The sequence below is a fragment of the Streptomyces sp. NPDC033229 genome (assembly GCF_055576875.1).
In genome coordinates, this window is the sequence record NZ_JBVIQR010000008.1 from 1 (window position 1) to 57,671 (window position 57,671).

General features: G+C 72.3%; 47 protein-coding genes and 2 tRNA genes (1 of these 49 running past the window's edge). 38 read left to right on the forward strand and 11 right to left on the reverse strand.

Annotated elements, in window-relative coordinates; genetic code table 11:
- Nucleotides 1–2 precede the first annotated feature (2 nt).
- From ACZ53N_RS09580 to ACZ53N_RS09600, 5 genes are all read right to left on the reverse strand, one after another.
- Nucleotides 3–1,019: a hypothetical protein gene (locus ACZ53N_RS09580; protein WP_469140364.1), complete on the reverse strand. Its 1,017-nt coding sequence runs from the start codon at nt 1,017–1,019 to the stop codon at nt 3–5.
- Nucleotides 1,020–1,098: 79 nt separating this feature from the next.
- Complete coding sequence (locus ACZ53N_RS09585) at nt 1,099–2,310, reverse strand: glycosyltransferase (RefSeq protein ID WP_469140365.1); 1,212 nt, start codon at nt 2,308–2,310, stop codon at nt 1,099–1,101.
- Nucleotides 2,311–2,409: 99 nt separating this feature from the next.
- Entirely contained in the window at nt 2,410–3,534 is a 1,125-nt protein-coding gene (gene wecB, locus ACZ53N_RS09590) for a non-hydrolyzing UDP-N-acetylglucosamine 2-epimerase (RefSeq protein WP_469140366.1), read from the reverse strand.
- A 162-nt stretch (nt 3,535–3,696) separates the two neighbouring features.
- On the reverse strand, nt 3,697–4,425 hold the full coding sequence (locus tag ACZ53N_RS09595; protein ID WP_469140367.1) for a response regulator transcription factor: 729 nt from the start codon (nt 4,423–4,425) through the stop codon (nt 3,697–3,699).
- Nucleotides 4,422–5,621: a PAS domain-containing sensor histidine kinase gene (locus tag ACZ53N_RS09600; protein ID WP_469140524.1), complete on the reverse strand. Its 1,200-nt coding sequence runs from the start codon at nt 5,619–5,621 to the stop codon at nt 4,422–4,424. The genes ACZ53N_RS09595 and ACZ53N_RS09600 overlap by 4 nt, the downstream gene beginning before the upstream one ends.
- A gap of 214 nt (nt 5,622–5,835) precedes the next feature.
- Between ACZ53N_RS09600 and folC the strand changes: the two genes are divergently transcribed.
- The 15 genes from folC (at nt 5,836) to obgE (ending at nt 26,285) form a co-directional block, all read left to right on the forward strand.
- Entirely contained in the window at nt 5,836–7,374 is a 1,539-nt protein-coding gene (folC, locus tag ACZ53N_RS09605; RefSeq protein ID WP_469140368.1) for a bifunctional tetrahydrofolate synthase/dihydrofolate synthase, read from the forward strand.
- Nucleotide 7,375: 1 nt separating this feature from the next.
- Nucleotides 7,376–7,714 carry a DUF4233 domain-containing protein gene (locus ACZ53N_RS09610; RefSeq protein WP_390151709.1) on the forward strand — a complete coding sequence of 113 codons (339 nt, stop codon included), beginning with the start codon at nt 7,376–7,378 and terminating at the stop codon, nt 7,712–7,714.
- A gap of 237 nt (nt 7,715–7,951) precedes the next feature.
- Nucleotides 7,952–8,365: a nucleoside-diphosphate kinase gene (gene ndk / locus ACZ53N_RS09615; RefSeq protein WP_130877723.1), complete on the forward strand. Its 414-nt coding sequence runs from the start codon at nt 7,952–7,954 to the stop codon at nt 8,363–8,365.
- 285 nt (nt 8,366–8,650) lie between these two features.
- A complete protein-coding gene (locus ACZ53N_RS09620; RefSeq protein WP_130877877.1) occupies nt 8,651–9,670 on the forward strand; it encodes a rod shape-determining protein in 1,020 nt (339 codons plus the stop codon).
- A gap of 259 nt (nt 9,671–9,929) precedes the next feature.
- Nucleotides 9,930–10,862, forward strand: a complete 933-nt coding sequence (gene mreC, locus ACZ53N_RS09625; RefSeq protein WP_469140369.1) for a rod shape-determining protein MreC — start codon at nt 9,930–9,932, stop codon at nt 10,860–10,862.
- Nucleotides 10,863–10,868: 6 nt separating this feature from the next.
- Entirely contained in the window at nt 10,869–11,528 is a 660-nt protein-coding gene (gene mreD / locus ACZ53N_RS09630; RefSeq protein WP_469140370.1) for a rod shape-determining protein MreD, read from the forward strand.
- Between the two features lie 40 nt (nt 11,529–11,568).
- On the forward strand, nt 11,569–13,827 hold the full coding sequence (mrdA, locus tag ACZ53N_RS09635; RefSeq protein WP_469140371.1) for a penicillin-binding protein 2: 2,259 nt from the start codon (nt 11,569–11,571) through the stop codon (nt 13,825–13,827).
- On the forward strand, nt 13,824–15,023 hold the full coding sequence (gene rodA / locus ACZ53N_RS09640) for a rod shape-determining protein RodA (RefSeq protein ID WP_469140372.1): 1,200 nt from the start codon (nt 13,824–13,826) through the stop codon (nt 15,021–15,023). The genes mrdA and rodA overlap by 4 nt, the downstream gene beginning before the upstream one ends.
- A 193-nt stretch (nt 15,024–15,216) precedes the next feature.
- Nucleotides 15,217–16,761, forward strand: a complete 1,545-nt coding sequence (locus ACZ53N_RS09645; protein ID WP_469140373.1) for a CYTH and CHAD domain-containing protein — start codon at nt 15,217–15,219, stop codon at nt 16,759–16,761.
- Between the two features lie 97 nt (nt 16,762–16,858).
- Entirely contained in the window at nt 16,859–18,784 is a 1,926-nt protein-coding gene (locus tag ACZ53N_RS09650; protein WP_469140374.1) for a TIGR03960 family B12-binding radical SAM protein, read from the forward strand.
- 177 nt (nt 18,785–18,961) lie between these two features.
- Nucleotides 18,962–19,738, forward strand: a complete 777-nt coding sequence (locus tag ACZ53N_RS09655; RefSeq protein WP_469140375.1) for a TIGR03936 family radical SAM-associated protein — start codon at nt 18,962–18,964, stop codon at nt 19,736–19,738.
- 221 nt (nt 19,739–19,959) lie between these two features.
- Complete coding sequence (locus ACZ53N_RS09660; protein WP_469140376.1) at nt 19,960–23,907, forward strand: Rne/Rng family ribonuclease; 3,948 nt, start codon at nt 19,960–19,962, stop codon at nt 23,905–23,907.
- Nucleotides 23,908–24,131: 224 nt separating this feature from the next.
- Nucleotides 24,132–24,452, forward strand: a complete 321-nt coding sequence (gene rplU / locus ACZ53N_RS09665) for a 50S ribosomal protein L21 (RefSeq protein ID WP_130877714.1) — start codon at nt 24,132–24,134, stop codon at nt 24,450–24,452.
- Nucleotides 24,453–24,463: 11 nt separating this feature from the next.
- Nucleotides 24,464–24,721 (forward strand): 50S ribosomal protein L27, encoded by a 258-nt coding sequence (gene rpmA, locus ACZ53N_RS09670; protein ID WP_116211787.1) that lies wholly within the window; start codon nt 24,464–24,466, stop codon nt 24,719–24,721.
- Between the two features lie 127 nt (nt 24,722–24,848).
- Nucleotides 24,849–26,285: a GTPase ObgE gene (gene obgE / locus ACZ53N_RS09675; protein WP_469140377.1), complete on the forward strand. Its 1,437-nt coding sequence runs from the start codon at nt 24,849–24,851 to the stop codon at nt 26,283–26,285.
- A gap of 216 nt (nt 26,286–26,501) precedes the next feature.
- Here obgE and ACZ53N_RS09680 read toward each other — a convergent pair whose 3' ends face one another.
- The gene (locus ACZ53N_RS09680; protein ID WP_469140378.1) at nt 26,502–28,565 is read right to left on the reverse strand and encodes a hypothetical protein; all 2,064 of its coding nucleotides are present in this window, start codon (nt 28,563–28,565) and stop codon (nt 26,502–26,504) included.
- A 304-nt stretch (nt 28,566–28,869) separates the two neighbouring features.
- Between ACZ53N_RS09680 and proB the strand changes: the two genes are divergently transcribed.
- From proB to ACZ53N_RS09705, 5 genes are all read left to right on the forward strand, one after another.
- Nucleotides 28,870–29,949, forward strand: a complete 1,080-nt coding sequence (gene proB, locus ACZ53N_RS09685; protein ID WP_469140525.1) for a glutamate 5-kinase — start codon at nt 28,870–28,872, stop codon at nt 29,947–29,949.
- Nucleotides 29,950–30,308: 359 nt separating this feature from the next.
- Complete coding sequence (locus tag ACZ53N_RS09690; RefSeq protein ID WP_469140526.1) at nt 30,309–30,794, forward strand: hypothetical protein; 486 nt, start codon at nt 30,309–30,311, stop codon at nt 30,792–30,794.
- A gap of 405 nt (nt 30,795–31,199) precedes the next feature.
- Nucleotides 31,200–32,486: a glutamate-5-semialdehyde dehydrogenase gene (locus ACZ53N_RS09695; protein WP_130877876.1), complete on the forward strand. Its 1,287-nt coding sequence runs from the start codon at nt 31,200–31,202 to the stop codon at nt 32,484–32,486.
- A gap of 50 nt (nt 32,487–32,536) precedes the next feature.
- Nucleotides 32,537–33,196, forward strand: a complete 660-nt coding sequence (locus ACZ53N_RS09700) for an SCO2584 family spore wall biosynthesis protein (protein ID WP_469140379.1) — start codon at nt 32,537–32,539, stop codon at nt 33,194–33,196.
- A gap of 163 nt (nt 33,197–33,359) precedes the next feature.
- Nucleotides 33,360–34,475: an SCO2583 family membrane protein gene (locus ACZ53N_RS09705; RefSeq protein ID WP_469140380.1), complete on the forward strand. Its 1,116-nt coding sequence runs from the start codon at nt 33,360–33,362 to the stop codon at nt 34,473–34,475.
- 234 nt (nt 34,476–34,709) lie between these two features.
- On the opposite strand, the gene ACZ53N_RS09710 is transcribed toward ACZ53N_RS09705, so the two are convergent.
- Nucleotides 34,710–35,864: a M48 family metallopeptidase gene (locus ACZ53N_RS09710; protein WP_469140381.1), complete on the reverse strand. Its 1,155-nt coding sequence runs from the start codon at nt 35,862–35,864 to the stop codon at nt 34,710–34,712.
- A gap of 91 nt (nt 35,865–35,955) precedes the next feature.
- Between ACZ53N_RS09710 and ACZ53N_RS09715 the strand changes: the two genes are divergently transcribed.
- From ACZ53N_RS09715 to ACZ53N_RS09750, 8 genes are all read left to right on the forward strand, one after another.
- Nucleotides 35,956–36,126, forward strand: a complete 171-nt coding sequence (locus ACZ53N_RS09715) for a hypothetical protein (RefSeq protein ID WP_469140382.1) — start codon at nt 35,956–35,958, stop codon at nt 36,124–36,126.
- A 108-nt stretch (nt 36,127–36,234) separates the two neighbouring features.
- Complete coding sequence (locus tag ACZ53N_RS09720) at nt 36,235–36,396, forward strand: hypothetical protein (protein ID WP_184729837.1); 162 nt, start codon at nt 36,235–36,237, stop codon at nt 36,394–36,396.
- A 55-nt stretch (nt 36,397–36,451) separates the two neighbouring features.
- The gene (nadD, locus tag ACZ53N_RS09725) at nt 36,452–37,063 is read left to right on the forward strand and encodes a nicotinate-nucleotide adenylyltransferase (protein ID WP_469140383.1); all 612 of its coding nucleotides are present in this window, start codon (nt 36,452–36,454) and stop codon (nt 37,061–37,063) included.
- 41 nt (nt 37,064–37,104) lie between these two features.
- Nucleotides 37,105–38,856 (forward strand): LCP family protein, encoded by a 1,752-nt coding sequence (locus tag ACZ53N_RS09730; protein ID WP_469140384.1) that lies wholly within the window; start codon nt 37,105–37,107, stop codon nt 38,854–38,856.
- A 121-nt stretch (nt 38,857–38,977) separates the two neighbouring features.
- A complete protein-coding gene (gene rsfS, locus ACZ53N_RS09735) occupies nt 38,978–39,418 on the forward strand; it encodes a ribosome silencing factor (RefSeq protein ID WP_130877705.1) in 441 nt (146 codons plus the stop codon).
- A complete protein-coding gene (locus ACZ53N_RS09740; protein ID WP_469140527.1) occupies nt 39,415–40,092 on the forward strand; it encodes a histidine phosphatase family protein in 678 nt (225 codons plus the stop codon). The genes rsfS and ACZ53N_RS09740 overlap by 4 nt, the downstream gene beginning before the upstream one ends.
- Before the next feature lie 126 nt (nt 40,093–40,218).
- Nucleotides 40,219–40,291: transfer RNA gene (locus ACZ53N_RS09745), tRNA-Ala, on the forward strand.
- 267 nt (nt 40,292–40,558) lie between these two features.
- Nucleotides 40,559–40,792: a hypothetical protein gene (locus ACZ53N_RS09750; protein WP_130877703.1), complete on the forward strand. Its 234-nt coding sequence runs from the start codon at nt 40,559–40,561 to the stop codon at nt 40,790–40,792.
- On the opposite strand, the gene ACZ53N_RS09755 is transcribed toward ACZ53N_RS09750, so the two are convergent.
- Nucleotides 40,771–42,063 (reverse strand): glycosyltransferase 87 family protein, encoded by a 1,293-nt coding sequence (locus ACZ53N_RS09755; RefSeq protein WP_469140385.1) that lies wholly within the window; start codon nt 42,061–42,063, stop codon nt 40,771–40,773. The genes ACZ53N_RS09750 and ACZ53N_RS09755 overlap by 22 nt on opposite strands.
- A 166-nt stretch (nt 42,064–42,229) precedes the next feature.
- Between ACZ53N_RS09755 and ACZ53N_RS09760 the strand changes: the two genes are divergently transcribed.
- Nucleotides 42,230–42,302, forward strand: a tRNA-Ala gene (locus tag ACZ53N_RS09760).
- 205 nt (nt 42,303–42,507) lie between these two features.
- Here ACZ53N_RS09760 and ACZ53N_RS09765 read toward each other — a convergent pair.
- Complete coding sequence (locus ACZ53N_RS09765; protein ID WP_469140386.1) at nt 42,508–43,251, reverse strand: hypothetical protein; 744 nt, start codon at nt 43,249–43,251, stop codon at nt 42,508–42,510.
- Nucleotides 43,252–43,606: 355 nt separating this feature from the next.
- Here ACZ53N_RS09765 and leuS point away from each other — a divergent pair, with 355 nt between their 5' ends.
- From leuS to ACZ53N_RS09795, 6 genes are all read left to right on the forward strand, one after another.
- Entirely contained in the window at nt 43,607–46,453 is a 2,847-nt protein-coding gene (gene leuS, locus ACZ53N_RS09770) for a leucine--tRNA ligase (protein ID WP_469140387.1), read from the forward strand.
- Between the two features lie 156 nt (nt 46,454–46,609).
- Entirely contained in the window at nt 46,610–47,356 is a 747-nt protein-coding gene (locus ACZ53N_RS09775; protein WP_469140388.1) for a hypothetical protein, read from the forward strand.
- Between the two features lie 62 nt (nt 47,357–47,418).
- Nucleotides 47,419–48,264: a DegV family protein gene (locus ACZ53N_RS09780; protein WP_469140389.1), complete on the forward strand. Its 846-nt coding sequence runs from the start codon at nt 47,419–47,421 to the stop codon at nt 48,262–48,264.
- Between the two features lie 512 nt (nt 48,265–48,776).
- Nucleotides 48,777–49,460 carry a ComEA family DNA-binding protein gene (locus ACZ53N_RS09785; RefSeq protein ID WP_469140390.1) on the forward strand — a complete coding sequence of 228 codons (684 nt, stop codon included), beginning with the start codon at nt 48,777–48,779 and terminating at the stop codon, nt 49,458–49,460.
- Nucleotides 49,457–52,054: a ComEC/Rec2 family competence protein gene (locus tag ACZ53N_RS09790; protein ID WP_469140391.1), complete on the forward strand. Its 2,598-nt coding sequence runs from the start codon at nt 49,457–49,459 to the stop codon at nt 52,052–52,054. The genes ACZ53N_RS09785 and ACZ53N_RS09790 overlap by 4 nt, the downstream gene beginning before the upstream one ends.
- A gap of 84 nt (nt 52,055–52,138) precedes the next feature.
- Nucleotides 52,139–52,927 (forward strand): arylamine N-acetyltransferase family protein, encoded by a 789-nt coding sequence (locus ACZ53N_RS09795; RefSeq protein ID WP_469140392.1) that lies wholly within the window; start codon nt 52,139–52,141, stop codon nt 52,925–52,927.
- A 49-nt stretch (nt 52,928–52,976) separates the two neighbouring features.
- Here ACZ53N_RS09795 and ACZ53N_RS09800 read toward each other — a convergent pair whose 3' ends face one another.
- Nucleotides 52,977–53,252: a hypothetical protein gene (locus ACZ53N_RS09800; protein ID WP_469140393.1), complete on the reverse strand. Its 276-nt coding sequence runs from the start codon at nt 53,250–53,252 to the stop codon at nt 52,977–52,979.
- Between the two features lie 71 nt (nt 53,253–53,323).
- On the opposite strand from ACZ53N_RS09800, the gene holA reads away from it, so the two are divergent.
- The gene (gene holA / locus ACZ53N_RS09805; protein WP_356456246.1) at nt 53,324–54,310 is read left to right on the forward strand and encodes a DNA polymerase III subunit delta; all 987 of its coding nucleotides are present in this window, start codon (nt 53,324–53,326) and stop codon (nt 54,308–54,310) included.
- Nucleotides 54,311–54,649: 339 nt separating this feature from the next.
- Here the strand turns inward: holA and rpsT are convergent, their stop codons facing one another.
- Nucleotides 54,650–54,916: a 30S ribosomal protein S20 gene (gene rpsT / locus ACZ53N_RS09810; protein ID WP_087928167.1), complete on the reverse strand. Its 267-nt coding sequence runs from the start codon at nt 54,914–54,916 to the stop codon at nt 54,650–54,652.
- Between the two features lie 203 nt (nt 54,917–55,119).
- Between rpsT and lepA the strand changes: the two genes are divergently transcribed.
- Nucleotides 55,120–56,991, forward strand: a complete 1,872-nt coding sequence (lepA, locus tag ACZ53N_RS09815) for a translation elongation factor 4 (RefSeq protein ID WP_469140394.1) — start codon at nt 55,120–55,122, stop codon at nt 56,989–56,991.
- A 307-nt stretch (nt 56,992–57,298) separates the two neighbouring features.
- Nucleotides 57,299–57,671, forward strand: the start of a protein-coding gene (locus tag ACZ53N_RS09820) for an AMP-dependent synthetase/ligase (protein WP_469140395.1). It continues 1,517 nt past the right edge of the window; 373 of the gene's 1,890 nt are visible here — the first part of the coding sequence; it begins with the start codon at nt 57,299–57,301; the stop codon falls past the right edge of the window.

Consider the following 57,671-nt stretch of genomic DNA (forward strand, 5'->3'; position numbering starts at 1 on the left):
AGCTACCTCGCCGGCCTCCACCTGCGCGCTTCATTGATCTGGATCAAGGACCTCACCCGGACCAGCCCTTGATCACAACCGAATACGCGCCCTAGCCGCCGCTGTCCGCACACGTCCCACAGCAGGGTGCCGAGCAGCACCGACGCGGTGTAGTAGGTGTAGACGCTGGGGTCCAGGAGGATGCGGGCGTTCGCGCCCAGCAGGACGACCCCCGCCCAGCGTCCGCGCCACACCGCGACCGCGCCGAGCGTGAGACCGAGCGCGGCCTGGGCCGGCCGGGCCCAGTCGGGCGTCTCGGGGTCGTTCGCGCCCAGCCAGCGCAGCGCGGACGCCGGGTTGTTGGGGATCGTGAACTTCGCGGCGGCGAAGGAGTCCGGGGCGACGAGGAAGAACGGCAGCCAGGCGACGGCCACCAGGCCCGCGCACCACAGCACCGCGCGCAGCCAGCGGTCCCTGGGCAGGGCGAGGATCAGCGGCAGGAACGCCAGCGCGGTCGGCTTGGAGTCCATGGCCAGGGCCAGACAGGCGCCGACGGCGGCGGGGTTGCAGCGGGTCAGGAACCACACGGCCAGCGCGGTGAAGAACAGCGCGAGCACGTCGTCGAGGTGGCCGAAGCGGACCGACACCTCGATCCACATGGGGATGAAGGCGAGCCCCGCGATCAGGACGCGTTGCCGCAGCCGCTGATGGTTGGTGCCGGTGCCGAGGAAGTGCGTCGCGGCGCTGCGCCCGGCGAGGACCAGGATCACCAGGCCCAGCACGGACATGAACGCCGCCGCCAGGAACTGGCCCGTGTGCTCCGAGAAGGGGTTGAACAGCCCCGCCACCAGGAAGCTGATGGGACCCATCTGGAGCTCGGGGTGGTGGGCGTAGAGATTGAGCCCGCCGGTGCCGTCGCCCGACGAGCCCTGGTAGATCAGCTCGCCGCCGGTGCGCAGGTAGTGCCAGGAGAACCCGCCGTTCGGCTCCACCACCGCGAACCACAGGACGGTCCACGCGGTGAGCAGCAGCAGATGCATCCTTGTGCTGACTTCAGGTATCCGCACAACGCTCCCGTGTCCGCCGCCCGGAACGGCTCCGGGCATGAGTCCCCGGCCGTCAGATGACGACGGGGGACGGGAGGTTGTGCTGTGCGCGGGCTGTGTGACTCACCTCATGGTTTGCCGGTGACGGTCCGTAGAACGGTCCGTCAGCTCTCCACGGCCACCGGGCCAGAATGCCGCCGAGCGTCTCGCCCGCGCCCTCGTCGGCCATGGACAGCCCCAGGAAGACGAACATCACCGCGCACAGGGCCAGCGTGACCAGGTGGGCGACCGGCTGGAGGAAGGTGTAGAGCGTCTCCAGGACGCCCTTGCCGCTGTAGTGGCGCGAGGAGACGATGCGCGGCGCGTAGCGGACGCACTGCAGATTGCCCTGCGCCCAACGGGTGCGCTGGGTGAGGAACCGGCGGCCGTGCGGCAGCCCCTCCTGGGAGACCCAGGTGTCGGCTATGTGGGATATCCGGTCACCACCCAGGATCATGTGCAGACCCAGCTCGTAGTCCTCCAGCAGGGCACCGCGCTGCCACGGGCGGCGCTCGGCGGCCGCGATGCGGTCCAGGGCCGAGAGCCGGGTGAACTGGCCGTTGCCGCCGAGACCGACGGAGCCGGTGCGGCCGCGCAACAGCTGCATCCCGGCGTTGGACACGGAGAACTCCATGTCCTGCATGCGCACCAGCAGCCGGGCGAAGGCATTGCGGACCCGGCCGCGGTCGGGCAGCGGGCGCGGGTCCTCGGTGTTCCGCATCCGGACGCTGACCTGCACGCCGCCGATCTCCGGGTCGCCGAAGCCGCTCGGGCCGCTGACCCGGGCCAAGGCCTGCGGGTCGAGCTGGCCGTCGGCGTCGATGACGCACACGACGACCCGCTCGCGGTCGGTGTTCCCGCCCAGGAACTGGTTCAGCTCGTCGTACGCGGCGTTGAGCGCCGCCCCCTTGCCGGTACGGGCGTTCGGGCGGTGCCGGCGCACGAGGTGGACCCGGCGGTCCGTCTCGGCCAGCTCCGCGACGATCGCGCCGGTCCGGTCGTCGCTGTCGTCGTCGATGACCCAGACGTGGGCGCCGGGGAAGTCGCTCCGCATCCGGCCGACGGTCGTGGCGACGACGGCCTCCTCGTCGCGGCACGGCACGAAGAAGTGCCAGTCGTGGCTCGCGGGGTCGCCGATGCCGGCCTCGGCTCGGCGCGTGTACGCGTGGCGGGCGCCGGCCCAGTACAGCAGGAAGCAGAGCAGGAGGAAGAAGGGGAAAACGAGCAGGAGGGGGTTGTCGAACATGTGGGGGAAGCTCCTGGGGGGGCAGCCCGTCCGGCGCTTGAGGACCGGGGTCCGGGGCGGAGCCCCGGGTACGGGAAGGGGCGGGGCGGGGGAGAAGGCCTAGGCCGCGGCGGCCAGTTGCCGCGGCGCGGTGACCGCCGTCAGCAGCGCGACGATCCGCTCCGAAGCCGACCCGTCCCCGAAGGGACTCGGCAGGGCCGCCAGGCGCTCCAGGCCCGCCGGGCCCTCCGCCAGGCGGCGCCGGGCGGCGCGCCCGATCTCCGTCCCCGGCTCGACGAGGTCCGCGAAGTCCGCCATCGCCTCCGGGCGCTCGGTCGAGCGGCGGACGACCACCAGCGGGCGTCCGAGGACCGTGCACTCCTCCTGGATGCCGCCGGAGTCGGAGACGAGCAGCGCGGCGTGCGCGGCCAGCGCGAGGAACTCGGCGTAGCCCAGCGGCGCGGTCACGAACAGCGGGGCCAGCAGCTCCGCCAGCCCGGCGGAGGCGATCCGGGCCCGGGTGCGCGGGTGCAGCGGCAGGACGACGGGGATGTCGGCAGCGAGGGCACCCAGCTCACCGAGGATCGCGCGCAGCGCCTCGGGGGAGTCGGTGTTCTCCGGGCGGTGCACGGTGGCCAGGACGAAACCGTCGGCGCGCAGCCCGTGGCGGGCCAGCAGCGCGGCCCGCTCGGGGGCGTCGGGGAGCTGGTTGCGCACGGCTTCGACGACGGTGTTGCCGGTGACGGCGATCCGCTCGTCGGCGATGCCCTCGGCGAGCAGATTGGCGCGGTTGTCCCCGGTGGCCGCGCACAGCACGTCCGCGATCCGGTCGATGAGGACGCGGTTGTGCTCCTCGGGCATGTTCCGGTCGTGGCTGCGCAGACCGGCCTCGACGTGCAGCAGCGGGATGCCGCGGGCGTTGGCGGCGAGCGCACCGGCGAGGGCGGCGTTGGTGTCGCCCTGGACGACGACGGCCAGCGGCGGCTCGGCGGCGAAGAGGGCGTCGAGTTGCGCGAGCGCCGCGGAGATCTGCACGGCCCGGGGGCGGCCGCCGATGCCGGTCAGGAAGGTCGGCTCGGGCAGGCCCAGCTCGGTCAGGAAGCGGCCCGACAGCTCCTCGTCGTAGTGCTGCCCGGTGTGGACGAGGTGCGCGGCGGGGCCGAGGAGACGCACGAGGTCGGTGAGCTTGACCAGCTCGGGGCGGGTACCGAGGACGATGGCGATGCTGCGCGGGGGCAGGGACACGAGAGGACTCCTGGGGCTGGCAGGCGGTGACAGCTCCAGAGCCTGTGGTGTGTCGGTTGCGCGTCGGGACGGTCGTCGGTTGCCGGACGGTTGCGAGCGCCGTGAGGGCGGCGAGTGGTGACTTCGGGCCCGTACGGACCCGGGACTTTTGGCCCGCGCGGGTCAGGGCCCTTCGGGCCCCTCCGGGTCCGGCCCGCCCTCACCCTCCCCGTTCGCGCGGTAGCGGTAGCCCAGCCCCCGGACGGCCTCCAGCGGGTCCGCCGCCTCGTCCCCGGCCGCCTGGCGCAGCTTCCGCCGCAGTCGCAACACCGCGAACTTCACCCGCTCCCGGCCCGTGCCCTGCGGGTCGTCCCACACCCGGTCGAGCAGCTGATCGGTGGTGATCACCCGGCCCCGGTTGCGGACGAGCACCTGGAGCAGCCGGTACTCGATGTCGCTGAGCCGCGCCTCGTGGCCCTGCCAGACCGCCGAGCGGCGGTCCGGCACCAGCCGCAGCCCGTCGTCGAAGGAGTCGCCGGCCCAGCGGGTGGGCGCGCTGCGGCGCAGCAGGGCCTCGACGCGGGCGAGCAGCTCGTCGTTGCCGAAGGGCTTGGGCAGGTAGTCGTCGGCGCCCGCCCGCAGGCCCCGGACCCGGTCGCTCTCGGCGCCGCGGGCGGTGAGCAGCAGTACGGGCAGATCGCTCAGGTCCCGGGTGCGCTCCAGCACCTCCCAGCCGTTGAGCTGCGGCAGCCCGATGTCCAGAACCATCAGCGCGGGCCGCTCGGCGAAGAGCAGCCGCAGCCCGTCGCGGCCGTTGTCGGCGTGGATGACCTCGTGGCCGGCCTGGCTGAGGAGGGTCCGCAGGGCGAGGGCGAGGTCGGCGTCGTCCTCGACGACGAGTACGCGCGTCATGCCGGTGCCTCTCCGGTAGCGGCCCCTCCGGCAGCAGTCTCTCCCGGAGCGACCGGAGCGACCGGAGCGGCCGGGGCGTCCGGCCCGGGACCGGCGACGGGCAGCCGGATCAGGAACGCCGCGCCCTCGCCCTCCCGGCCACCCGCCGTGATCGTGCCACCGTGCAGCTGGACGATGGTGCGGCTGATGGCGAGCCCCAGGCCGGTGCCGGGGTAGCCGCCGTGCTGCGCGTTGGGGGCCCGGACGAAGCCGGTGAAGATCTCCTCGCGGTACCGCTCGGGGATCCCGATGCCGGTGTCGGCGACCTCGATCTCCCAGTGGTCGCCCCGGGGCGCCGCCGTGACGGTGATCCGGCCGTCCGGCGGGGTGAACTTCGCGGCGTTCTCCAGCAGATTGACGAGCACGTGCCGCAGCCGGTGCCGGTCGCCGCGGAGAACGGGGCCCGGGGCGCAGTCCACCACGGTGAACACGCCCGGCCCCCGGCCCGTGCCGAACCGGTCCAGCACGGCGTCCTCCAGCATCCGGCCCACCTCCACGGGGCCGAATTCCAGGTGTGGCCCGGCGGCCCGCATCCGGGTGGTGAGCAGCAGATCGGAGATCACCCGCTGCATCCGCTCGGCGTTGCGCCCGATGGCGTCGAGGAAGGAGCGCTGGTCACCGGTCAGCTCCCCGAAGGCCGGGTCGGTGAGCAGCTCGCAGAAGCTGCTGATGGAGGAGAGCGGGGTGCGCAGTTCGTGGGAGGCGGCGGCGGTGAAGGCGTTGCGCTGCCGGGCCAGCTCGGTGAGGGCCAGGTTGTCCCGCTCGAGATCGCGCTCGCGCCGCTTGCGCTCGCTGATGTCGTCGAAGAGCCACAGGGCCCCGAGGTAGGCACCCTCGTGGCGCAGCGGTTCGACCTCGCGGCGGATGACGCGCCCGTCGTCGAGGGGAATCTCGGCCACCCGGTGGATGCGGCCGTGAGCCGGCAGCCCGTCGAGGGCGCGGGGGCCGGTGTGGTCGGCGGTGAAGAAGGCCCGTACGAGGGGGAGGAGCGGGCGCACGGGGGCGCCGGGGGAGAGGTCGGCCCGGCCCGCCAGATCGAACATGCGGACGAACTTCTGGTTGACCGCGAGCACCCGGTCGTCCGGGCTCTGCAGCAGCGCGCCCGGGGGCAGCGCCTCCAGGACGGCCCCGAGCCGCTCCCGGTCCTCGGACGCCATGTCGCTCACCCAGCTCTCCTCGGGCGGGGCCCGTACTGCGGTCACCGGAGATTTCGGAAAAACCGTATGTCACGAATCCCGGCCCCGCTTGGTGTGAACCGGCCCCCGGCGGCGGCCAGTCGGGCGGCGCGGGGCGCTCCCGGCGAGTGTGACCCCTGCCGCGCCAGCCCGTCCCCGGCCCCGCGCGCCGCCCCGGCTCCGTAGACTGGTCGGCGTGAGCGAGCGCCCCCTGAACGACGACCATGGCGACACGGAACCCGGTGCATCTGGCGGAAACGACCAGTTCGCCGAGATCGTCGAAGCCGAGACCGACCGCGACCCCGACCTCGCCGTGATCGAGGCGGGCAGCCGCACCCTGCGCGCCCAGGGCGGGCAGCCGCAGGGCGACGGCGTGCCGGCCCGCCCGGCCGACCCGGAGGTGGACCGGGAGCTCCGCGAGGTGGAGGCCGAGCTGGCGGGTCGCTGGGGTGAGACCAAGCTCGACCCGTCGCGGGTGCGCATCGAGGCCCTGATGGACATCCTGGGCCAGCCGCAGCGCGCCTACCCCTCGATCCACATCACCGGCACCAACGGCAAGACCAGCACCGCCCGCATGATCGAGGCCCTGCTGGGCGCCTTCGACCTGCGGACCGGCCGCTACACCAGCCCGCACGTGCAGTCCGTCACCGAGCGGATCAGCCTCGACGGCGCGCCGATCGCGGCCGAGCGCTTCATCGAGACGTACCGCGACATCCAGCCGTACGTCCAGATGGTCGACGACCGCGAGGAGTACCGGCTGTCCTTCTTCGAGGTGCTCACCGCGATGGCCTACGCGGCCTTCGCCGACGCGCCCGTGGACGTGGCGGTCGTCGAGGTCGGCATGGGCGGCACCTGGGACGCGACCAACGTCATCGACGCCGGCGTCGCCGTGGTCACCCCCATCTCCCTCGACCACACCGACCGGCTCGGCTCCACCCCCGGCGAGATCGCCGAGGAGAAGGCCGGGATCGTCAAGACCGATGCCACCGTCGTGCTGGCCCAGCAGCCGGTCGACGCGGCGCAGGTGCTGCTCAAGCGCTCGGTCGAGGCGGACGCCACGGTCGCCCGCGAGGGCATGGAGTTCGGCGTCACGGCCCGCGAGGTGGCGGTCGGCGGGCAGCTGCTGACCCTGCGCGGCCTGGGCGGCGAATACCCGGACGTCTTCCTTCCGCTGTACGGGGCACACCAGGCGCACAACGCCGCGGTCGCCCTGGCCGCTGTGGAGGCGTTCTTCGGGATCGGCTCCCAGCACGCCCGCACGCTCGACGTCGACACGGTCCGCAGGGCCTTCGCCTCGGTCACCTCGCCGGGCCGTCTGGAGGTCGTGCGCCGCAGCCCCACCGTCGTGCTGGACGCCGCGCACAACCCGGCGGGCGCGCGCGCCGCGGCCGAAGCGGTCAGCGAGGCGTTCGGATTCAGCCGACTTGTCGGTGTGGTCGGCGCCAGCGCCGACAAGGACGTCCGCGGTCTCCTGGAGGCCTTCGAGCCGATCTTCAACGAGATCGTGGTGACCCGGAACTCCACCCCGCGCTCCATGGACCCCGACGAGCTGGCGGGCGTGGCCGTCGAGGTCTTCGGCGCGGACCGGGTGCAGGTCGAGCCCCGTCTGGACGACGCGCTGGAGGCGGCGATCACCCTCGCGGAGGAAGAGGCCGAGTACGCCGGCGCGGGTGTGCTGGTGACCGGCTCGGTGATCACGGTCGGCGAGGCCCGGCTGCTGTTGGGAAAGGGCTGACATGAGAACGCTGTGCGCGAGCACCCTGATCGGTGAATTCTTCGTCATCGGTTTCGCCGGGCTGGTCGCCATGCAGACCTCCGACCTGTCCACCGGCACGGTCTGGGCGGTCAGCGGCACCGCGATGCTGCTGAGCGTGCTGCTGTGCGGCATGCTCACCCGGCCCGGCGGCGTACAGCTGGGCTGGCTGCTGCAGATCGGCCTGATCGCGAGCGGTTTCGTGGTCCCGATGATGTTCATCCTCGGGGTGGTCTTCGCCGGCCTGTGGTGGGCCTCGGTGCACTTCGGCCGCAAGGTCGACGAGGCGAAGGCCCGCTTCGCGGGCCAGGCCGCGGCGTAGGCCTGGCCGACGGATCTTCGGCTGCGGGCCGTCTTGCCGCCTGCGGCGGCGAGCGCCCTGCGGGCGCGTCCTCAAGCGCCGGACGGGCTTGATGTGGCTGAGCTCGGCTGCCAAGTCCGTCCGGCGCTTGAGGACACAGCACCGGCCGTGCACGGGCCGGCCCGGGCCTGGTTCGGGAGCGCACCCGCGCCCCTGTACTCTCTGCCGCACCACACCCTGCCTGCAAGGAGCCGCAATATGAGCCAGCGCACCCTCGTCCTTCTCAAGCCCGACGCGGTCCGCCGCGGCCTGATCGGCGAGATCGTCGGCCGGATCGAGCGCAAGGCGAACTGGACGATCAGCGCGCTGGAGCTGCGGACCCTGGACCGGGCGACGCTGGAGCAGCACTACGCCGAGCACGTCGGTCGTGAGTTCTACGAGCCGCTGATGGGCTTCATGGCCTCCGGCCCGGTCGTGGCGCTGGTCGTCGAGGGCGAGCGGGTGATCGAGGGCGTCCGCGCGCTGGCCGGTCCCACCGACCCGATCGCGGCGGCCCCGGGATCCATTCGTGGCGACTTCGGCACCATCACCCGGGAGAACCTCATCCACGCCTCGGACTCCGAGGAGTCCGCCCAGCGGGAAATCAAGATTTTCTTTCCCGGCCTCGCCTGATACCGCATCAGGCCCGCGCCCATTCTGATCAGGGGCGACCGATTTCTTTTCGGTCGCCCTCTGGCATATGCGCGGCGAACGAGGGAACCTCTCACTCCGACACGACGTCACCATTACTGGGGCGCGCTCGTGTTCCGCCGACAATGGCGGAGGAACCCTCGCACCGCGTTCGAGCGGTCGAGACTACGATGAAGCTTCCGCGCCCCGCAGCGCACCACACCTGCCGACCTCAAGTAAGCATTCGCTCCAGCTGGGAAGGCCAGACGTATCCTCATGGGGAACAACATGTCGTTCATCGGCCGTGACATGGCTGTCGACCTCGGGACCGCCAACACGCTGGTGTACGTCAGAGGTCGCGGAATCGTCCTCAACGAACCGTCCGTCGTCGCCATCAATACCAACACCGGCGGCATCCTCGCGGTCGGCTCCGAGGCGAAGAAGATGATCGGCCGCACCCCGGGCAACATCGTCGCCGTCCGCCCGCTGAAGGACGGCGTCATCGCCGACTTCGAGATCACCGAGCGCATGCTCCGGTACTTCATCCTCAAGATCCACAAGCGGCGCTGGATGGCCCGTCCGCGCGTCGTGGTCTGTGTGCCCTCCGGTATCACCGGCGTCGAGCGGCGCGCCGTGATCGAGGCCTCCACCCAGGCCGGCGCCCGGCAGGTGCACATCATCGAGGAGCCCATGGCCGCCGCGATCGGCTCGGGCCTGCCGGTCCACGAGGCCACCGGCAACATGGTCGTCGACATCGGCGGCGGCACCACCGAGGTCGCCGTCATCTCGCTGGGCGGGATTGTCACCGCGCAGTCCATCCGCGTCGCGGGCGACGAGCTGGACAACGCGATCATCCAGCACATCAAGAAGGAGTACAGCCTCCTCCTGGGCGAGCGCACCGCCGAGCAGATCAAGATCACCATCGGTTCGGCGTACGACCTGGAGCAGGACGAGCACACCGAGATCCGTGGCCGCGACCTGGTCAGCGGGCTGCCGAAGACCGTGGTGATCTCCGCCGCGGAGGTCCGCAAGGCCATCGAGGAGCCCGTCAATTCCATCGTCGACGCGGTCAAGACCACCCTCGACAAGTGCCCGCCCGAGCTGTCGGGTGACGTCATGGACCGCGGCATCGTTCTCACGGGCGGCGGCGCCCTGCTGCGCGGCCTCGACGAGCGGCTGCGCCGGGAGACCGGCATGCCGATCCACATCGCCGAGGACCCGCTGGACTCCGTCGCCCTCGGCTCGGGCAAGTGCGTCGAGGAGTTCGAGGCGCTCCAGCAGGTGCTCGACGCCCAGCCGCGCCGCTGACGCACGGCTGAGACCTCCCCCGCCCGGGAGCGGGGGAGGAACGTTGCTCCGCCCCCGGAGCGGCTTCCCGGACCCCTCTGCCGGGGGCCACCGGGGACCTTCGGGGGGTACGGCCCGAAGGCGCCGAAGGTCTTCGGCCGACCGCGTCCCGGCGCACCGGCACCGCCGGGAAACAACCTGATATACAGGCAGAACGCTCCCGATGACCGGCCCGGACCCGCAGCCCGGCCGGTCCGATGAGAAGGGCACGCCGCCGCACGTGAGGGACACACGAGAGAGCCGGCTGCTGCTGGTGCTGCTGGTCGCCATCGCTTTCGCGCTGATCACGGTGGACATCCGTGGTGGCGAGCGGTCCCCGCTCGACGGTGCCCGGCATGCCGCCGCCTCGGTCTTCGGCCCGGTCGAGGAGGGCGTCGCCTCCGCCGTCGACCCGGTCGGCAACGCCGTCGCCGCCGTCCGCGACTCCGGCGAACGCCACACCAGGATCAGCGAATTGGAGCGCGAGAACACCGCTCTGAAGCAGCGGCTCGGCAGCGACGACCGCAACCGCGGCCGGGTCCGCGACCTCGACGCCATGCTCAAGACCGCCGGAGCCGGCCAGTACGGCATCAAGGGCGCCCAGGTCATCGCCATAGGAGCGGCCCAGGGCTTCTCCTGGACCGTCACCATCGACTCCGGCGCCAACGACGGCATCAAGCGCGACATGACCGTCCTCAACGGCGACGGACTCGTCGGCCGGGTCACCACCGTCGGACCGTCCACCGCGACCGTCCTCCTCGCCAACGACCCCAAGTTCACCGTCGGCACCCGGATGGAGAAGACCGGCGAGATCGGCTTCGCCAACGGCCAGGGCGACCGCTCCCTGCGCGTCGAACTCCTCAACGGCAAGGCCGCCGTGCGCGAGGGGGACCGGCTCGTCACCTTCGGCTCCAGCAAGGACAAGCCCTTCGTGCCCGGCGTCCCCGTCGGCCGGGTCACCCGCGTCGAGCCCGCCGGCGGCGGACTGACCCGCACCCTCCAGGTCCGCCCCTTCGTCGGCTTCAGCAAGCTCGACGTCGTCGGGGTCGTCGTCCAGCCGCCCCGCACCGACCCGCGCGACACCGTCCTGCCGCCCAAGCCGGAAGCCCCCAAGCCGGCCCCCACGGTGACCGTCACGGTCACCCCCTCCGCGAGCGCCAAGCCCAGGGACTGAAGACCGATGCGCCTCAACCGGATCCTGCTCTCCACCGTGCTCGTGGTGGTCGCCCTCGTCGTCCAGGTCAGCGTCTTCGCCCGGCTCCACCTCCCCGGAGCCGTCCCCGACCTGCTGCTCCTCGTCGTCATCGGCCTCGCCCTGGTCTACGGCCACACCAGCGGCGCCCTCATCGGCTTCGCCGCGGGCCTCCTCGCCGACCTCGCACCGCCCGCCGACCACGCCACCGGCCGCTACGCCCTCGTGCTGTGTCTCGTCGGCTACACGGTGGGCCTCGCCCGGCCCGAGAACGGCCGGATGCGGTCGGCCACCGTCCCGATGCTCGTCGTCCTCGCCGCGGCCGTCGGCTCCACCCTGCTCTACGCGGGCGTCGGCTCCCTCGTCGGCGACACCGCCGCCCGCCATGTGGGGCTGACCGGCCTCGTCCTCACCGCCGCCCTGTACGACCTGCTGCTCGCGCCCTTCACCGTGCCGCTGATCATGGCGCTGGCGCGCCGCACCCACAACGACCCGCTCGCCGGCGACGGCTCCCCCGCGGGCGGCGAGGGCTCCTACGGCTGGCTCTCCGGCGGCCGGGCGAACCGCATCGGCAGCCAGCGCGGCGGGCTGCTGACCAAGTCGGCGAAGAACAAGTCCGGACGCATCAAGGGGGTCAAGCGACTGTGACGCAGCGATTCACCGGCAGCCGGCGGGAGGCGGGGACCCCATGAGCAACCTCCCCGAGACCGGGCGCACCTCGCGCGTCACCATCCGGCTCGTCGTCATCCAGGTCCTCGTCTTCTCCCTCCTGCTCACCCTCGGCGGACGGCTCTGGTACCTCCAGATCCGCAGCGGCGACCAGTACACGGCCGAAGCCGCCAACAACCACATCCAGCAGGTCGTCGCCCCCGCCACCCGCGGCTCGATCCTCGACGCCCGCGGCGTGCCCCTCGCCGACAACGAGACGCGCCTCGTCGTCTCCGCCAGCCGCACCGACCTGATGAAGATGAAGGACAAGGGCAAGGGCGTCCTCACCCGCCTCGCGGGCATCCTCGAACTCAAGCCCGAGGACGTCGCCGCCAAGGTGCGGCTCTGCGACGCCAAGACCCCCCAGCCCTGCTGGGCCGGCTCGCCCTACCAGCCCATCCCCATCACCGACGAGGCCACCACCCAGCAGGCCCTGCAGATCCGCGAGCGCGCCGAGGACTTCCCCGGCATCACCGCCGAGCCCACCGCCGTCCGCCGCTACGCCGGACCCGGCGGCTCCAACACCGCCCAGGTCCTCGGCTATCTCTCGCCCGTCACCGACGACGAGATCACCAAGGCCAAGGACAGCCGCTCCCCGCTGCTGCGCTCCGACCAGATCGGCCGCTCGGGTCTGGAGCGCCAGTACGACACCGAGCTGCGCGGCAAGGCCGGCGTCACCCGCTACGAGGTCGACAACCTCGGCCGTGTCATCGGCAAGGCCAAGAGCGACAAGGCCGAGCCCGGCGCCAACATCGTCACCAGCGTCGACGCCCGTGTGCAGGCCATAGCGGAACGAGAACTGGACCAGGCGATGAAGGACGCCCGCAAGGAGATGGACCGCAACACCGGCGTCAACTACAAGGCCGACGCGGGCGCCGTCGTGGTGATGGAGTCCAAGACCGGCCGCGTCGTCGCCATGGCCTCCAACCCGACGTACGACCCCAACGCCTGGGTCGGCGGCATCTCCGCCAAGGACTACCAGGGGCTCACCGGCAAGGACTCCAACTTCCCACTGCTCAACCGGGCGATCCAGGGCCAGGCCGCCCCCGGCTCGGTCTTCAAGGTCATCTCCGCGACCGCCGCCGTCAACGCCGGCTACTCCTTCACCGACAACTACAACTGCTCCAGCTCGTACAGCATCGGCAACCAGGTCTTCAAGAACTTCGAGTCCAAGGGCTACGGGCCCATCGACCTCGGCCGGGCCCTGGAGGTCTCCTGCGACACCGTCTTCTACGACCTGGCCTACCGCCAGTGGCAGAAGGACGGCGGCAACAACCCCAAGCACCCGGCGGACTGGTTCTACAAGACCGCCCACCAGTTCGGCCTCGGCAAGCAGACCGGCATCGACCTGCCCAACGAGGTCCGCGGCCGCGTCCCCGACCGCGACTGGAAGAAGAACTACTGGAAGTCCAACAAGGACGCCTGGTGCAAGCAGGGCAAGAAGGACGACGACAGCTACGCCGGGAAGATCGCCAAGGAGAACTGCGAGTCCGGCATGCGGATGCGCGCCGGTGACTCCGTCAACTACTCCATCGGCCAGGGCGACACGCTCGTCACCCCCGTCCAGATGGCCACCATCTACGCCGCCATCAGCAACGGCGGCACCCTCTACAACCCCACCGTCGGCAAGGCCGTCGTCAGCCCCGACGGCAAGCGGGTCGAGGAGATCAAGCCCCGGTCCCACGGCAAGCTGCCCTTCGACCGCAAGACCCGCGACCAGCTCGACCGCGCCCTGGCCGGTGTCGCCACCAACGGCAGCGCCGCCTGGCGGTTCGGCGGCTGGCCGCAGAAGCAGATCCCGATGCACGCCAAGACCGGTACCGCGGAGGTCTACGGCAAGCAGACGACCTCGTGGTTCGCGACGTACACCGAGGACTACACCATCGTCATGACGATCTCCCAGGGCGGCACCGGCTCCGGCGCCTCCGGCCCGGCCGTACGCAAGATCTACAACGCGCTCTACGGCGTCGACGAGAAGGGCGGGATCGACGCCAAGAAGGCGCTGCTGCCCAGGCCCGAGGCGAAGCTCCCGAAGATCCAGAAGGACGGGACCATCGAGGCCCAGGCCATTCCGAGCCCGCCCGCCCGCAAGGAGGAAGAGAAGGACGGCACGGGACAGAAGCCCGCAGCGGCGGGCTCCACGGAAAAGCCGGACGACCCGGACTCCGCCCGGAAACCGGACGACCCCGACTCCACGGAGAAGCCCGACCCGGCGGCGGCAGGGGGGCAGGACGAGTGAGCACCACCGACGGCTACAAAGTCCGCCGCTACAGCCCCGAGCGCGGCACCTGGGGCAAGCTCACCGCCCGCGACTCCGTCGTCCGCAGGCTCGACTGGGTCATGCTCTTCGCCGCGCTCGCCCTGTCCGGCATCAGCACCCTGCTCGTCTACTCCGCCACCCGCGGCCGTACCGAGCTCAACCACGGCGACCCGTACTACTTCCTGCTGCGTAACATCCTCAACACCGGCATAGGGCTCGCGCTCGCCGTCGGCGCGGTCTGGCTCGGCCACCGCGCCCTGCGCGGCGCCGTCCCCATCCTGTACGGCATCTCCGTGCTGCTCACCGCCGCCGTGCTCACCCCGCTCGGCGCGACCATCAACGGCGCCCGGTCCTGGATCCAGCTCGGCGGCGGCTTCTCCATCCAGCCCTCCGAATTCACCAAGATCACCATCACCCTCGGGATGGCGATGCTGCTGGCCTCCAAGGTCGACGCCGGCGACCGGCTGCACCCCGACCACCGCACCGTGATGGAAGCCCTCGGCCTGGCCGCGCTCCCGATCGTCATCATCCTGCTGATGCCCGACCTCGGCTCGGTCATGGTCCTCGTGGTGATCGTGCTCGCCGTGCTGCTCTCCTCCGGCGCCTCCAACCGCTGGATCGCCGGACTGCTCGGCACCGGCGTCCTCGGCTGCGTCCTCATCTGGCAGCTCGGCGTGCTGGACGAATACCAGATCAACCGCTTCGCCGCCTTCGCCAACCCCGCCCTCGACCCGGCGGGCGTCGGCTACAACACCAACCAGGCGCGCATCGCCATCGGCTCCGGCGGCCTCACCGGCTCCGGCCTCTTCCGCGGCAGCCAGACCACCGGCCAGTTCGTGCCCGAACAGCAGACCGACTTCATCTTCACCGTCGCCGGCGAGGAGCTCGGCTTCGTCGGCGCGGGACTCATCATCGCCCTGCTCGGCGTCATCCTGTGGCGCGCCTGCCGCATCGCCCGCGACACCACCGAGCTGTACGGCACGGTCGTGGCCGCCGGCATCATCGCCTGGTTCGCCTTCCAGTCCTTCGAGAACATCGGCATGACGCTGGGGATCATGCCCGTCACCGGCCTGCCCCTGCCCTTCGTGTCCTACGGAGGCTCGTCCATGTTCGCCGCCTGGATCGCCGTCGGACTCCTGCAGTCCATCAAGGTGCAACGTCCCGTATCGGCCTAGTGCCTGACCGGCGGTGTCCTCAAGCGCCGGACGGGCTCGGCGGCTGAGCCCAGCTGAAACCGGCCCGTCCGGCGTTTGAGGACGCGCCCGCAGGGCGCTCGCCGCCGCAGGCGGCACAGCGGTCGGCAGCCGAAGTCCCGCCGGACATGCCCGCGGCCTGTCGGCCCGGCCCCCCACGCATTAGATTCGCCTCATGGCGGACACCGTGCGAGAGATCGAGCGGAAATACGAAGCCGAAGACAGCGCGGCCGCGCCCCGGCTGCCCGACCTCAGCGAGGTGGCGGGCGTCGCGACCGTCGCCGAGCAGGAACCGGCGGAGCTGGACGCCGTCTACTACGACACCGACGACCGCCGACTGGCCGCCGCGGGCATCACCCTGCGCCGCCGCACGGGCGGCACCGACGAGGGGTGGCACCTCAAGCTCCCCGTCGCCCCCGGTACCCGCGACGAGATCCGCGCCCCCCTGTCACCCGACGTCCCCCGCGCCCTCGCCGCCCTCGTCCGCTCCCGGACCCGCCACGCGCGGCTCGCCCCCCTCGTGCGGATCGTCTCCCGCCGCGAGGTCCACCTCCTCCTCGACGAGCACGGCGGGGTCCTCGCCGAGGCGAGCGCCGACGCGGTCACCGCCACCCGGCTCCCCGACGGCGGCCGCACGGCCCACTGGACGGAATTCGAGCTGGAGCTCGGCAAGGACACCGACCCCGGCTTCCTCGACACCGTCGAACCCCATCTGCGGGCAGCGGGCCTGCACACCTCGAAGGCCCCCTCCAAGCTGTCCCGCGCTCTCGCCGAGACCGACCCCGAACCTCCGGTGCCCGAAAAACGGAAGCGACGCCCGGACCGGCCCGGCAAGCCCACCGCCGGTGACCACGTCCTGGCCTACGTCCGCACCCAGGCCGAAGCCGTCGTCACGGGCGACCTCGACGTCCGGCGCGACGTCGACGACTCCGTCCACCAGATGCGCGTCGCCACCCGCCGGTTGCGCAGTGCCTTCCGCACCTTCGGCAAGGTGCTCGACCGCGAGGTCACCGACCCGATCGGGGCGGAGCTCAAATGGCTCGCCCGAGAACTGGGTGTCGACCGGGACCGCGAAGTCCTCTCCGCCCGCCTGCGTGAACGCGTCGACGAGGTCCCGGACACCCTCGTCCTCGGCCCCGTCCGCGCCCGGCTGCGCCGCTGGGCCGCCGCCCGCCACGCGGGCGCGCGCGGACGCCTGGACTCCGTCCTCGACAGCGAGCGCTACCTCACCCTCCTCGACACCCTCGACGCGCTCCTCGCCGACCCGCCCCTGCTCCCCGCCGCCAGCGACGCCCCGCGCAAGACCATCGCCAAGGCCGTCCTGCGCGACTACCGCCGCCTCGCCCGCCGCGTCGAGCACGCCCTGGCCACCGAGGCCGGACCCGGCCGCGACACGGCCCTGCACGAGGCCCGCAAGGCGGCCAAGCGCGTCCGCTACGCCGCCGAGGCCGCGAAACCGGCCCTCGGCAAGCCCGCGAAGCGCTTCGCGCGGCGGATGAAGTCCGTCCAGAGCCTGCTGGGCGAACACCAGGACAGCGTCATGGCCCGCGAAGCGCTGCGCGCCCTCGCGATCCAGGCGCACGCGGCGGGGGAGAGCACCTACACGCTCGGGCTGCTGCACGGCCGCGAGGAAGCCCTCGCCGCCGCGTACGAGCGTGAGCTGCCGGATGTGTGGCAGAAGGCGTCCGCGCAGCGGCACCGGGCCGCGCTGCGGGCGTGACCGGCCCCCGATGGTGGTGCCCGTTCGCTGTGGGAGAGCGGGTACCGGTCCTCGCGTACGCTAGAGAGTCGCCCCCTGCCAGCTCCCGAAGGTCGAGATGTCTGTCGAGTCCGTCTTCCCACAGCTCGAAGCCCTGCTCCCGCACGTGCAGAAGCCCATTCAGTACGTCGGTGGAGAGCTGAACTCCACCGTTAAGCCCTGGGACAGCTGTGACGTCCGATGGGCGCTCATGTACCCCGACGCCTACGAGGTCGGACTGCCCAACCAGGGCGTCATGATCCTTTACGAGGTCCTCAACGAGCGCGAGGGCGTGCTCGCCGAGCGCACCTACAGCGTCTGGCCCGACCTCGAAGAGCTGATGCGCGAACACCGCGTCCCGCAGTTCACCGTGGACGCGCACCGCCCGGTCAAGGCCTTCGACGTCTTCGGCCTGAGCTTCTCCACCGAGCTGGGCTACACCAACATGCTCACCGCCCTGGACCTCGCGGGCATCCCGCTGGAGGCCAAGGACCGCACGATCGACGACCCGATCGTCCTCGCGGGCGGCCACGCGGCCTTCAACCCCGAGCCGATCGCGGAGTTCATCGACTGCGCGGTCATCGGCGACGGCGAGCAGGCCGTCCTGGAGATCACCGAGATCATCCGGGCCTGGAAGGCCGAGGACCGCCCCGGCGGCCGCGAGGAGCTGCTGCTGCGCCTCGCCAAGACCGGCGGCGTCTACGTCCCGGGCTTCTACGACGTGGAGTATCTGCCCGACGGCCGTATCGCCCGTATGGTGCCCAACCGCTCCGGCGTGCCGTGGCGGGTCTCCAAGCACACCGTCATGGACCTCGACGAGTGGCCCTACCCCAAGCAGCCGCTCGTCCCGCTCGCGGAGACCGTCCACGAGCGGATGTCGGTGGAGATCTTCCGCGGCTGCACCCGCGGCTGCCGTTTCTGCCAGGCCGGCATGATCACGCGCCCCGTGCGGGAGCGAAGCATCACCGGCATCGGCGAGATGGTGGAGAAGGGCCTGAAGGCGACCGGCTTCGAGGAGGTCGGCCTGCTGTCGCTGTCCTCCGCGGACCACACCGAGATCGGTGACATCGCCAAGGGCCTCGCCGACCGCTACGAAGAGGACAAGATCGGCCTCTCCCTGCCGTCGACCCGCGTGGACGCCTTCAACGTCGACCTCGCCAACGAGCTGACCCGCAACGGCCGCCGCTCGGGCCTGACCTTCGCCCCCGAGGGCGGCTCCGAGCGCATGCGCAAGGTCATCAACAAGATGGTCTCGGAAGAGGACCTGATCCGTACGGTCTCCACCGCGTACGGCAACGGCTGGCGCCAGGTGAAGCTGTACTTCATGTGCGGCCTGCCGACCGAGACCGACGAGGACGTCCTCCAGATCGGTGACATGGCGGTCAACGTCATCGCCGAGGGCCGCAAGGTCTCCGGGCAGAACGACATCCGCTGCACGGTCTCCATCGGCGGCTTCGTGCCCAAGCCGCACACCCCCTTCCAGTGGGCCCCGCAGCTCTCCGCCGAGGAGACCGACGCGCGCCTGGCGAAGCTGCGCGACAAGATCCGCGGCGACAAGAAGTACGGCCGCTCCATCGGCTTCCGCTACCACGACGGCAAGCCCGGCATCATCGAGGGCCTGCTCTCGCGCGGCGACCGCCGCGTCGGTGCCGTGATCCGCGAGGTCTACGAGTCCGGCGGCCGTTTCGACGGCTGGCGCGAGCACTTCTCCTACGACCGCTGGATCAAGTCCGCCGAGAAGACGCTGCCCCCGCAGGGCGTCGACGTCGCCTGGTACACCACGCGTGAGCGCACGTACGAGGAGGTCCTGCCCTGGGACCACCTGGACTCCGGTCTCGACAAGGACTGGCTCTGGGAGGACTGGCAGGACGCGCTCGACGAGACCGAGGTCGAGGACTGCCGCTGGACGCCGTGCTTCGACTGCGGTGTCTGCCCGCAGATGGACACCTCGATCCAGATCGGCCCGACGGGCAAGAAACTCCTGCCGCTCACGGTCGTCAAGTAGCACGCGAAAGCGCCCCGTGAAGGCCCCGCCGCACCGGCGGGGCCTTCACGCGTTCCGACCCACCGGGGCGCGCTCCCGCGTGGGGCACGTACTCTAGGTAGCAGTACGACCGCTCTCACGAAGGACTGAACGACACTGGGCAAGCGACAGCCCGAAGGTCCGCCGCCCGCACCTGTGGTGCAGCGCATTCGTCTGCGCTACACCAAGCGCGGCCGCCTTCGGTTCACCAGCCACCGCGATTTCCAGCGCGCCTTCGAGCGGGCCCTGCGCCGCGCCGACGTCCCCATGGCGTACTCGGCGGGCTTCTCCCCGCATCCCAAGGTGTCGTACGCCAATGCCGCACCCACCGGCACGGGCAGTGAGGCCGAGTTCCTGGAGATCCAGCTCGCCGAGTTCCGCGACCCGGGGCAGCTCAGGGAGCTGCTCGACGAGTCGCTGCCCGACGGGCTCGACATCACGGACGCGGTGGAGGCCCACACCTCCTCGTTCGCCGACCGGCTGCAGGCCTCCCTCTGGGAGCTGCGGCTCGACGGTGTCGAGGTGGCGGACGCCGAGCGGGCCGTGGCGGCCTTCCTCGCCGCGGAGACCGTCGAGGTCCAGCGCCGGACGAAAAACGGGTTGCGAACCTTCGACGCCCGTGGCGCGGTGGCCCGACTCGAAGCGCGGCAGGCCCCGGCCGATAGGCCCGGCGACGGTCCCTGTGCGATACTGCGGCTGGTTGTTCGGCATTTGACACCTGCCGTGCGACCCGACGACGTCCTGTCCGGTCTCCGCGCTACGGCCGACCTGGCGCCGCCGGTCCCCGCTGCGGTGACCAGGCTGGCGCAGGGGCTGCTCGATGAGGAGTCCGGCACGGTGACCGATCCGCTCGCGCCCGACCGCGACGCCGCCCCGGCCGCTCCATCCACGGCCGCCGGGCCGAGCGCCGCGAAGGTGCCGGAAGGTTCCGCGTAGGACGGCCGTCGTAGCGCCGCCGATCCACCAGGGAGCCACCCGGGTCCGGCAGGCGCACTGACCAGGAGACTTTCGCCGGTGCCGACAACTCGGCCCCGGCGAGCGAGACGACAGCTCCCGTGCGGCGACCGCGCCCCGGACGGCGGTACCGCGCACAACACGCGGACCGCCGGGTCGGATCACGACGCGGCGCCCGGGAGCGTGACGGGAGAACCGCCCGCATGCTCGAATCTATTGAGCCCACCGAGCCCGAGAACGCGCCCAGCGCACCCGGGAACAACTCCGACGCAAGCCCCAGCGACACGCTGCCGCCGCGCCGCCGCCGCCGTGCGGCGTCCCGCCCGGCCGGTCCGCCGGTGGCGGAGACCGCCGCCGCGCAGCCGGCCGTGACGGCCGCCGCGCCCGAGGCCGCTCCGGTCGAGGCCGCGCCCGTCGCCGAGACCCCCGCCGCCACCGAGGCGGCACCCCCGGCCCGTCCCCGTCGCCGTGCGACCCGCAAGGCGACGGCTCCGGCCGGTTCGCCGCGTGCCGCCGCTGCCGCGGAGACCGCCGCACCGGAGGCCGCTCCGGCCGCCGCCGTCGCCGAGGCCCCGGCCGCCGCCGAGCCCCTCGCGGAGCCCGCGGCCGAGGTCCCGGACAGCAAGCCGGTCCGTACGCGCCGCCGCGCGGTCCGCAAGGCAACCGCCCCGGCGGGTGCCCCGCAGTCCGCTGAGACGCCCGCCGAGCCCGTCGTCCTCGCCGAGGTCCCCGTGCCGCTGGCCATGGACGCCGCCGCCGAGTCGGCCGCCCCGGCCGAGGAAGCCCCGGCCGAGGAGGCCCCGGCCGCGAAGCCGGCCCGTACGCGCCGCCGCGCCACCCGTAAGGCCGGCTCCGCCGCCGCACCGGAGGCGCAGCCCGCCGAGGCCGTGGCACCGGTCGTGTCGGAGGACGCGGCCGAAGAGGCCGAGGAGGAGACCGAGGAAGCCGCCGTGGAGGCGGTCGCCGAGGAGGCGCCCGCCAAGCCGGCCCGTGCCGCCCGCGGCCGCCGTCGCGTCGCCCCCGGTGACGCCGAGGCCGCCAACCAGGCCCTCGAGGCCGCGAAGGCGGAGAGCCGCCGCGCCGCCGAGGCCACGGAGCCCGCAGCCGAGCAGGCCGAGCCCGCCGCCACCGGTGGCCGCCGTCGCCGTGCCGCCGCCGCGGACGCGGAGCCGGAGGCTCCCGCGCGAGGCCGTCGCCGCGCCGTGCGCCCGCCGACCGCCGTGTTCCAGGCGCCGGTGTTCGCCGAGCCCATGTTCCAGACCCCGGAGACCGCCGCCGCGGCCGCCGCCGCCTCCGTTCCCACGGAGGAGCAGCCCGAGGAGGAGCGCGCCGAGACCGAGCGGCCCGCCGCCGAGCGCGGTCGCCGTCGCCGCCGCCGTCGTGGTGAGGCCGCCGAGGCCGAGCCGGTCGTCGCCGAGGAGCGCACTCCCGTCGCGGAGCCGGTGGAGGACGTCCAGGAGGCCCCCGAGGCCGAGGACGCCGAGGACGCCGAGGACGCGGCGCAGGACGACGAGGAGTCGGGCGACCGCCCCTCGCGCCGTCGCCGTCGCGGTGGCCGTCGCCGCCGCCGTGGTGAGTCCGCCGAGGGCGAGGGCGAGGAGGAGTCCGAGCGCCGCGCCGAGGCCGACCAGGAGCCGGAGGCCGAGCAGGAGACCGAGTCCGCCGAGGCCGACGCCGAGGACGACGACGCGTACGGCTCCTCCAGCAGCCGCCGTCGCCGTCGCCGCCGTCGCCGCAGTGGCGACGCCGCGGAGGCCGAGGTCACCGGCGACGACCCGGAGCGCACGGTCGTGAAGGTCCGTGAGCCGCGTGAGTCCCGCAAGCGGGAGGAGCGCGAGCCCGGCACCGGTTTCGACGAGGTGCAGTCCATCAAGGGCTCGACCCGCATGGAGGCCAAGAAGCAGCGCCGCCGTGAGGGGCGCGAGCAGGGCCGCCGTCGCGTGCCGATCATCACCGAGGCCGAGTTCCTGGCCCGCCGTGAGGCCGTCGAGCGCGTCATGGTCGTGCGCCAGAGCGGTGAGCGCACCCAGATCGGCGTGCTGGAGGACAACGTCCTCGTCGAGCACTACGTCAACAAGGAGCAGGCCACCAGCTACGTCGGCAACGTATACCTGGGCAAGGTCCAGAACGTGCTGCCGTCGATGGAGGCCGCGTTCGTCGACATCGGCAAGGGCCGCAACGCCGTCCTGTACGCCGGTGAGGTCAACTTCGAGGCGCTCGGCATGGGCAACGGCCCGCGCCGCATCGAGTCCGCGCTGAAGTCCGGCCAGTCCGTGCTGGTGCAGGTCACCAAGGACCCGATCGGTCACAAGGGCGCCCGCCTGACCAGCCAGGTCTCGCTCCCCGGCCGCTACCTGGTCTACGTGCCCGAGGGCTCGATGACCGGTATCAGCCGGAAGCTGCCCGACACCGAGCGCGCGCGGCTGAAGCAGATCCTCAAGAAGATCGTCCCCGAGGACGCGGGCGTGATCGTCCGTACCGCCGCGGAGGGTGCGAGCGAGGACGAGCTGGCCCGTGACGTGCAGCGGCTGCAGGCGCAGTGGGAAGAGATCCAGAAGAAGGCGAAGAGCGGCAACGCCCCGACCCTGCTGTACGGCGAGCCGGACATGACCGTCCGGGTCGTGCGCGACATCTTCAACGAGGACTTCTCCAAGGTCATCGTCAGCGGTGACGGCGCCTGGGAGACCATCCACGGCTATGTCGCGCACGTCGCCCCGGACCTCACCGACCGGCTGCAGAAGTGGACGTCGGACGTCGACGTCTTCGCCACGTACCGGATCGACGAGCAGCTGATGAAGGCGCTGGACCGCAAGGTCTGGCTGCCGAGCGGCGGCTCGCTGGTGATCGACCGGACCGAGGCGATGGTCGTCGTCGACGTCAACACCGGCAAGTTCACCGGCCAGGGCGGCAACCTGGAGGAGACGGTCACCAAGAACAACCTCGAGGCGGCCGAGGAGATCGTGCGCCAGCTGCGGCTGCGCGACCTCGGTGGCATCGTGGTGATCGACTTCATCGACATGGTGCTGGAGGCCAACCGGGACCTGGTGCTGCGGCGTCTGCTGGAGTGCCTGGGCCGGGACCGGACGAAGCACCAGGTCGCCGAGGTGACCTCGCTGGGTCTGGTCCAGATGACCCGTAAGCGGGTCGGCCAGGGCCTGCTGGAGTCCTTCTCCGAGCCGTGCGTGCACTGCAACGGCCGCGGTGTGATCGTCCACATGGACCAGCCGACGTCCGTCGGTGGCGGCGGCGGCGGTGGCAAGCGCGGCAAGAAGAAGGGCAAGGCCGGTGCCGGTCAGCCCGAGCACGACCACGTCCACGAGTACGCGGTGGAGGAGCCGGCCGAGCCGGCCCCGTCCGCCGAGGCCGAGGACGAGCTGCCCGAGCTGGAGCCCGTCGCGGTGACCGAGGCGGACCTCCAGCCGTCGGTCGGCGGTGACGAGGAGTGGTTCGGCAGCCCGACCGAGGCGAAGGCCGCGGCTTCGCGCGGTGGTCGTACGCGCCGTCGGGCGACCCGCAAGGCGTCCGCCCCGGCGGGTTCGCCGAAGGCGGCCGAGCAGCCGGAGCCCGAGATCGTCGTGGAGCCGGTCGCGCCGGCCCCGGCCCCCGAGCCGGTCGCGGAGTCCGTCGCCGAGCCCGTCGTCGAGCCGGCCCCCGAGGCGAAGGCCGAGGCCCCGGCGGAGGCCGGGACGGCAGCCGCCCCGGCCGCTCCCGTCCGTACGCGCCGTCGTGCGGTCCGCAAGGCGACGTCCCCGGCCGGTTCGCCCAAGGCGGCCGAGGAAGCGGCCGTGATGGTCGTGGAGACGCCCGCGAAGGCCGTGGCCGAGCCGGAGCCGGAGCCCGTCCGGGCCGAGGAGCCCGCGGCCCCGGTCGAGCAGGCCGAGCCGGTCGAGCCCGTCGAGTCCGCTGACGAGGCCGAGTCGGCGGCGCCCGCCAAGAAGACGGCCCGTAAGACGGCCGCCAAGAAGGCACCGGCGAAGAAGGCCACCACCGCGAAGAAGGCGACGGCGGCCAAGAAGACGACGACTGCCAAGAAGGCGACGACCGCCAAGAAGGCCACGAAGACCGCCGCGAAGACGGCGACGGCCAAGAAGGCCCCCGCGAAGCGGGCGGCGAAGAAGACGGCAGCCGCCTCCTCCTCCGCCGAGGACTGATGCGTTCGGGGTCCGGGTCCCTTACGGGGCCCGGGCCCCGGTTTGACCCCCTGGACAGGGCCCCGTAACCTTGTCCTTCGGCGTCTGTACGCCAACCCCTGAGCACATCCCTTCCGGTGAATTCCGGGAGAGGCCGCTCGTCCATTCGGATATACGCGGGCTTCACGCCCGCGTGAGCGGCTGGCATCAGAGGTCCCGATTACCAGCGAGAGAGTGAGATCCGCGTGTACGCAGTTGTGCGTAGCGGTGGTCGCCAGCACAAGGTTGCTGTCGGCGACATCGTCGAGGTTGACAAGATTTCCGACGGCAAGGTGGGCGACTCTGTCGAGCTCTCCACGCTGCTCGTGGTCGACGGCGAGTCCGTCACCAGCGACCCGTGGGTGCTGGCCGGGATCAAGGTCCAGGCCGAGATCGTGGACCACCACAAGGGTGCCAAGATCGACATCCTGAAGTACAAGAACAAGACCGGCTACCGCAAGCGCATTGGTCACCGCCAGCAGTACACGGCGATCAAGGTCACCGGCATCCCCACGGCTGCGAAGTAAGGGACTGAGACATGGCACACAAGAAGGGCGCATCGTCCACTCGGAACGGTCGCGACTCCAACGCTCAGCGGCTCGGCGTCAAGCGCTTCGGCGGCCAGGCCGTCAACGCCGGTGAGATCCTGGTCCGCCAGCGCGGTACCCACTTCCACCCGGGCACGGGCGTCGGTCGCGGTGGCGACGACACCCTGTTCGCGCTGGCCGCCGGTGCGGTGCAGTTCGGCACCCACCGTGGTCGCAAGGTCGTGAACATCGTCCCGATCGCTGAGTAATCAGCTTTTCGGCACGACATAACACCTTTCCGAGGGCGGGCCTGCTTTTTCCGGTGACGGGGAAGCCGGCCCGCCCTCGGCGTGTTTAGTAACAGAGACATCCCCGTATTCATCTGGAGGCACCGCAATGACCACCTTCGTGGACCGCGTCGAGCTGCATGTCGCCGCGGGTAACGGAGGCCATGGCTGCGCCTCCGTTCACCGTGAGAAGTTCAAGCCGCTGGGCGGCCCGGACGGCGGCAACGGCGGCCGTGGCGGCGATGTGATCCTGGTCGTGGACCAGTCGGTCACCACGCTCCTCGACTACCACCACAGCCCGCACCGCAAGGCCGGCAACGGCGCGCCCGGTGCCGGTGACAACCGCTCCGGCAAGGACGGCCAGGACCTGATCCTGACGGTGCCGGACGGCACCGTCGTCCTGGACAAGCAGGGCAACGTCCTCGCCGACCTCGTCGGTGAGGGCACGACCTTCATCGCGGGCCAGGGCGGCCGTGGCGGCCTCGGCAACGCGGCGCTGGCCTCGGCGCGCCGCAAGGCCCCCGGCTTCGCGCTGCTCGGCGAGCCCGGCGAGACCCGTGACATCGTCATGGAGCTCAAGACCGTCGCCGACGTGGCGCTGGTCGGCTACCCGAGCGCGGGCAAGTCCTCGCTGATCTCGGTGCTCTCCGCCGCCAAGCCGAAGATCGCGGACTACCCGTTCACGACGCTGGTCCCGAACCTGGGCGTGGTGACGGCCGGTTCGACCGTCTACACCATCGCGGACGTCCCCGGTCTGATCCCGGGCGCCAGCCAGGGCAAGGGCCTCGGCCTGGAGTTCCTGCGGCACGTCGAGCGCTGCTCGGTGCTCGTGCACGTCCTGGACACGGCGACCCTGGAGTCCGACCGTGACCCGGTCTCGGACCTGGACGTCATCGAGGCGGAGCTCAAGCAGTACGGCGGCCTGGACGACCGGCCGCGCATCGTCGTCCTCAACAAGATCGACATCCCGGACGGCCAGGACCTCGCCGACATGATCCGCCCGGATCTGGAGGCCCGCGGCTACCAGGTCTTCGAGGTGTCCGCCGTGGCCCGCACGGGCCTGAAGGAGCTCTCCTTCGCGCTGGCCGGCATCATCGGCGCGGCGCGCGCCGCGAAGCCGAAGGAGGAGGCGACCCGTATCGTCATCCGCCCGAAGGCCGTGGACGACGCCGGCTTCACCGTCACCCTGGGGGACGACGGCCTGTACCGCGTGCGCGGCGAGAAGCCGGAGCGCTGGGTCAAGCAGACCGACTTCAACAACGACGAGGCCGTCGGCTACCTGGCCGACCGGCTCAACCGCCTCGGTGTCGAGGACGCGCTGCTCAAGGCCGGTGCCCGGTCCGGTGACGGCGTCGCGATCGGCAGCGAGGAGAACGCGGTCGTCTTCGACTGGGAGCCGTCGATGGCCGCCGGTGCGGAGATGCTGGGCCGCCGTGGCGAGGACCACCGCCTGGACGCCCCCCGTCCGGCCGCTGTCCGCCGCCGCGACCGCGACGCGGAGCGGGACGAGGCGGACCAGGAGTTCGAGAAGTTCAAGCCGTTCTAGCGGAGGCTGCGGGGTGGCTGTGAGGCCGCCCCGCGTCCGGGCGGAGTCCGGGCAGCCGCGCGAGGCGTAGGTGCCCTCAGGCGCCGGGCAGGCTTATGACAAGCCTGCCCGGCGCCTGAGGGCCTTCGTGCAGGCCTGTACGGCCCCGTACGGCGCATGGGGAAGGCCCCGGGAGGAAATCCTCCCGGGGCCTTCCCCATGCCCTCAGTGGACGGCTCAGACGGCGCCGACCGTCGGCCCAGCGGTGAGCGTCTCGCGCTGGGCCGGGATCTCGGCCGCCATGCGGGCCTCCATCCGGGCGCGGCGCTCGTCGGCCTTCGCGCAGAGCGCGAGGGCCGCCTCGTTGAAGCGGACCAGCGACGGCGGGTCGGACGGGCCGAGCAGCTCGACCTTCAGCTCCGCACGGGCCGCCGCGAGGGCGTCCTGGCCGGGGGTGCGGACGGCCGCGAGCAGCGCCCGGACGCCTTCCGCCTCCGGGCTGAGGATCGTGGCCGCGCTGACGGTCGGGAAGCCCGCGCGGAACTCCTCCTCGGTCATGCCGCTGGTGTTGGCCACCGCGTACGGCTTCTCACTGATCAGGTAGTCCGAGACCACGCTGGAAACATCGCTGATCAGCAGGTCGGACTGGTTGAAGCAGGTGTAGAGGGCGGGCCGGGCGGCCGTGATGATCTGGTGCTCCCAGACCGGCAGCGAGTCCCAGTACGCGGCCTCCCAGGCGGCGGTGGCGTCCGCCACGGTCGCCGCGCGGCCCTTCTCCGGAGTGCCCTGGAGGAGCATGCGCTCGACCTCGTCCGCGCTGGGGCGGAAGGTGCTCGTGGTGAGCCGCTCCAGCAGGGCCGTGCGGCGCGCCAGCTCGGCGGCCGCCTCGGGGCCGGGGCGGGGACCGCCGCGGCGGGCGTTGGCCTCGCGGATCATGGCCTGGATGCGCTCGTTGGCGCGGCCCGCGCGCGGGTCGACGGAGCCGGTCATCGGGTGCGGCTTGTAGAGCAGCCGGACCTTGGGGTCGGCGAGCAGCTCGCGGACGATGTTCTCGCCGGCCAGCATCACCGAGGTGTTGCCGGGCTGGCCGTCCCAGCCTTCCCAGGTCGGGGCGTACAGCACGGTGGTGAAGCCCTCGGCGGCGGCCTTGCCGCGCGGCGCGGTGTACGGCTGGATCGGCGCGAGCTGCGGGCGGCCGACCTCCACGACGTCACGGTCGTCGACGCCGATGTCGGCGAGCTGGTAGCGCTCGCGGGCGGCGGGGCCGGCGACCCAGATCTCGTCGTACGCCTTGGAGTACGGGTTGCAGCTGGAGAGCTTGTCGCTCTCGCCGTGGTTGGTGAAGGCGTGCTTGATCGACGGCATGCGCAGGACCTGCGAGGTCTTGCCCGAGTTCGCCGGGTGCAGCAGCATCTTCAGCGACGACTTCTCCAGGGCCATCAGGTGCACGACCTTGGGGATGCAGACGATCGGCACGTCGGTGGCGTCGATCTTCTGCACCATGAAGCGCTCGCGGAGCACGATGACGGGGTTGCCGTCCAGCTCGGCGAGGGTCGAGAGCCACATGTTGGCCTGGTAGGCCGAGCTGGTGCCGCCGGAGAAGTACATGCCGACGGTGGGCTTGTAGCCGGTCAGCCAGGTGTCCAGCCACTCCAGGGCCTGCTGCTCGTTCGCGATGCGCTTCTTGGGGCGCAGCCACGTGGCCAGGTACAGGGCGCCGCCGAGGGACAGCGCGAAGGCGATGCCGACACCGATCTCGCCCCACAGGGCCTTCTCGGTGCCCGCGGTGATCAGCGTGCCCGCGGTGGCGGGGGCGGCGAAGCGCAGCAGCCGGCGGCCCTGCTGGCGGGCCAGCAGGCGCGGCGGCGCGGCCGACAGGCGCAGGCCGGAGGTGTCGACGTTCCGGGTCAGGAACGGCAGGGTGCGGCTGCGGCGCACGAGGATCGCGACGGCCTGGCAGCCGAAGTGGGCGCCGTAGAAGAGCAGCAGCCCGATGAACAGCGGGGTGTACTCGTGCAGCGGGCCGTCGCCGTGCACGCGCAGCAGCCCGACCATGATCAGCATGTCGCGCAGCAGCTGACGCACGGTGACGTCGAAGCGGACCTTGCCGAGCAGCGAGAGCAGACCGGGGTCTCGGTGCTGGAGATAGAGATCGAGCGCGAGGCCCGCCGCCGAGGCGGTGATGAAGAGCGGCACATTGGGCAGCAGGGCGCCCACGAGCTGAGCGGCGAAGAACGCCAGCATCGCGAGCAGCGCCGCGAGCTGTACGACTCGGCGGGAGACGGATCCGGCAGAAGGCACTGGGCGGGCTCCTGGCAGGAGGGCTAGGGGGTGAGGGAGACCGCGATGGACAACGGTCGGCTACCGACCGTATGACGGCGGCTGGGCCAGGAGCAATCTTCCCCGACGGCAATCATCGCAAAATAGGGCCGAACGACCACATTCCTCAGGCGGTAGATTTGCGGGCCGGAAGCAGGCAGACCAGCGGCGATCACAGGGGTGTACGGACGTGACAGGGGCAGGGACGCGGCAAGAGGCCGGTCGGGCGGTCGGCCGGGAGGCCGGTCAAGAGCTCCGGCGGGAGGTCGTGGACGCCCGAAGGATCGTGGTCAAGGTGGGATCCTCGTCACTCACCACCGCGGGCGGGGGGCTGGACGCCGACCGGGTTGACGCGCTGGTCGACACGCTGGCCAAGGCCGGCGGGGAGAAGGAGATCGTGCTGGTCTCCTCCGGTGCCATCGCCGCCGGTCTCGCACCGCTCGGCCTGGAGCGGCGCCCCCGCGACCTCGCCCGCCAGCAGGCCGCCGCCAGTGTCGGCCAGGGTCTGCTCGTCGCCCGCTACACCGCCTCCTTCGCGCGCTACGGCCGCCGCGTCGGCCAGGTGCTGCTGACCACCGACGACACCAGCCGCCGCGCGCACTACCGCAACGCCTACCGGACGCTCGACCAGCTGCTCGCCATGGGCGCGGTCCCGGTCGTCAACGAGAACGACACCGTGGCCACGGACGAGATCCGCTTCGGCGACAACGACCGCCTCGCCGCCCTCGTCGCCCATCTCGTCCGGGCCGACCTGCTGGTCCTGCTCTCCGACGTCGACGCCCTCTACGACGGCGACCCGAGCATCCCGGGCACCACGCGGATCGCCGAGGTCACCGGGGAGAAGGATCTCGACGGCGTCTCCGTCGGCAGCGCGGGCAAGGCGGGCGTGGGCACCGGCGGCATGGTCACCAAGGTCGAGGCGGCCCGCATCGCGGCCGCCGCCGGCATCCCGGTCGTCCTCACCTCCGCAAGCCGGGCCGCGGACGCCCTCTCCGGCCGGCCGGCCGGCACGTTCTTCCACCGCACCGGCCGCCGCTCCGCCGACCGGCTGCTGTGGCTCGCGCACGCCTCCACCCCGCGCGGGTCCCTGACGCTGGACGACGGCGCCGTGCGGGCCGTGGTCGACGGGCGCGCGTCGCTGCTCCCGGCGGGCATCGCGTCCGTCGAGGGTGAATTCACCGCGGGTGACCCCGTGGAGCTGCGGGACTCCGCGGGGCGGGCCGTCGCCCGGGGGCTGGTCAACTTCGACGCCCGGGAGATCCCCCGGCTGCTCGGCCGCTCCACCCGTGACCTGGCCCGGGACCTCGGACCCGCGTACGAGCGCGAGGTCGTCCACCGCGATGACCTGGTCGTGCTGCGCCCCTGACGGCCGTCATCCCGGGGCGAGAGTGTGAGGTAAGTCCAGCCTTTCCATGGAGACCTTCTGTAAAACCGCCACACGGCCGCCTGCGGACTGGTCAACTTTGAGCATGGGGGCCGTCGCGGACGGGCGGTGCCCGCGGGCAGCACGTGGCCCGCACCACCGGACGCGGTGGGCACCACCTGAACCAGCAGCGGTCACCAACACCGGACGAGCAGCAACCCGGCAGACGAGTAGCAGGCCAGCACCAGGACCGGCGGCAGCACCGGCAGCCGGACCGGCACAGCGGGACCCGGAGCGGGAACCGGCACCACACCGCTCCGCCGCGCGTGCGCGGAGCAGCGATCAACAGGAGGCCGTCGGTGGTGAGACGAGGGCGCCCCGGGGCGCCGCCCCGGGGGACGGCGGAGCGGACACTGACCAGCGTCGGGACGGGCGACGCGGTGGACGGGACGGCGGGGCCCGCCGGGCCGGACGGAGCGGGCGAGACCGTGCGGGACCGCGGCGAGGTGTCCCGGCTGTGGCACGTCACGCTCAGCGTCTCGGGGGCCGAGGCACCGCTGGCGGAGGTGCGGCGGGCCCTCGAGCAGCTCGCCCACGACCACCCTTTCCTGCTGACCAGCCGCTACGCCAACGATCACGCCGAGATCCGCTACTGGGAAGAGGCGCGTGATCTGCACGACGCGGCGGCCGTGGCGCTGCGCCTGTGGGGCGAGCACCGCTCGACCGCCCGGCTGCCTCCTTGGGAGATCGTCGGCCTGGAGGTCATCGACCGCGAGACCTACCACCAGCGCATCGCGGAGGGGTATGGTCCGCTGCCGGCGACGCCGGTGGGTGTCCATCCGTTCTAGAACGGGTGCCCCCCGGGGCCGTTCGCCTGGCTGGCGGTTTGTCGGTTACGGGCCGGTCTTTGCCTGCGGGCCGTCGTTGCCGCCTGCGGCGGCGGGCGCCTCTCGCCTGGCCGGCGGATGCTCGGCTGCGGGCCGTCTGTGCCGCCTGCGGCGGCGAGCGCCCTGCGGGCGCGTCCTCAAGCGCCGGACAGGCTTGAAGTGGCTGGGCTTGGCCAACCAGCCCGTCCGGCGATTGAGGACACCGCCGCGCAGCGGTGGTGCGCACGGCTCGGCCGGCCGGCCGGGAGTCGACCAGCCGCCGGCACGGCGTCCCGCACTGTGGAATACGGGGTGGCTCCCGCGCCCCGCGCGACTAGGCTGCCCGCCATGAGCAGCAGTGTCTTCCCCTCCCCCCTCGCCGACCCCATGCCGCAGTCCCCGGTGCTGCGGGCCGCCTACCGCGCCCGCGCCGCCGCCGCCGACCTGGCGCCACTGCCGCGCTCGGCGAAGGACGAGGCGCTGCTGGCCATCGCCGACGCGCTGGAGGTCCGTACCCGGGAAATCGTCGAGGCCAACGCCGAGGACGTCGAGAAGGCCCGGGCCGCCGGGACCAGCGAGACCGTCATCGACCGGCTGACCCTCACGCCCGAGCGCGTGCGGGCCATCGCCAAGGACGTCCGGGACGTGGTGGCCCTGCCCGACCCGGTCGGTGAGGTCGTCCGCGGCTCCACCCTCCCCAACGGCATCGACCTGCGCCAGGTGCGGGTGCCGCTCGGTGTCGTCGGGATCATCTACGAGGCCCGGCCGAACGTGACCGTGGACGCCGCGGCCCTCTGCCTGAAGTCCGGCAACGCCGTCCTGCTGCGCGGCTCGTCCTCCGCGTACGCCTCCAACACCGCCCTGGTGCGGGTCCTGCGCGACGCCGTCGGCGGTGCCGGGCTGCCCGCCGACGCCGTGCAGCTGGTGCCGGGCGAGAGCCGGGAGTCCGTTCGGGAGCTGATGCGCGCCCGGGGCATGGTCGACGTGCTGATCCCGCGCGGCGGCGCCTCGCTGATCCGCACGGTCGTCCAGGAGTCCACGGTCCCGGTGATCGAGACCGGCACCGGGAACTGCCATGTCTACGTCGACGCCGAGGCCGACCTCGACATGGCCGTGGACATCCTCGTCAACTCCAAGGCGCAGCGCCCCAGCGTCTGCAACGCCGCCGAAACGCTGCTCGTCCACCAGGACATCGCCGAGCGGTTCGTGCCGCGGGCCGTGGCCGCCCTGGCCGAGGCGGGCGTGACCGTGCACGCCGACGAGCGCTTCCAGGCGCTGGCGGAAGGGGGCCCGGCGACCGTCGTGCCCGCGACCGTCGAGGACTGGGAGACCGAGTACCTCTCGTACGACATCGCCGCCGCCGTCGTGGACTCCCTCGACATGGCCGTGCGGCACATCCGGCTGTGGTCCTCCGGCCACACCGAGGCGATCGTCACCACCTCGCAGGCCGCCGCCCGCCGGTTCACCCAGCTGGTCGACTCCACCACGGTCGCCGTCAACGCCTCGACCCGCTTCACGGACGGCAGCCAGTTCGGCTTCGGCGCGGAGATCGGCATCTCCACGCAGAAGCTGCACGCCCGGGGCCCGATGGGGCTGCCGGAGCTGACGTCGACCAAGTACATCGTCACGGGTGACGGCCATGTGCGCGGCGGCGCCGGACCCGTCGCGTCCTGAATTCCCGTAGCGGCTGCGCGGATTGAGCGGTTCGGGTCTAATCTGGACGGGTGCCGGACGATGTGGGGGGCAAGCCGTTCCCGGACGGCGAAGAGCCCGACAGCCACCGCCACGGAGGCGCGGACGAAGAGTTCGCCTCCGTGGTCTTCGATGAGGAGTTCGTGCGGTCCGCCGCGGTCCACGAACCCTCCGCGGCCGAGCGGATGCTCGCCGCCGAGCGGGCGCGCGCCGAGGCCGACGCCGCCCGGGCCCGGGCGGGCGGCGGCCCCGCCGACGAAGACGTCTTTGAGGGATTCGAGGGTTACGAGGGGTACGGCGGCCATGACGGGCGCGGCCCCGACGGGCGCCCCGCGACCGGCCAGCCCTCGGCCCGGCCGGGGGAGTGGCACGGTCTCGCCCACGACCTCGACCCAGACGACGCCTACGGCCCGTACGGGCGCTACGGCACGGCCCGGGGCCCGTATCGCGGCCACGCCCGCTGGCACCGCCCGGTGGCCTGGCTGCTCGCCGTGCTGATGGGCATCGGCGTGGTCGCCCTGGCTTTCGCCGCCGTCTACCGCGGCGCCTCCTCCGGCGACCGGGGGGACCCGGCGCCACCACCGGCCACCACCGGCGTGGACGCTCCCGCGGTCGGGCGGCCCGGCCCGTTGCCGTCGGTGTCCGCCGATTCCGAGCCACCGGTGGCCTCCGCCGCGCCGGGCCGGGGCTGACGCCTCCGGACGGTCACCCAGCGTGACCGTCCGATGGGTGGTGACCGGTCGCCGAAGCATGGGCCAAGGCATGGGGTCCCGCTGCCCGGCGATCCGAACGATCCGTGGAACTTGTCGTGTACCAGGGCGTTTACCGAAGCCCCGGCGGACCTACTCTTGGAGTATGGACGGGCCGCGAGACCCACCCGAGGGGCCGCCCGAGGGCGCCCCGGGCAGCGGGGACGACGAGTACCGATCGGTCGTCTTCGATGAATCCTTCGTGCGCGCTGCCCGGCTCCAGGAGTTCTCGGCGCAGGAGCGGATGGCCGACCACGCGCACCCCGTCCGCAGCCGCCGCCTCTGGGCGCGCATCGGCGCGTCCCGGCAGGTCCTCGTCCTGATACTGCTGATCGCCATGGCCTTCGGCACCGCCGTCTACATGGGCCTGCGCCATCCCTACGAGGAGCCCGGGCCGCCGACGGCCGAGGCGCTGCACACCACCCTCGTGCCCCTCGCGCCGCGCGACCCCGTACCGGGCGGGATCTCGGCGCGGGAGCTGCTCGACCACAGCCCGGCGGCGCAGTTCCGCGACGGGGAGGAAGGGATCAATCTGCCGCCCGCCCGGCGCACCCAGCACTTCTCCGAGAGCCTGGTGATGGCCGCGCTCGCCACCGCCAAGGAGTACACGCTGAAGTCGGCGCTCGACCGCGCCACGCTCACCGGCGGTGCCCAGCGCGGCGTCCGGCTGTTGCTCGACCCGTCCCAACTCGCCCAGTTCGACCGCAGTTTCACCAAGCCCGCCGACGACGGCCGGCATGCCGCCACCGGCTGGCTGGTGCGCTTCGACCCCACGCAGATCGCGCTCGCCGACGTGCCCGTGCGGACCCAGGGCACGTTCTCCCTCACCGAGACGACGCCCGGCACGCTGGAGGTCGCCACCGACCACACCTTCGTCTACGCCGTGCACGCCGTGCGGGCGGGCAGCGGGCAGCACGCGGGGGAGCCGGGGCAGGGCGAGGACCGGGCGTCGCTGTTCACGGTGCGGCGGCAGCTGCGCTTCCGCTTCGACCGTGACGATCTGCAGGGGCATCACGTGGAGGTCCTGCAGAGTCACGTCCAGGCCGGACCGCAGTCCTGCTCGGCCGACGACGCGGGCTATCTGCGGCCACTGCTGGCCGGGCAGCGGGCCGGCACCGACCGGCCGGCCGACACCGACCCGTACGCGACGGGCCGGGAGTCGGCCGCCCTGTGCGGCGTCATGGCCCCCAGCGCCCAGCCGAGCCTGCCGCGGGCGTCCTGACCAAGCTCGATCGCCCCCAGCGGGCTGCTGTGCTGAGTCCTCAATCGCCGGACGGGCTCGGCGGCTGAGCCCAGCCAAATCAGCTCGTCCGGCGTTTGAGGACGCGCCCGCAGGGCGCTCGCCGCCGCAGGGGGCAAAGACGGCCCGCAGCCGAAGAAGACGCCGGCCAGGCGAGAGGCGCTCGCCGCCGCAGGTGGCAAAAGCGGCCCGCAGCCGAAGAGCCGCCGGGCCCGGCTAGGGCCGCGGCTCGTTGGGGTCCTCCGGGCCCTTCCCGGGCCGCGCCCCGGGGCCTTCCTCGGGGGCGGGCCCAGGGCCACCGCCGAAGGCGTCCCGCAGCCGGCCGCCCAGGTCGGACGCCCCGCCCGCGATGTCCCGCACGAGGCCCATCAGCGGGTCCTTGCTGGAGCGCACCGTCTCGGCGTAGTGGCTCGCGGACTCCCGGAAGGAGTCGGACACCGAGGTGTCCTTGTCCTCCCCGCGGCGCGGGTAGTGGCCGTCCATGATGCGCTGGTAGTCGCGGCTCTCGGCCCACTTCTTCAGCTCGGCGGCGCGCACGGTCGTGAAGGGGTGGGTACGCGGCAGCACATTGAGGATCTTGAGTACGGAGTCGCGCAGATCGCCGCCCGCCTCGTACTCCTCGGCCTGGGCGAGGAACGCGTCCACGTTCATCTCGTGCAGATGGTTGCCGCCCGCGATCTTCATCAGGCCGCGCATGGAGGCCCGCAGATCCTGCCCCACCAGCAGCCCCGCCCGGTCCGCCGACAGCTCCGACTTGCGGAACCACTCGCGCAGCGCCGTCACGATCGCCATCACCGCGATATTGCCCAGCGGAATCCAGGCGATCTTGAGGGCGAAGTTGGTCAGGAAGAGCAATATCGTCCGGTAGACCGCGTGGCCGGACAGCGCGTGGCCCACCTCGTGGCCCACGACGGCCCGCATCTCCTCCTCGTCGAGCAGCTCGACAAGGCCCGTGGTCACCACGATGATCGGCTCGTCCAGGCCGATGCACATGGCGTTGGGCTGTGGGTCCTGGGTGACGTACATCGGCGGGACCTTGGGCAGGTCCAGGATGTAGCAGGCGTCCAGCAGCATCGCGTGCAGATGCTGGAACTGCTGGTCGCTCACCCGCACCGAGTCGGACAGGAACAGCAGCCGCAGACTGCGCTCGGGCAGCAGCCCGCTGAGCGCCTTGAAAACGGTGTCGAAGCCGCTCAGCTTGCGCAGGGCCACCAGGGCCGAGCGGTCCGCCGGGTGCTCGTACGCCCGCGAGGAGATGTCCGGGAACCGCCGGCGCTCGCGGCCCGGCAACCGCTTCGCGCCCTCGGCCCGGCCGTCGGCGCCGTGCCCGGCCTTGTCGTCGGAGCTGTTGTCGGAGCTGGTGTCACTCATCGAGACCCCCTCAATGGGCTGATCATGGCTCGTCCCCCGGCTTGCCGGACCCCACCCTAGGCCGTGGCACCGGCATGGCTACCGTGGGGACATGCCGCATATCAATGGTTTCGCCACGCAGCCCGGATTCACCGAGCTGCTCGCCGTGTCCAAGGGCGACCAGGGCCCGGGCGCACTGCTGCGCACGGTCATCGTCGTCGGCGTGGTGGGCATCGCCCTCCTCGCCTGGTTCCTGCTGCGTGGTTACGGCAACAAGGACTGACGCGCCGGAGTCGGCGTGGGGTTGCGAACGGCCCCCGCATACGATGTGGCAGAAGTCTCCACCCGATCCCCGATCCCCGGATCCCATCCCGGATAGGTCCTGCCGACGATGAACCTCATCACCGCCCACGCCGCCGTCGCCACCCTCGCCTCCGAGGGCGAGCACGTCGACACCCACGAGAGCATCAGCCCGTACATGACCGGCGGCGCCGCCCTGGTCATCCTGCTGCTCCTGCTCTGGATCACCACCCGCTTCAACCGCGACCGCTGACCCCACCGGTCCCTGGGGGCTCGGCGCCGAGCCGCGCCCAGTAGGGTCTGCACGCATGGGAGAGCAGACAGGGCCCGTGAAGCGGCGGCTCGGCGTGATGGGCGGGACCTTCGACCCGGTCCACCACGGCCACCTGGTCGCCGCCAGCGAGGTGGCTTCGCAGTTCCACCTGGACGAGGTGGTCTTCGTGCCGACCGGGCAGCCGTGGCAGAAGAGCCACCGGGCGGTGTCACCGGCCGAGGACCGCTATCTGATGACGGTCATCGCCACCGCGTCCAACCCGCAGTTCTCGGTCAGCCGGATCGACATCGACCGCGGTGGTCCGACGTACACCACCGACACGCTCCGCGACCTGCGCGCCCTCAACGACGACGCGGACCTGTTCTTCATCACCGGTGCCGACGCGCTGGCGCAGATCCTGACCTGGCGGGACACGGACGAGCTGTTCTCCCTCGCCCACTTCATCGGCGTCACCCGGCCCGGCCACATACTGGCCAACCCGGGGCTCCCCGAGGACCGGGTCTCCTTCGTCGAGGTGCCCGCGCTCGCCATCTCCTCCTCCGACTGCCGCGCGCGAGTGGCGCAGGGCGAGCCGGTCTGGTACCTGGTGCCCGACGGTGTGGTGCGCTACATCGACAAGCGCAAGCTCTACCGGCACAGCGGCTGATCCGGATCGACCCCGGATCCACAGGGCACTGAGGGGCACTGGTGAACGACCGACAGGACCCGTACGCGCACGACCCGTACGCGCGGCAACCGCAGGTGTACGGCTACGACGCCTACGGACAGCCGGTGTACCAGCCGAACGCCCCGGAGCGCGTGTACGACCAGTACGGCCAGGCCCTCCCGCAGCAGCACGGACACCAGCAGCACGGACACGAGCAGTACGGGCACGACGGCGGACAGCAGTACGGGCAGGAGCAGTACGGGCACCCCGACGGGCAGCAGTACGGGCAGGACGACGGGTACGGCGCCGGCGCGACGGGACAGCAGGGCCGGCAGCAGGGCTACGGCCATGACCCGTACGGCGCAACGGGGCAGCAGGGTTACGACACGTACCCGGCCGCACAGCCGCAGACCCGGCAGCAGGAGTGGATCCCCCGGCAGGCGGGTGCCCCCGTCCACGAGGAGCCGGGCCACCGGGAGGCGGAGCAGACGCCGGAGCCGGTGCCGATGCCGGAGCCCCGGCGGGCCCCGGACGCCTCCGACGCCCCGGCGGCGCCGGACTACCGCACCGAGCAGTTCTCCTTCATCGAGGAGCCGGACGAGGACTCCGAGGACGTCATCGACTGGCTCAAGTTCAGCGAGAGCCGCACCGAGCGCCGCGACGAGCGCAAACGCAAGGGACGTAACCGCGTCGTCGCCCTCGTCGTCGTACTCGTCCTCGCGCTCGGCGGCGGGATCGGCTACCTCGTGCTCGGCGGGTCCGACGCGAAGAAGGGCACGACGGCGAGCGGCGGCGGGCAGAAGCGCGACGTGATCGTGGTGCATCTGCGGCAGACGAAGGGCGGCCTCAGCTCCACCGCCCTGCTCGTCGACAACGAGACCACCAAGAAGGGCACCACGGTCCTGCTGCCGAACGCGCTGGCCGTCTCCAAGGAGGGCGGCGGCTCCACCACGCTCGGCAAGTCCGTGCAGGACGAGGGCACCGGCGCCACCCGGGACGCCCTGAACGCTCTGCTCGGCGCCGACATCAAGGGCAGCTGGCGGCTGGACACCCCCTACCTGGAGAACCTCGTCGACCTGGTCGGCGGCATCGTCGTCGACACCGACGCCACCGTCCCCGGCGCGAAGTCCGGCGACCGCCCGCTGGTCCGGCAGGGCAAGGGGCAGGACCTCAGCGGTCAGATGGCCGTCGGCTACGCCACCCATCGCGCGCCCGGCGAGAGCCCGGACAAGCAGCTGGTCCGGTTCGGCCAGGTCATGTCAGCCGTGCTGAAGAAGATGCCCGACGACCCCGGCCCCGCCATCACCACGGTGGACTCGCTCGCCCAGATCCCCGACCCCTCCCTGTCGGTCAAGGAGCTCGGCGCCTCGCTGGCCCAGCTCGCGACCCAGGCCAAGAACGGCTCGTACGACACCGCCGTGCTGCCCGTGCAGAAGGACGGGACGCTCAGCGCGCAGGCGACCGACAGCGTGGTCAAGGACGTGCTCGGCGGCACCGTCCGCAACACCGCCCCGGACGCGACGCCCCGGGTGAGCGTGAAGAACGCCACCGGAGGCAGGACAGCCACCCAGTCCGCCCAGGTCACGCTGGTCAACAGCGGCTACACCCACGTCGACGCCGGCACGGCCGCGGCCGCCGCCGCCTCGACGGTGACCTACGCGGACGACAAGCGGGCGGCCGAGGCCAAGGAGGTCGCCAAGACGCTGGGCCTGCCGGCCGGCGCGGTGAAGAAGGCGGCGGGCGCGCCCAACGCCGACATCACCGTCACCCTGGGCAAGGACTACAAGGGCTGAGCCGCCGCTCCGGGCCGTTTCGGCCACCGGGCCCCGCGCCCGTCCGAAACGGCCCGGAAAGCGGTTGGCGGGTCGTGAGACCCTTGAGAGGTACTGACCCTCTTTATCGAAAGCATGGCTTGTGACCGCCACGGACCGCTCCATCGAGCTGATCAAGGCCGCCGCCCAGGCGGCCGCCGACAAGCTCGCGCACGACATCATCGCGTACGACGTCAGCGACGTGCTGTCGATCACCGACGCCTTCCTGCTCGCCTCCGCCCCCAACGACCGCCAGGTCAAGTCGATCGTCGACGAGATCGAGGAGCACCTCAACAAGGAGCTCGGCGCCAAGCCGGTCCGCCGTGAGGGCGACCGCGACGCCCGCTGGGTGCTGCTCGACTACGTCGACATCGTCGTCCACGTGCAGCACAGCGAGGAGCGTGTCTTCTACGCCCTGGAGCGGCTGTGGAAGGACTGCCCCGAGATCGAGCTGCCGGCCGACGCCGTCGCCACCCGGGGCAAGGCCGCCGAGCACGCCGAGAGCCAGGCCGCCGCGGCCGACCTGGACGGTGAGCTGAGCTGAACGGCGCGGACACCGGCACCACGGCACCCGTCCCGGCCGCCCGTGGCCGCCGCATCGTCCTGTGGCGGCACGGGCAGACCGCCTGGAACCTGGAGCGCCGCTTCCAGGGCTCCACGGACATCGAGCTGACGGACACCGGTGTCGCCCAGGCGCGCCGGGCCGCCCGGCTGCTGGCCGCGCTGCGGCCGGACGCCATCGTCGCCTCGGACCTGCGACGCGCCATGGCCACCGCCGCCGAGCTGGCCGCCGTCACGGGCCTGGAGATCGCCTCCGACGCCGGGCTGCGCGAGACGTACGCGGGAGCCTGGCAGGGGCTGACGCACGACGAGATCATCGCGGCCTACGGCGAGCAGTACGCGGCGTGGAAGCGCGGCGAGCCCGTGCGGCGCGGCGGCGGCGAGCTGGAGACCGAGGTCGCCGACCGGGCCGCCCCGGTCGTGCTCGGCGCGGCCGAGAAGCTGCCGGACGGCGGCACGCTCGTCGTGGTCAGCCACGGCGGCACGATCCGCACCACCATCGGCCGGCTGCTCGGCCTGGAGCCGGGGACCTGGGAGTCGCTCGGCGGCCTCACCAACTGCTGCTGGTCGGTGCTGGGCGAGGGCGCCCGCGGCTGGCGTCTGCTGGAGCACAACGCCGGCACGCTCCCCGAGCCGGTGCTCGGCGACGACGACTGAGCGGGGCCGAAGGACCGACGCCGGCGGCCTGCCGGGACCGGATTTCACATCTGGGCAGGTCGCAGGCTAAAGTTCTTCTTGTTCGCGGGAAACGCCGGGGGAAACGCCGGAAGACCTGAGAACAGCGGGGCTATAGCTCAGTTGGTAGAGCGCCTGCATGGCATGCAGGAGGTCAGGAGTTCAATTCTCCTTAGCTCCACAATCCGGACGATCCCGTCTCCCTCTCAGAGGGAGGCGGGATTGTTTGCTGTTGCGGCACGTTCCCATGGCAGAATCGGACGGCCGGGTGCGGACGGGGCCGAAGGGGAGGGAAAGCGCCATGTCGCTGTGCGTCCTCAAGGGGGTCGACGTTCCTCGCGGCGCGGCTTCCCGCCACGGGCACGACGCGCGCAGACGCGTTCACGGACGCGTTCACAGCTGCGATTACTCTCTCCGCACGGCCCGCCGCCACAGGGGGAGCTGACCGATGGGTGCACACAGCCGGAAGTGCGACTGGTGCGGCAGCGGAACACCGATCGTCCGCGACATGGAGCCGCTCAACTCCGCGTATCAGTACTGGTGTGTGGAGTGCGCGCGGGCGCTGATCATAAAAGGCGACCCGATCGAGACCTACCGTGAGCTCGAGGGCGAGCCGATCTACGGCCGGTTGCTCGACGAGCACTGCGCGCTGAAGCGCTTCTACTCCTTCGCCAGAGCCTGAGGCTCGGCCGTCCGGGCCTGAGACCCCGCAGCCAGGGCCTGAGGCTCCGTCGGCGGCGCGCACCGGGGGTGGGGCTGCCGTCGGCCGGTGAGCCCCACGACGGCCGCCAACCCCAAGAAGGCCGCGCCGAACGCCGGATAGCCGGCGGACAGCAGCATCTGACCGCCGTTCTGGTGCAGTTCGAGCCGCGCCTCCGAGACGTGCGGGACCCACCACAGGGCGTACGAGAAGAAGAGCGCGCCGGTGCCCGCGGCCACCGCCCACCACGCGGCGCTGCGCCGGAAGGCCGCCTCCGAGACGAGCAGCAGCGTCATCGGGACGCACCACACCCAGTGGTGCGACCACGAGACGGGACTGACGATCAGCGCCGTCGCGGCACAGCAGAGCGCGCCCCAGGCCGGCGCGGTCGGCGCGGGCCCGTACAGCCGCACCCCGACCGCGACCCCGAGGCCCAGCAGGGCCACGGCCGAGGCGACGACCAGCCACCACGGGCCGGGGTCGCCGGTGTGCAGCAGCCGGGCGAGGACGCCGCGCAGCGACTGGTTGGCGGTGTCCTCGGCGGGCCCGGCCCGCCCGGCGGCGAACACGGTGCCCGTCCAGAAGCGGCGCGCGTCGTGCGGCAGGACGAGGGCGCCCGCGGCCACCGTGCCGACGAAAGCGGCGGTGGCGACGAGGGCCTGCCGCAGCCAGTGGCCCGCCCCGGGCCGTCGCGCCAGGCCCGACAGGGCCAGGAAGACCACGAAGAGCGCCGGGGTGAGCTTGATGCCCGCCGCGAGACCGGTGCCCACGCCCGCCCAGCGGTGGGCCGCCGGCCGGGTCAGATCCCACAGCACCAGCACGGCGAGCAGCAGATTCACCTGCCCGTAGCGCAGCGTCGTCCACACCGGTTCGCACCAGACGCACAGGGCGGCGGCAGCGAGCGTCACGGTCGCCCGCGGCGGGCGGCGGTCGATCAGCCGCAGCGAGAGGTGGACCAGCGAGATGAGCAGCGCGAGGTTGGTGAGCGTCGCGAGCACGCGCAGCGGGGCGGTGGCGAGCAGGGTGAGGGGGGTGAACAGCAGCGCCGCGAAGGGCGGGTAGGTGGCGAGGAGGCGCGCGTGGGTGGCGCGCATCGCGTAGAGATCGCCCCCGTTCCGTACGGTCCAGCCCTCCGCCCGGTAGACCAGCAGGTCGATCATCGAGACGTGGGCGAGGTACTGGGCCGGCCAGAGGCAGCCGAAGGAGACCACGCAGCCCGCGGCGGCGAGCAGCGTGCCACGGCGGACTGTCACGCGGCTCGGCTCCGGGAACCTCCGGGACAAATCGTCATCAGACGGACGACGCTACCCTGTGCGGGCGCGTTTCAAGCGCTGACGGGCCATCGATTTGGCAGATGGCGGGGAGGTCCGTGTAATGTAGTCGATGTCGCCGGGGGAACCGGGCGGGAAAACAAAACAAGGGGCTATAGCTCAGTTGGTAGAGCGCCTGCATGGCATGCAGGAGGTCAGGAGTTCAATTCTCCTTAGCTCCACAGTGAATGAACGGGTCGTCCGAATAGGGCGGCCCGTTCGGCGTTTTCCGGACCGCCACCCGGGCCGTGGGCCGTCAGATCGTCCGCGACGCCGTCAGGGCGCTCAGGGCGAAGCGCGCCGACCGCCTGGGCGGGGCCCCGCAAGCCCCGCGCAGCCCCCGCGCCGCCTCCCGTACGGCCGCCGGCGCGCCCGACCCCGGGCCGGTCATCGGTTCCGGCCCGAGGCCTCGCGGGCCAGGTGTCGCGGAGAGCGTGGTGCCGCCGGGCCGGGTGCCCCGTGCCCGAGCGCGTGCCCAGGGCGGGGGCGCGGCGCGACCGGTGCGCCGCGGCGGGCGTGGGCGCCGCCCGTCGGGGCCGGGCGGAGGGCGGGCGCCTCGGTTGCCCGGGGCGCCCGGGGCCGTCGGCGGCGGGCGTGCGCGAACCGCGCGACGAGCGCCCCCGCCACGGCCGCGAGGCAGAGCACGTAGCAGCCGGTCACCCAACCCGACGGGGTGCGGCCGGACTTGAGGCCGTGCAGGACGGCGGCGCACCAGGCCGGGTACGCGCAGGCGTGCAGGGCGCGCCACCGGCGGGCGGCGCGCCCGCGCCCGGCGAAGGCGCTCCGCAGGGCACCGCTCGCCGCGGCGAGCACCATGAGGTAACCGGCGAGCGCGCCGAGCGCGATGAGAGCGCCGCTGTCACCCGACCCGCCCGATCCGCCCGACCCGGAGGGGAAGGGCAGCAGCGCGGCTGGGCCCACCCGGGCGTCCGTCACCTTGAGCGTGACGTGCACGAGGAGGAAGCCGAGCGCGCAGACTCCGGTCGCGCGGTGCACGCCCTGGGCGAGCAGCCGGTCGCGCGGGGACAGCAGCAGCCGGTCGGTGGCGAGGAGCCCCCAGGCGACGGTCGCGGTGAGCGAGACCAGGGCGAGGACGCCGCCCGTGTGGTCGAGGAAGCGGTGCAGGTCCATGTCCCCGAACGCTAGGGAGCGCGTAGGGCGTACGTTCCGCTTCGCGCAACCTCGGCGACCGGGGCCCTCGTGACTGCTAGCGTCGGTCCGTTCTGCGGTGTTCCGCCGGATAAACCCGGCGGCCCGTCGCACCCGCCCAGGGGGCCTCTCGCGGCGGCCGTCTGCGCGGGGCCTTCGGTCGCTGCGGTAACCTGGCCCCATGCGTGCCGTACGCCTTCTGCTTAGCGGGCCGCGCTGATCAAAGCCGACCGGTGACAGCCCGGTCGGCATCGGCGCGGCGTCCCCTCCTGTGCGAGGGGCTTTTTCATTTCCCGGACCGCATGCAGAGACGACGATCGATGGAGCTTTGAGGACGATGAGCGAGACCACTTCCGCCGCCGAGCCGGCTGCCCCGCACCGCTACACGGCCGCGCTGGCCGCTGACATCGAGGCACGCTGGCAGGACTTCTGGGACGCCGACGGCACCTACGAGGCGCCCAACCCCACCGGTGACCTGGCGGGCGACCCCGAGACCGTCGCCCGGCCCAAGAAGTTCATCATGGACATGTTCCCGTACCCCTCGGGTGCGGGCCTGCACGTCGGCCATCCGCTGGGCTACATCGCCACCGACGTCTACGCGCGCTACCACCGCATGACGGGCCACAACGTCCTGCACACCCTCGGCTTCGACGCCTTCGGCCTGCCCGCCGAGCAGTACGCCGTGCAGACCGGTACGCACCCCCGGGTCTCCACCGAGGCCAACATCGACAACATGAAGGCACAGCTGCGCCGGCTGGGCCTGGGCCACGACAAGCGCCGGTCCTTCGCGACGATCGACCCGGACTACTACAAGTGGACCCAGTGGATCTTCCTGCAGATCTTCAACTCCTGGTACGACGAGGATGCGAAGAAGGCCCGCCCGATCAGTGAGCTGGTCGCCCAGTTCGAGTCCGGCGAGCGCGCCGTCGACGCGGGGCGCGCCTGGAGCGAGCTGAGCGAGGCCGAGCGCGCCGACGTCCTGGGCGAGTACCGCCTGGCCTACGCCTCCGACGCGCCCGTCAACTGGTGCCCCGGCCTGGGCACCGTGCTGGCCAACGAGGAGGTCACCGCCGACGGCCGCTCCGAGCGCGGCAACTTCCCCGTCTTCAAGTCCAAGCTGCGCCAGTGGAACATGCGGATCACCGCCTACGCGGACCGCCTGATCGACGACCTGGACGCGCTGGACTGGCCCGAGGCCATCAAGCAGCAGCAGCGCAACTGGATCGGCCGCAGCGAGGGCGCCCGCGTCGCCTTCCAGGTCGCCGGCCGCGACGAGAAGATCACCGTCTTCACCACCCGCCCCGACACCCTCTTCGGCGCCACCTACATGGTGCTGGCCCCCGAGCACGGGCTGGTCGACACCATCGTGCCCGCCGAGTGGCCGCAGGGCACCAAGGACGCGTGGACCGGCGGCGCCCGCACCCCGGCCGACGCCATCGCCGCCTACCGCAAGCAGGCGCAGTCGAAGACCGACGTGGAGCGCCAGACCGAGGGCAAGGACAAGACCGGCGTCTTCACCGGCGCGTACGCCCTCAACCCGCTGACCGGCGAGCAGATCCCCGTCTTCGTCGCCGATTACGTCCTGATGGGCTACGGCACCGGCGCGATCATGGCCGTCCCCGGTCAGGACGAGCGCGACTGGGAGTTCGCGACCGTCTTCGACCTGCCCGTCGTCCGCACGGTCCAGCCTCCCGAGGGCTGGGAGGGCGAGGCCTACGGCGGCCAGGGCCCGGCGATCAACTCCGCCAACGCCGAGATCGACCTCAACGGCATGGACGTCGACGAGGCCAAGCGCGCCGTCATCGCCCACCTGACCGAGCGCGGCATCGGCGAGGGCACCATCAACTTCCGGCTGCGCGACTGGCTGTTCAGCCGTCAGCGCTACTGGGGCGAGCCCTTCCCGATCGTCTACGACGAGGCCGGCGTCGCCCACCCGCTGCCGGAGTCGATGCTGCCGCTGGAGCTGCCCGAGGTCGAGGACTACTCGCCGCGCACCTTCGAGCCCGACGACGCCGACACCTCCCCGGAGCCCCCCCTGTCCCGCAACGAGGACTGGGTCAACGTGGAGCTGGACCTCGGCGACGGCGTCAAGCGCTACCGCCGCGAGACCAACACCATGCCCAACTGGGCCGGTTCCTGCTGGTACGAGCTGCGCTACCTGGACCCGCGCAACGGCGAGCAGCTGGTCTCCGCCGACGCCGAGCAGTACTGGATGGGCCCGCGCGAGGGACAGCCGCACGGCGGCGTCGACCTGTACGTCGGCGGCGCCGAGCACGCCGTGCTGCACCTGCTGTACGCCCGCTTCTGGTCCAAGGTCCTCTTCGACCTGGGCCACATCGCCTCGAACGAGCCGTTCCACAAGCTCTACAACCAGGGCATGATCCAGGCGTTCGTCTACCGCGACAGCCGCGGCATCGCCGTGCCGGCCACCGAGGTGGAGGAGCGCGACGGAAAGTTCTTCCACCAGGGTGAGCCGGTCAGCCGGGTCCTGGGCAAGATGGGCAAGTCCCTGAAGAACGCCGTCACGCCGGACGAGATCTGTGCCGAGTACGGCGCCGACACGCTGCGCCTGTACGAGATGGCCATGGGCCCCCTGGACGTCTCGCGCCCCTGGGACACCCGTGCCGTCGTCGGCCAGTACCGGCTGCTGCAGCGCCTGTGGCGCAACGTGGTGGACGAGAACACCGGCGAGGTCACCGTCGTCGACGCCGAGCCCGACGAGGCGACGCTGCGCGCCCTGCACAAGGCCATTGACGGCGCCGGCCAGGACATGGCGAACCTGCGGTTCAACACCGCCATCGCCAAGGTCACCGAGCTGAACAACTTCGTGACCAAGCTGCCGGAGGTGCCCCGCTCCGTCGCCGAGCGGATGGTGCTGCTGGTCGCTCCGCTGGCCCCGCACATCGCCGAGGAGCTGTGGCGCAAGCTGGGCCACTCCGGCTCGGTCGTGCACGAGGCCTTCCCCGTGGCCGACCCGGCGTACCTGGTCGACGAGGCCGTGACCTGCGTCGTCCAGATCAAGGGCAAGGTCAAGGCGCGCCTGGAGGTCCCCCCGGCGATCTCCGACGAGGAGCTGGAGAAGATCGCGCTGGCGGACCCGGCGGTCGTCGCGGCGCTGGGTGGTGCGGGCATCCGCAAGGTCGTCGTGCGGGCGCCGAAGCTCGTGAACATCGTTCCCGCGTAGCGGTCCTTCCGGGACGGTCCACGGTCGTCACGGGCGGTCTGAGGGTTTGTCCCTACGGGCAGGTTGGGGGTTCCGGTGGAACCCCCGGCCTGCCCTTTCCGTTTACGGTGGAGGGGTAACGCAGATCGGTCGGACCGACCCCGCTGAGGAGCGCTCATGGAAGCCGTGGCCGTGATCGTCGCGCTGATGTTCGCGGTCTTCGTCGCGCTCGGGGTGATCGCCGTGGTGAGGTCCGTGCGCGCCGTCAAGCGCGGTGTGGACCGTACCGTCACCCAGGCCCGCCGCACCGTCGAGGACACCCGGCTGAAGGCCAAGCAGTACGTGCAGCCCGGGGCGGCCGGTGAGGTCGCCGAGCTGCGCCTGTCGCTGCGGACGTCGATGCGCGCCACCCAGGAGGCCCTGCGGGTCGCGGCGCCGGACGACCCGTCGCTGTCCGAGGCCCTGGCCCTCTTCCGGCGGCTCAGCGCGCACGGTCAGGAGATCGACGCGGACCTCAAGCGGCTGGAGTCCGAGCCGGACAAGGCCCGCGTCGCCGGGAGCCTGCCCGAGCTGCGGGAGCGCGTGGAGCGCGTCACGCACTCGGCGGATTCGCTGCGGTGGGCGGCGCAGGACCGGGCGCGGCAGTTCGCCGACGACGATCTGGCGGTGCTCAGCGAGCAGATCCGGATGGAGGCCGGCGCGCTGCGGCACTGGACGACGGAGGAGGAGCCGCAGGCGGCTCCCACGGGGGCCGGATCCGGTGCCCGGACGTCGGCCACGGGTGCGGGCGTCAGCGCGGAGGGTGCGGAGGGCGTGACGGCGCCCGAGGCGGAGCCGGTGCGGCCCGCGATCACCGCGCGGGACGCGTGGCGGCAGCCCGGGTACTCCTGGCAGAAGACCCGCAGGCCCGAGAGCACGACCTGAAGTGATCGCGGATCCCCGGCCCGCACTGCCGTCCACGGGTCCCGGCGGGTAATCTCCGGAGCATGTCCCGCCATGTCGCGATCGTCACTGACTCAACGGCCTACCTGCCGCAGGAGGCGATGGAGCGGCACGGCATCACCGCCGTTCCGCTGGCGGTCGTCCTGGGCGACCAGGTGCTCGAAGAGGGCACCGAGATCTCGGCCCGTTCCGTCGCGCAGGCGCTCCAGAAGCGCAAGCCGGTGACCACGTCGCGGCCCGGCCCCGAGGTCTTCGCCGCCGCCTACCGCGCGGCGGCCGACGCGGGCGCCACGGGGATCGTCTCCCTTCACCTTTCCGCCGAGTTCTCCGGCACGTACGACGCGGCCGTCCTCGCGGCGCGGGAGGCGCCCGTACCCGTGCGGGTCGTGGACACCGGGATGGTCGCCATGGCCCTCGGCTTCTGCGCGCTGGCCGCCGCGGACACCGCCGCCGCCGGCGGCACGCTCGACGAGGCGGTGGCCGCCGCCGAGAAGCGCGCGCAGGGCACGGCCGCGTACTTCTACGTCGACACCCTCGACTACCTGCGCCGGGGCGGCCGTATCGGGGCCGCGCAGGCGCTGCTGGGCTCGGCGCTCGCCGTGAAACCGCTGCTGCAGCTGGACGGCGGCCGGATCGAGATGCGCGAGAAGGTGCGTACGGCCTCCAAGGCCATCGCCCGCCTCGAAGAGATCGCCGTGGAGCGGGCGGCCGCCGCCCCGGTCGACGTCGCGGTCCACCATCTGGCCGCCCCCGAGCGTGCGAACGACCTCGCGGACCGGTTGCGCGAGCGGGTGCCGGGGCTGGTGGACCTGCACGTCAGCGAGGTCGGCGCGGTCATCGGGGCGCACACGGGGCCGGGGCTGCTCGCGGTGGTGGTCTCGGCGCGGTAGCGCCGGGGGCGCAGCTCGGGCACGGTCTGGGGCGGGCTGAGCGCGCGGGCTGAGACGGACTGGCCCGGCCTGGATCGAGCCACCTGTTCGGGTGGCGGGGTTTTCCACAACCGGCGGGTTATCCACGGGATTTGGGACGTCGGAGCGGGCTCGCGCAAAGACGTCTACGGTCGCGTTCCATGACGACTCGATCACTTTCCGTGCCTGTCAGAGGTTCTGCTCCCGCGCCGCACCAACGGGCGGCGGCGCTGTTCGCCGGGCCTGGCTCTGACGCGGCGTCCGATGCGGGGAGCGGCGATGCGGTGTCCGGTGTGCGCCCGGCGGCGGGCGTTTCGCGCCGCGTTTCCTCCAGCGGGGACGGTAGCGGTGGCGTTCCCCCGGTCGGTGCGAGTGCGGGATCGGGGAGAGGGGCGGGTGGGTCGTTCGGGTCGCGGCCTGCCGGGCACGGCAGCCCGGATCCGCCCGATCCCGCCCGGCGGCGGGCCGGTTGGCGCGTCGCCGTGGGGGAGCGGATGCCGATGTGGGTGCAACTGCGGTGCGGCCTGGAGCCCAGGACCCTCGCCGCGCTGACGGTCGTCCTGATCGCCGCGAGCGTCTTCGCCGCGTATCACTTCTGGACAGGGCGTCCGCAGACCGTGCGGGCACCCGTCCGTGAGATGCCCGCGGCGGTGGCGGCCCCGACCGAGGCGGCGATGCCGACGGCGGCTCCGCCGAGCGTCCGCCCGAGCGGTCTCGTGGTGGTGGATGTGGCGGGCAAGGTGCGCAGGCCCGGTATCCAGCGGCTGCCGTCCGGATCGAGGGTCGTCGACGCGCTGAACGCGGCGGGCGGATCCCGGCCGGGGACGGACACCACCGGCCTCAACCGGGCGCGCGTGCTCACGGACGGCGAACAGATCGTGGTCGGCGCCACCGCGAGCGCTCCGGCGGCGGGGGCGCCGGGGGCGGCCGGGGCGGCGGGGACCGCGGGCGGGCCCGGCGGGTCGGGCGGTTCAGGGGTCCCGAGCGGCCCGATCAGCCTCAACGCCGCCACGGTCGACCAGCTCGACACCCTTCCGGGCGTGGGCCCGGTCCTCGCCCAGCACATCATCGACTACCGCACCCGGCACGGCGGCTTCCGCTCCGTCGACGAACTCCGCCAGGTCAACGGCATCGGCAACCGCCGCTTCACCGACCTCCGCCCCCTGGTCCAGCCGTGAGCCCGCCGACCCGCTACGACCCTGGAGCCGCGCCTGGGACGCCCCATCCGGCCCGGACGACCGCCTCGCCTGCCGCACCCACCGGCTCCGGCAGCGGTCCAGCCCGAGGCACGGGGCGCCGGGCGGCTCGCTCCCGGACCACCGGGCAGGCCCCCGCCCCCGCCGCCGGGCAAGCCCGTGCCCGTCCGGACGGTCCCGCCGATCTGCGGCTGATGGTGCCCGCCCTCGCGGCATGGGCGGCCGCCGCGGGCGCTCTGACAGCGGACGGGAGCGTGGTCGCCGTCGTCTGCGGGACGGCGGTGATCGCCGCCGGGGCGCTGGTGGCCGCGGCGCGGCGATGGGCGGCCGCCCGCGCGGGTGCGGCGGTCGCGGTGGCAGCCGTAATGCTGTGTGCTGCCGCCGGAGCCGCGGCGGCAGCCCTGCGGGCGGCCGACACGCACCGGGGGCCGCTTCCGGAGCTGGCACGGCGGTACGGGGAGGCCACCGTCGAGTTGACGGTCGGCACGGATCCACGGCCCGTCCGCCCGCATGTGCGCGGAGCGGCCCGCACCACACCCGCCGTCGTGTTCGAGGCCGAGGCGACCCGGGTCGTCACCGCGCGCGGCACCGTCGCCACCCGCACGCCGGTCCTGCTGATCGCGCCACGTTCCTGGCTCGGGCTGCTGCCGTCGACCCGGCTCCGCGTCGACGGCAGACTTTCCCCGCCCGCCCGGGAGGGCGACCGCGTCGGCGCCGTGCTTCGCGTCGGAGGCCGCCAGCCCCCTCGGGTCGTCGCACCCCCCTCCACGCTCCAGGCCACTGCCGCCCGGCTGCGGTCGGGCCTGCGCGAGGCCACGGGCGGACTCGCGCCGGATGCCCGCGCGTTGCTCCCCGGACTGGTCGTCGGCGACACGTCCCGCGTTCCACCCGATCTCGAGGACGCGTTCCGGGCCACCGACCTGACGCACCTACTGGCCGTCTCCGGCAGCAACCTCACGATCCTGCTGGTCGTGCTCATCGGGCCGCCGCACCTGGCCACCCGCGCCGAGCGCCGTGGCCTCGCCGCCCGGCTCGGGGTGCCGCTGCGGCTCACGGCGGTACTGGGCGGTGCGCTCGTGCTCGGGTTCGTCATCGTGTGCCGCCCCGAGCCGAGCGTGCTGCGAGCCGCCGCGTGCGGTCTGATCACGCTGCTGGAGATCGGGACGGGCCGGCGCCGCAGCCTGCTGCCCGCCCTGGCGGCGGCCGTGCTGCTGCTCGTCCTCTACGACCCCTGGCTGGCCCGCAGCTACGGCTTCCTGCTCTCCGTCCTGGCCACCGGGGCCCTCCTGACCCTCGCTCCCCGCTGGGGCGACGCGCTGCGGCGACGGGGCGTCCCGGCCCGCATCGCGGAGGTCCTCGCGGCGGCAGCGGCCGCGCAGGCCGTGTGCGCGCCAGTGATCGCCGTGCTGGCGGCACGCGTCAGCCTGGTGGCCGTCCCGTGCAATCTCCTGGCCGAGCCGGCCGTCGCCCCCGCCACCGTCCTCGGCTTCGCCGCACTCGCCGTGGCCCCGCTCGCCCCGCCCGTCGCCGAGGGGCTCGCGCATGTCGCCGGCTGGCCCGCGTCCTGGATCGCCACGGTGGCCCGCACCGGTGCGGAACTGCCCGGCGCGGAGCTCGGCTGGCCGGGCGGGTGGCCGGGCGGGCTGGCGCTGGCCGCGGCCACCGCCATCGCCGCGCTCGCCGCCCGCCGGTTGATCCGCCGCCCCTGGGCGTGCGCGGGCTGCGCCCTGCTCCTGCTGGTCGCCATCGTCCGCCCGGCCCCGCTGACGCGGGTCGTCACCGGCTGGCCGCCGCCCGACTGGCGGTTGGTGGCCTGTGACGTGGGCCAGGGCGACGCCTTGGTCCTCGCAGCGGGCAGCGGCACCGCCCTCGTCGTGGACGCCGGGCCCGAGCCGCGATCCGTCGACCACTGCCTGCGCGCGTTGGGCGTCGAGAAGGTGCCGCTCCTGCTGCTGAGCCACTATCACGCCGACCACGTCGACGGGCTGCCCGGCGTGCTGCGTGGCCGCGCGGTCGGCGTGATCCAGGCGACGCCGTTCGCCGAGCCGCCGGGCCAGGCCGCGTTCGTACGCCGCGAGGCCGGGCGGGCGGGGGTCCCCGTCGTCGCAGCGGCACCGGGGGAGCGGCGCCGCCTGGGAGACCTGTCGTGGGAAGTGCTGTGGCCGCCGCCCCGGGGCACGTCCTTCGTGGCGGAGGAGGGGCCCAACGACGCCAGCGTCACCCTTCTCGTCCGTACCGCCGGGCTCACCTTCCTCCTGCTCGGCGACCTCGAACCGCCCGCCCAACGGGCCCTGTCGGAAACCCACCCGGACCTGCCTCCGGTGGACGTCCTCAAGGTCGCGCACCACGGATCCGCCTACCAGGACCCGCAGTTGATACACAGGCTCCGCCCACGACTGGCACTGATCTCGGCGGGCGCCCGCAACCCGTACGGCCATCCGTCGCCCCGCACAGTCGCGGCCCTGCGCTCCCAGGGCGCGGTGGTCCTGCGGACCGACACCGACGGCCCGGTCGCGGTGACCGGCGCGGCCACCGCCGTCGGAGGGGGAAAGGCGAGGTCGGCGGGGCGGAGATGACCCAAGGACGCCGTGTGGACGACTCCGTCGGACGTAGGTCTGTGGGCTGATGCCATATCAGCTCACGTGAGGCATAACTGATCTATGGATGCCATCAACACCGACGCCTACCTCCGCCGGATCGACGCGACCCGACCGGCCGCCCCCGACGCGGACGCCCTCCGCGACCTGTGCCTGCGTCACCTGAGAGCAGTGCCCTTCGAGAGCTTGTCCATCCACCTCGGCGAGGAGATCGTGCTCGACGGCAAAGCCCTCGTCGACAAGATCGTGCACGGCCGCCGGGGCGGCTTCTGTTACGAACTCAACGGCTCCTTCGCCGAACTGCTGACCGCGCTCGGCTACCCGGTGACGCTGCTCGCCGGGCGGGTCATGGGCGAGGAGGGGCTCGGTGTGCCGTACGACCACTTGGTGCTGCGCGTCGAGACACCCGAGCCCTGGCTGGTCGACGTCGGCTTCGGCCGGAACAGCCACTACCCCCTGAGCCTCACCGAGCGGGGCGACCAGAGCGACCCGGCAGGGACGTTCCGGATCGCCGAGACCGAGGAAGGAGACCTCGACGTCTTCCACGACGACGTGCTGCAGTACCGAATAGAGCAGCGCCCCCGGCAGCTGGCCGAGTTCGAGTGCGCCTGCTGGTGGCACCGCACCTCGCCGAAGTCCCACTTCACCCAGAACCTGGTCTGCTCCCGGCTCACCGAGCACGGGCGGGTCACGATCAGCGACCGCACGCTCGTGATCACCGGCGCTTCGGGCAGGCGGGACCGGACGCTGACCGAGGACGAGATCCTGCCCGCCTACCGGACGCACTTCGGTATCGACCTGGACGAGGTGCCGGAAGTGCGCGCCACCCGGTCGGCCCGGTCGGCCCGGTAGGTACCGAGCGGCGAAGGCCGCCGCGCCCGGGAAGGCGGCAGCCCCGTCGCTACTCCGCCTCGAGCCAGCCCTCGTACTCCTCGGCGAGCGCGCGCAGCGCGGCGGGGTCCAGGGCGCCGCGCGGGTCGTCGACGACGACGATCCACTGGGCGTCCTCGGCGTCGTCCTCCCCGGCGAGGGCGTCACGCACGACAGGGGGCTCCTCCGTCAGACCGAACCGCTGCACGGTCTCGACGGCCACCTCCTCGGCGGCGTCGCGGTCGGGGAGCACCAGCAGGTGCCGGACGGGATCGGAGGCTTGGAAAGAGATGGGAGTGCTGCTCACCCGCCCATTGTGCGTCATATCCGGTCCGCCGCACGGGGAGCGTGTCAGTGGGGCGTGGGATGCTGGACGCGATGGCCAGGAAGACTGCAACCGACGACCCGCTCGCTCCCCTCACGATCGCCGTGGGCCAGGAGGACCTGCTCCTCGACCGCGCGGTGCGGGAGGTGGTGACGGCGGCCCGCGCCGCCGACGCGGACACCGATGTGCGCGACCTCATGCCCGACGCGCTCCAGCCCGGCACGCTCGCCCAGCTGACCAGTCCGTCGCTGTTCGCGGAGCGCAAGGTCGTGATCGTGCGCAATGCCCATGACCTGTCGGCGGACACGATCAAGGATGTGAAGAACTACTTCGGCTCGCCCGCCGAGGAGATCACCCTGGTCCTCCTGCACGCCGGTGGCGCCAAGGGCAAGGGCCTGCTGGACGCGGCGCGCAAGGCGGGGGCCCGGGAGGTCGCCTGCCCGAAGATGACCAAGCCGGCGGACCGGCTGGCGTTCGTCCGGTCGGAGTTCCGGGCGACGGGCCGCTCCGCGACGCCCGAGGCCTGTCAGTCCCTGGTGGACGCGATCGGCAGCGATCTGCGTGAGCTGGCGAGCGCCTGCGCGCAGCTCGTCGCCGATATCGAGGGCACCATCGACGAGGCCGTCGTCGCCCGCTACTACACGGGCCGTGCCGAGGCCTCCAGCTTCACCGTCGCCGACCGCGCCGTGGAGGGCCGGGCGGCCGAGGCGCTGGAGGCGCTGCGCTGGGCGATGTCGACCGGCGTCGCCCCGGTGCTGATCACGAGCGCGCTCGCGCAGGGCGTGCGGTCGATCGGCAAGCTGGCCTCCGCCCCGCGCGGCGCCCGCCCCGCCGATCTGGCCCGTGAGCTGGGCATGCCGCCGTGGAAGATCGACCGGGTGCGGCAGCAGATGCGCGGCTGGTCGGCGGACGGCGTCGCGGCGGCCCTGACCGCCGTCGCCGAGGCCGACGCGGGCGTCAAGGGCGGCGGAGACGATCCGGAGTACGCGCTGGAGAAGGCCGTCGTGGCCGTCGCCAGGGCGGCCCGCAGCCGCTCCTAGGGGGTGCGAGCCTGCGGCCGCCGGGCCGCCCTGCGTGCCCCGTCGTCACCCCGTTCGCCCCGGTCGATGCCCGCCCCGGCCGGGGCACGGCATCCCCCGAATGGCCCCGCACCGCCCCGAACGGCCGAAGGCCCCGTGCCGCCCTGGGGAAGGGCAGGCACGGGGCCTTCGATATCGAGCCGTCGAGCCGTGAGGCTCAGTGCGCCGCACCCGCGTGGCGAACGCAGGCCGCGTGCGGCGCGCATCGCAGCCTGGCTGCGATGGGGTGTCGGAACGGCGCGGTAGAGAGGGTCCGCGGAGTCCGTACCGACGGGGTGGGGCTCACGCCCCGAAATGGCTTCAGGCCTTGAGGGCAGCAGCCTGCTTGGCCAGCGCCGACTTCTTGTTGGCGGCGGCGTTCTTGTGCAGGACACCCTTGCTGGCGGCCTTGTCGAGCTTCTTGCCGGCCGCGGCAACCGCGGCGGTGGCCTTCTCGACGTCGCCGGCGAGCAGGGCCTCACGGGCCGCGCGGACAGCGGTCTTGACCGAGGACTTGACGGCCTTGTTGCGCAGGCGCGCCTTCTCGTTGGTCTTGTTCCGCTTGATCTGGGACTTGATGTTCGCCACGAAAGAGCCTTTTCAGCTTCGTCGGATTTCGATGAGCACCCCGGCCCGAGAGGGCACGAGGCACAGTGGACCAGGCTACCAGCAGCCACGACGGGCTCCCAAACCGGACCGAGGTCGCCGGTCATGGGACGATGGGGGGACGTATAAACCGCGACTCCCGCCGAGACCGCGTTCAAACGCCGAAGTCACCGAATGGACCTTGCGTGCCCGCGACCCCTACCAACGTGCCGGAGCCGAGCCGTACCGACCCGGCTCTGATCCGTAACTTCTGCATCATCGCGCACATCGACCATGGCAAGTCGACGCTCGCCGACCGGATGCTCCAGCTGACCGGTGTGGTCGACTCGCGGCAGATGCGCGCACAGTACCTCGACCGGATGGACATCGAGCGCGAGCGCGGCATCACGATCAAGTCCCAGGCGGTCCGTCTGCCCTGGGCGCCCACCGAGGGCGAGGACACGGGGCAGACCCACATCCTCAACATGATCGACACGCCGGGCCACGTGGACTTCACCTATGAGGTCTCGCGTTCGCTCGCCGCCTGCGAGGGCTGCATCCTCCTCGTGGACGCGGCCCAGGGCATCGAGGCCCAGACCCTCGCCAACCTGTACCTGGCGATGGAGAACGACCTCACGATCATTCCGGTCCTCAACAAGATCGACCTGCCGGCCGCGCAGCCCGAGAAGTTCGCCGCCGAGCTGGCGCATCTGATCGGCTGCGACCCCTCCGACGTGCTGAAGGTCTCCGCGAAGACCGGCGTCGGCGTCGACGAGCTGCTCAACGAGGTCGTCAAGCAGGTCCCGCCCCCGGTCGGCGTCAAGGACGCCCCGGCCCGCGCGATGATCTTCGACTCGGTCTATGACTCCTACCGCGGCGTGGTCACCTACGTCAGGGTCGTGGACGGCGAGCTGAAGAAGCGCGAGCGCATCAAGATGATGTCGACCGGCGCCACCCACGAGCTGCTGGAGATCGGTGTCTCCTCGCCCGAGATGACGGCCTCCGACGGCCTCGGCGTCGGTGAGGTGGGTTACATCATCACCGGTGTGAAGGACGTCCGGCAGTCCAAGGTCGGTGACACGATCACCTCCCTGCACAACGGCGCCACCGAGGCCCTGGGCGGCTACAAGGACCCCAAGCCGATGGTGTTCTCGGGCCTGTACCCGCTGGACGGCTCGGACTACCCCGAGCTGCGCGAGGCCCTCGACAAGCTCCAGCTCAACGACGCCGCCCTTGTCTACGAGCCGGAGACCTCGGCCGCGCTCGGCTTCGGCTTCCGCGTCGGCTTCCTCGGTCTGCTGCACCTGGACGTGATCCGCGAGCGGCTGGAGCGGGAGTTCGGCCTGGACCTCATCGCGACCGCGCCGAACGTGGTCTACCGGGTCAACATGGAGGACGGCACCGAGCACATCGTCACCAACCCGAGCGAGTTCCCCGAGGGGAAGATCGCCGAGGTGCACGAGCCGGTGGTGAAGTCGACGATCCTCGCGCCCAACGAGTTCGTCGGCGCGATCATGGAGCTCTGCCAGTCCCGCCGCGGCTCGCTGCTGGGCATGGACTACCTCTCCGAGGACCGCGTCGAGCTGCGCTACACCCTGCCGCTCGCCGAGATCGTCTTCGACTTCTTCGACCAGCTGAAGTCCAAGACCCGCGGTTACGCCTCCCTCGACTACGAGCCCACCGGCGAGCAGCAGGCCAGCCTGGTCAAGGTCGACATCCTGCTGCACGGCGACAAGGTGGACGCGTTCTCCGCCATCACGCACAAGGACAAGGCGTACGCGTACGGCGTGCGGCTCGTCGCCAAGCTGCGCGAGCTGATCCCGCGGCAGAACTTCGAGGTGCCGATCCAGGCCGCCATCGGCTCGCGGGTCATCGCCCGTGAGACGGTCCGCGCGATCCGCAAGGACGTCCTCGCCAAGTGCTACGGCGGCGACATCTCCCGTAAGCGCAAGCTGCTGGAGAAGCAGAAGGAAGGCAAGAAGCGGATGAAGATGGTCGGCAGCGTGGAGGTCCCGCAGGAGGCCTTCATCGCGGTGCTGTCCTCGGACTCCGACGGCGCGGAGAAGGGCAAGAAGTAGCCTCCGCGTGCACGGGAAGTAGCCGCGGCGGCTCCCGCCGCCCGGCCGAAGGCGCCCGCCCCCCTGGAGGGGGCGGGCGCCTTTCGGTGCGTCCGCGCCCCGGTACGGACCGGAATTCGCGCCTGATGCGGGCCGGAAAAGGGCTGCTCATGAGTGGTGTGTGCATATGACACTTACCACTGTGGTCACAGCTTGAACCCGTCGTCCACAGCCCCTTACGTGGTGGCGGTGCGGGCTCTACTCTGATCACAGTTTGGAAGGTTACTCACGAGTCACCACAGTGAAGTGCGGGCCCCCGGAGGATGCCGTGACCGAGACACAGACCTTGATCGAGAGCCGGCCGCCCTCCGTGGCGACCCTCTTCCTCGACCGTGTCGGGACGACCCCGGACGCGGAGGCGTACCGCTACCCGGTGCCCGCCGCCTCCGGCGAGGGTCCCGACACCTGGGCCTCGCTCACCTGGGGCGGCGCGGCCGAGCGGGTCTTCGCCATCGCCGCCGGCCTCCTCGACCTCGGGGTGCGCCCCGAGCAGCGGGTCGCGCTCGCCTGCTCCACCCGGGTCGAGTGGATCCTGGCGGACCTCGGCGTGCTCTGTGCCGGCACCGCGACCACCACGATCTACCCCAGCACCAACGTCGACGAGACGGCCTTCATCCTCTCCGACTCGGAGAGCCGGGTGC

Bases quoted from the DNA above. Each gene is read 5' to 3' on its own strand.
- ACZ53N_RS09580 (WP_469140364.1), bottom strand. From the start codon at position 1,019: ATGCATCTGCTGCTGCTCACCGCGTGGACCGTCCTGTGGTTCGCGGTG.
- ACZ53N_RS09585 (WP_469140365.1), bottom strand. From the start codon at position 2,310: ATGTTCGACAACCCCCTCCTGCTCGTTTTCCCCTTCTTCCTCCTGCTC.
- ACZ53N_RS09595 (WP_469140367.1), bottom strand. From the start codon at position 4,425: ATGACGCGCGTACTCGTCGTCGAGGACGACGCCGACCTCGCCCTCGCC.
- ACZ53N_RS09600 (WP_469140524.1), bottom strand. From the start codon at position 5,621: ATGGCGTCCGAGGACCGGGAGCGGCTCGGGGCCGTCCTGGAGGCGCTG.
- ACZ53N_RS09610 (WP_390151709.1), top strand. From the start codon at position 7,376: ATGAGAACGCTGTGCGCGAGCACCCTGATCGGTGAATTCTTCGTCATC.
- ndk (WP_130877723.1), top strand. From the start codon at position 7,952: ATGAGCCAGCGCACCCTCGTCCTTCTCAAGCCCGACGCGGTCCGCCGC.
- ACZ53N_RS09620 (WP_130877877.1), top strand. From the start codon at position 8,651: ATGTCGTTCATCGGCCGTGACATGGCTGTCGACCTCGGGACCGCCAAC.
- mreD (WP_469140370.1), top strand. From the start codon at position 10,869: ATGCGCCTCAACCGGATCCTGCTCTCCACCGTGCTCGTGGTGGTCGCC.
- mrdA (WP_469140371.1), top strand. From the start codon at position 11,569: ATGAGCAACCTCCCCGAGACCGGGCGCACCTCGCGCGTCACCATCCGG.
- ACZ53N_RS09645 (WP_469140373.1), top strand. From the start codon at position 15,217: ATGGCGGACACCGTGCGAGAGATCGAGCGGAAATACGAAGCCGAAGAC.
- ACZ53N_RS09650 (WP_469140374.1), top strand. From the start codon at position 16,859: ATGTCTGTCGAGTCCGTCTTCCCACAGCTCGAAGCCCTGCTCCCGCAC.
- ACZ53N_RS09660 (WP_469140376.1), top strand. From the start codon at position 19,960: ATGCTCGAATCTATTGAGCCCACCGAGCCCGAGAACGCGCCCAGCGCA.
- rpmA (WP_116211787.1), top strand. From the start codon at position 24,464: ATGGCACACAAGAAGGGCGCATCGTCCACTCGGAACGGTCGCGACTCC.
- obgE (WP_469140377.1), top strand. From the start codon at position 24,849: ATGACCACCTTCGTGGACCGCGTCGAGCTGCATGTCGCCGCGGGTAAC.
- ACZ53N_RS09695 (WP_130877876.1), top strand. From the start codon at position 31,200: ATGCCGCAGTCCCCGGTGCTGCGGGCCGCCTACCGCGCCCGCGCCGCC.
- ACZ53N_RS09705 (WP_469140380.1), top strand. From the start codon at position 33,360: ATGGACGGGCCGCGAGACCCACCCGAGGGGCCGCCCGAGGGCGCCCCG.
- ACZ53N_RS09710 (WP_469140381.1), bottom strand. From the start codon at position 35,864: ATGAGTGACACCAGCTCCGACAACAGCTCCGACGACAAGGCCGGGCAC.
- ACZ53N_RS09715 (WP_469140382.1), top strand. From the start codon at position 35,956: ATGCCGCATATCAATGGTTTCGCCACGCAGCCCGGATTCACCGAGCTG.
- ACZ53N_RS09720 (WP_184729837.1), top strand. From the start codon at position 36,235: ATGAACCTCATCACCGCCCACGCCGCCGTCGCCACCCTCGCCTCCGAG.
- nadD (WP_469140383.1), top strand. From the start codon at position 36,452: ATGGGAGAGCAGACAGGGCCCGTGAAGCGGCGGCTCGGCGTGATGGGC.
- ACZ53N_RS09750 (WP_130877703.1), top strand. From the start codon at position 40,559: ATGGGTGCACACAGCCGGAAGTGCGACTGGTGCGGCAGCGGAACACCG.
- ACZ53N_RS09765 (WP_469140386.1), bottom strand. From the start codon at position 43,251: ATGGACCTGCACCGCTTCCTCGACCACACGGGCGGCGTCCTCGCCCTG.
- leuS (WP_469140387.1), top strand. From the start codon at position 43,607: ATGAGCGAGACCACTTCCGCCGCCGAGCCGGCTGCCCCGCACCGCTAC.
- ACZ53N_RS09775 (WP_469140388.1), top strand. From the start codon at position 46,610: ATGGAAGCCGTGGCCGTGATCGTCGCGCTGATGTTCGCGGTCTTCGTC.
- ACZ53N_RS09780 (WP_469140389.1), top strand. From the start codon at position 47,419: ATGTCCCGCCATGTCGCGATCGTCACTGACTCAACGGCCTACCTGCCG.
- ACZ53N_RS09785 (WP_469140390.1), top strand. From the start codon at position 48,777: ATGCCGATGTGGGTGCAACTGCGGTGCGGCCTGGAGCCCAGGACCCTC.
- ACZ53N_RS09795 (WP_469140392.1), top strand. From the start codon at position 52,139: ATGGATGCCATCAACACCGACGCCTACCTCCGCCGGATCGACGCGACC.
- holA (WP_356456246.1), top strand. From the start codon at position 53,324: ATGGCCAGGAAGACTGCAACCGACGACCCGCTCGCTCCCCTCACGATC.